We start from the raw sequence: 56,076 nt of genomic DNA, 5'->3' as shown, positions 1-56,076 counted from the left end.
GCCTCGCCTGCGACCCGCGTAAGTCGGCGGTCCTTCTCACCGCGGCGGACAATTACTCCGCCCCCCTGGTCGACCGCTGGACGACCTCGCGCCTCTCCATCCTCGGCGACGGCGCCGCGGCGGTGGTCGTCTCGCGCGACGGCGGTATCGCCAAGCTGCTGTCCGTCGCCTCGTGCTCCGTCCCCGAGATGGAGGCCCTGCACCGCGGCAGCGAGCCGATCTTCCCGCCCGCGGTCACCGTCGGCCGAGAGCTGGACTACGAGGCCCGCGTCAAGTTCTGGATGGAGGAGTGGGCCAAGGGCAACACTCCGCCCATCCAGCACCCGGGCGAGGTGCTGCGGAAGGCCCTCGACGAGGCACTGGAGGACGCCGGCATCGCCGCCGACGAGATCAAGCGGGTCTGCCACCCGAGCGCCACACTCGACGCGCTGCGCGATCAGTTCCTCGACCCGATCGGCTTCACCCTCGACAGCGGGATCTGGGAGCACACCAGCAAGCTCGGCCACATCAGCGCCGCCGATGTCTTCATCGGCCTGGAGCACGTGTGGAGCACCCGGCAGGTCGGCCCCGGGGACAAGGTGATGCTCTTCACCGGCAGTCCGGGGTTCGAGGCCGGTGTCGCGATCGTGGAAATCGTCGCCGAACCCGCCGAGTGACCAACCCGCCGCCCTTGAGAGGACGCACCGGATGACCCGGACCGACAACACCGACAACACCGACAGCGCTCGCGGGACGAAGGCCGCGACGGCTCCCCCCGTCACGGGCGAGGGACTGCGCTCGGCTCTGGCCGAGCTGATCGGCATCAGCCCGTCCGAGATCGAGGACGATGCCAATCTCATCCGCCTTGGCCTCGGATCCCTGGAGATGATGCGGCTGGTGACCAAGTGGCGCCGCGCGGGCCTGGGCGTGGACTTCGGGGAGCTGACCGGCACCCCGACGTTCGCCGCCTGGAACGAGCGGATCACCCGGGAACTGGCGGAGCAGACCGGCTGACCACCGGCCACGGCGGTCCACCGGCCGAGGGTCCACACCCGAGCGCGTGAACCCACCCCGCTCAGGTCAGGCGATGCGTCCGACCTGAGCGGACCCCGTGCCGAGTCGGGGAGCAAGTTCCGACCTCGTGGTGACACCGAGCTTGCCGTAGGCGCGGTAGAGGTGGTTCTCCACGGTACGCACGGAGAGGACGAGCCGGTCGGCGATCTCCTGGTTGGACAGCTGTGAGACGGCGAGGGTCACGATCTCCCGCTCCCGGGCGGTGAGCCCGGTACGGGTACCACGGTCCTGACGCTCGGCCGGCACAGCCCAGTGGGACGGCTCGGCGCCGCAGCGGAAGGCGAGTTCGGCACTCGCGGCCTGCGCGGCCCGGGTCTTCCGCCGGTTGCCGGACGCCTGGTGCGCCTGCGCGGCCTGCGCGGAGGCCTCCGCCGCGAGCGGCAGCAGCCCCAGGGCCTCGAACCGCAGGGACACCGCGTCCAGGGCGTCACCGTCGTGTTCCGAGAGCGCCAGGACGTGTCGCAGCCGGACCGTGTCGGTCGTGGGCCGACCGCCGCAGGCGGTCTCCCAGACGGCCACCGCCCGGGGCGCCGCGCCCGCCCGGGCCGCCAGATGAGCCGCGGCGAGCGCCTGGCCCTGCCGACCGGCGGACAAGGCCCGCTCGGCGACCCCCAACGCCCGGCGCGACGCGGCCACTCGGTCGCCGAGGCACGCCTCCACCAGCGCGGCCTCCAACTCCACCGCGTCCGCCATCAGCGGGTACCCGCACTCGTCCTGCTGCGCCGACCGGGCCTCTGCCAGCAAGGAGACGGCTTCCAGCCCGTCACCCGACTCCGCCACCGCACCGGCCAGTTGGGCGATGCGCCAGGAGCGCGTGCTGAGCCAGTCGGTGGGCCCGCCGTACGCGGCCGCCTGCCGCAGCAGACCGACCGCCTCGGCCGTGCGGCCCGTGACCCGCAGGATGCGCGCCTCCAGGAGATCGGCGTACGTGCGGGCACGGGCGCCGTCGCCCGCGGCCTCCTCACGCAGTTCGGCCAGCACCTCCCTGGCCTCGGCCGGGCCCCTGGCATGCACGGTGATCCAGCCGGTGACACCCAGGTGGTCGAGGCGCGTCGCCTCGTCCCGGCCTGCCAGGGTCGGCCGAGCCGCGGACAGCACGGCCAGGGCGCCCTCGTCGTCGCCCGACTCGTGGCGGAGCAGGGCGAGCAGCGGCTCGGTGTCCGCCGCCGTCTCGGCCAGCCGCCGTGCGTCTCCGATCCGGTCCTTGAACAACCGCACCAGGGCCCGCGCTCCCAGGTCGGTCTCGGTGACCGCTTCCGCCTCCGCGAGCCGGCCCAGGCCGAGGCTCATGTTGAGCGCGCGCGGGCGGAGTACGGCGGTGGCATGCGCGGCCTGCGCGAAGTGCGCCTCCGCCTCCACGTGGCGGCGCTGTCCGGCCAGGGCCTCGCCGAGCACCACGGCCGCACCCTCGTCGGCTGCGGCGGTGAGCGCGGCGCGGCTCAAGCGCTCGGCGAGCGAGTAGTCCTCGCCACGCAGCGCGCTCACGGCCGCCTCCCGCAACCGGGCGGGCTCCGGCAGACGCCGTCCCGTACCGAGACCGAGCCCGGCTATGCGGGCCACGTCACCGGCCCGGTGGGATCCGGCACCCTCGATCGCGTCGGCGATCCGCCGCCGCAGCCGACGAGCCGTCAGTTCCGGGAGGGTCGCCGCGACCACGGCCTCGCACAGGGGGAGTGCGAGTCTCAGGTCCAGCCGGAATCCCGCACGTCGGGCGACCAGGACGCCGCGGCGGTTCAGTGACTCCGCCGCCTCGCCCAGTTCGTCGACGATCGGCAGCCCGGTCTCCAGCGGCCCGGCGAGCGCCAGCATGTTCACCAGCTCGCGCTCGCCCGGATCGAGGTCCCCGAGCAGCAGCTCCACCAGATCGACCAGCCTGCTGTCGGGCGCCCCCTGCAGACCGGGCCACTGCCACCTCCCCCGCACCTGCCGCAGAGTGCCCTCGGCGAGCGCCTGGTCCGCCAGTTCCCGCAGCGTCAGCGCATTGCCCTGGGTGAGTTTCCAGAACCGCTCGGCGGTGTCGACGGCAACCGGCCCGCCGAGCCGCGCGCTGAGCATGCGCACGCTCCCCGACCTGTCGAGGGCGTCGACGCCGAGCCGCCGCACACGCTTGGCGATGAGCAGTCGCCGCACCTCGCCCGGCAGGGCGGCGCCGGGCGGGGCGGTGGCCAGCAGCAGCGCCTGGCCGCTGTCCACCAGCCGGTACGCCACCCCCAAGGTCACCGGGTCGGCCAGATGCACGTCGTCGATCGCCACGGTGACCCGTCGGCGCGGCGCATGCGGCTGGGGCGGTACCGCTGCGCTCAGCTGGTTCCCCGGCCCGTCACCGCGCACCACCCGCGCCCCCGCACGCTCCGCCCGCTCCAGCGCCACGTTCAGGAGGGTGCTCTTGCCTGCCCCCTGCTCGCCGACCAGGAGAGCGCCGACCCCCGCGGCCGTCCATTGCTTGATGTCCGCGAGTTCCGCCTCCCTCGCGGTAACGGGCCACATACCTTCGACCACTGTCTCTCCCCCATGCAGACTGCGGGCGCCTCGCCGTATCACCTAGTGGAATTCTCCGGGGCCGGAATCAGCTCTGCGGGGCCTTTCCGCGCATGTAGACGATCGGCACCGGAACAGTAATCACGCCGTCCTCGTCACGAAGAGTGTCCAGCCGCCGGGACACCTCCGAAATGACCTCGCGGCGCTCGTTCTCCTCGATACGCTCCCACATTCCGCGCATTCCGGTGGTGTAAGTGAATTCGACCCACTGCTCGCCCGACTTCACGATGACCGGGAGGTCCTCCTCCACCACCGCGACGTCCACGAATCCGGCGTCAGTCAGGGTTTTCTCTATGGACTCCGCGGTGACCAGCCAGTTCGAGCCGGCCTCGGCGAACTGGGAGTCGTAGGCACCGCTCTGCTTCAGCGACTGCAGCATGTACGGCATCAGCAGCTCGTTGACGCTCTCCGGGAAGAGCGCCCACTTGCCGCGCGCGGTCGAGAAGAACGACGGTGCGGCCGTGGCGAACCGGCCGCCCGCACGCAGCAGTGACCGGTAAGGGCGCACGTCAGCGGCGCTCTTGACCCAGATGAACAGGCTGCAGCTGCCGATCACCGCATCGAACCGGCCCGCCTCGAACTCGGGCTTCTGCCCGTTCATGACCTGAACGCCGACATGCTTCAGGCCGCGCTCGTCCGCGTCCCCCTGCGCGTACTTGACCATCTCCTCGGAGATGTCGATACCGATCACCTCGCCGCTCTCACCGACAGCCTCGGCAGCGGGGAAGAGCGCCGCTCCACGACCGGCGCCGACATCGAGAACAGAATTCCCGGCAGAAATTCCGGAGAATTCGACGAGACGACGCCCGATCGGCCGGAAGAACTCCACGCCACTCTGGTCGTAGGCTTTGGCCGTCTTATTGAAAAGGTTGTACATCTCTTCGGTGTTCTCAACGCTTCCCATGCACGTCTCCCCATTCGACCGAGCCCCGCGCCGGCACTCACGATATTTCGGAGCAATACCAACACGCTTTCAGACACGTGTCCAATAGCCAACCCTTCTTTCGTCCATCAAGAAGCGTGATGGCGCTGTCCCGCGTCCGCCGACGCGCCGATCGAGGCCGGTTCGGCCGGATCGGCTTACCGGGGAGTCGCCCCGGAATCACAGCGGCGGGTGCGTGAGCTCACACCGGGCTGGCGGCGGACCTGCCACGCGGGGACCGCCGGACGTCGGCCGAGCGCGCCGGGGATGCCGCACCCGTCCGGCCTGATGCGGCATCAGAAGACCTGTGCAGCATCAGAAGAAACAGGAAGGGCCTCCGGCGCAAACCGGAAGCCCTTCCCGAGGCAAAGCCAGAGGTGGCGGCAGACGAGTCGGGCTGTACGCCGGGTTCTGTCGCCGGTCGACCTCGCGGTCGGCCGGGAGACGGCCATCCATCTAGGGCCGGCGTTGCCGCCGGCCTCGTGCGGTCTACCCGCGGACTCGGGCGGGCAGCCCTCGAACGTCCGCGCAGAGCGCTTTTCACGGCGCTCCTTTTGACCTTGCTCCAGGTGGGGTTTACCTAGCTGCCCAGGTCGCCCTGGGCACTGGTGGTCTCTTACACCACCGTTTCACCCTTACCGAGGACCGAAATCCCCGGCGGTCTGTTTTCTGTGGCACTGTCCCGCGGGTCACCCCGGGTGGCCGTTAGCCATCACCTTGCCCTGTGGAGCCCGGACGTTCCTCGGGAAGTCCCGTGAGGGACTCCACGCGGCCGTCCGCCCGGCTCGTCTGCCGTGTCGACCATGCTACCGGGCGCGCGCCGCGTCCTGCTCCGGCCCGGGGTCCGGGGGTTGCTCCCCGGGAGCAAGCGGCACCGGAACCGAAACCGGCACCGGAACCGGCACCGGTTTCGCGGCGCGGCGCGGTCCCGCTGTCGCGAGGACCGAGCCCGCCAGGATCAGGGTGAAGGCGGCCACGACCGTCGCCGTCAGGGGTTCGTCGAGGAACAGCGCGCCCGCCGCCACCGCGACGGCCGGGTTGACGTAGGTGATGACCGTGGCGCGGGTGGGCCCCGCCTCCTTGATCAGTTCCATGAAGGCGACGAAGGCGACCGCCGTGCAGATGACGCCCAGGCCCGCGAGGGCCGCCGGCACCGACGGGGCGGGCATCTCCGCGGGCCGGGTCGACGACTGTGGAGCCAGGGCCGGTACGGATGTGCCCGCCGCGGTAGGCGATGATCTCCGACCCGCCCACGCAGACACCGACGGTGAACTCCTCGTGGGCGTGCGGGGCGTAGACGTGCCGGTCGAAGCGTGCGGTGAGGAGGTCGAGCGGCGGACCGCAGAGCCCCAGTCGGGCTCTGGTCCACAGTGCTTGTTCACGACTCACTCGCCACCCCCATGTGACCCCCCGTCCGTGCTTCTACGGCTGCAACGCCTTCGGACTCCGGTTCATGCCGCCGGGCGGGTGCCGGCGAGCGGGCGGACGGGCGGAAGCGAGCGGAAGGGCGGGTGCCGGGCCGGTGCGGACCTCGGCGGGGGCGCCTCGTGGCACGTCGTACGCTGTCGCAGCAGAGCTCTATTGAAGGAGATTTCCCGTGCTTGTCCTGCTGCCGCCCTCCGAAGGCAAGGCGTCCTTTGGGCGTGGCGCTCCGCTCAAGCCGGAGGCGCTCTCCCTGCCGGGGCTCGGCGCCGCGCGCGAGGCCGTCCTCGACGAGCTGGTCGAGCTGTGCGCGGCCGACGAGGACAAGGCGCGCGAGGTGCTCGGGCTGAGCGAGGGGCTGCGCGGGGAGGTCGCGAAGAACACGGAGCTGCGTACGGCGGGCGCCCGGCCCGCGGGGGAGATCTACACGGGCGTCCTGTACGACGCTCTCGACCTGGCCTCCCTCGACGCGGCCGCCAAGAGGCGCGCGGCCGGGTCGCTGCTCGTGTTCTCGGGGCTGTGGGGCGCCGTCCGGGTGACGGACCGGATCCCGTCGTACCGCTGCTCGATGGGCGTGAGGCTGCCCGGGCTGGGGGCGCTGGGCGCGTACTGGCGTGCTCCGATGGCGTCCGTGCTGCCAGAGGCGGCCGGGAACGGGCTGGTGCTGGACCTGCGGTCGGCGGCGTACGCGGCGCCCTGGAAGCCGAAGGGGGAGGTCGCGGGGCGGACGGCGAGCGTGCGGGTGCTGCACGCGCCGACCCGGAAGGTCGTCAGCCACTTCAACAAGGCGACCAAGGGGCGGATCGTACGGAGTCTGCTGACGGCGGGGATCGCCCCCGCAAGTCCCGCCGAACTGGTGGAGGCGTTGCGGGACCTCGGTTACGTGGTGGAGGAGAAGGCGCCGGCGAAGGCGAAGGCCGGGGCGGCCGCCTGGACCCTGGACGTGCTGGTGGACGAGGTGCACTGAGGCACCACTTCAGCGTCGTTGCAGCATGCGCAATGCCCTTTGCGCATGCTGCAAGCCGGGGGCAGGATGAGGCGCATGACCTCACCCCTGCCCTCCTTTTCGGCTGCCTCGGTACTGGATCTGGCCCCGGTCGTGCCCGTGCTGGTCGTCGAGGACGCCGCCGAAGCCGTCCCGCTGGCGCGGGCGCTGGTGGCGGGCGGGCTGCCCGCGATCGAGGTGACCCTGCGGACGCCGGCCGCGCTCGACGCGATCCGGGAGATCTCCGGGTCGGTCCCGGAGGCGGTCGTCGGGGCCGGGACCGTGATCACGCCGGAGCAGGTGACGGCGTGCGGGGAGGCCGGGGCGCGGTTCCTGGTGAGTCCCGGCTGGACGGACGCCCTGCTGACGGCGATGCGGGCGTCCGGGATGCCCTTCCTGCCCGGGGTGTCGACCACGTCGGAGGTCGTGGCGCTGCTGGAACGCGGGGTGCGGGAGATGAAGTTCTTCCCGGCACAGGCCGCGGGCGGCACGGCCTACCTCAGGTCCCTGGCCGGACCGCTCCCCCAGGCCCGCTTCTGCCCTACCGGCGGGATCGGCCCGGACAACGCGCCGGAGTACCTCTCCCTGCCCAACGTCGGCTGTGTGGGCGGGAGTTGGATGGTCCCGGCGGACGCGGTCGCGGCGCGGGACTGGCAGCGGATCGAGGAGCTCGCGCGGACCGCCTCGCGGCTCAGGACCGCAGGTGGGACGTGTCGTTGAACAGGCGGACGCTGGCGTTGCCGTCCGCGAAGTAGGCCACCGCCGACAGCGAGGCCGCCGACAGCTCCATGCGGAACAGCGACTCGGGCGGGGCGCCCAGGGCGAGCCGTACGAACGTCTTGATCGGGGTCACGTGGGTGACCAGCAGGACCGTGCGGCCCGCGTATGCCGCGACCAGCCTGTCCCGGGTGGCCGCGATCCGGGTGGCGGTCGTCGCGAAACTCTCGCCGCCGCCGGTCGGCTCGGCCTCCGGGTCGGCCAGCCAGGCGTTCAGATCGTCGGGGTGCCGCTCGCGGACCTCGCCGAAGGTCAGCCCCTCCCAGGCGCCGAAGTCGGTCTCGGCCAGTCCGTCCTCGACCGTGACCTCGAGGCCGAGGCGGGCGGCCACGGCCGCGGCCGTCTCGCGGGTGCGGGCGAGCGGGGAGGCGAGGATGTGCTGGATGGTCCCGCGCCGGGCGAGAGCGGCGGCGACCCGCTCGGCCTGCTCCCGGCCGACGTCCGAGAGGGAGGGGTCGGTGCCGCCGCTGCCGGAGAACCGCTTCTGCGGAGTGAGCGGCGTCTCGCCGTGCCGCAACAGCACGAAGGTGGCGGGCGCCCCGAGATCGGGCGCCGCCCCCCAGCCGACGGAGGGGGTGGCCGCGGGCGTGACGGCGGCGGAGGCTGCGGGAGAGACGGGAGACACGGGAGAGGTTGACGCCGCATCCGCAGCCGGAGCCGTATCCGCAGCCGGGGTGGCGACCGTGCGGGCGGCGCGGAGATCGGCGTCGGTCTTCGTCGCCTTCTCCTGCGCGGCGACCGCGGTCGGGGCCTTCTCCTGGGCAGTGTCCGCGGTCATGTCGGTGGTCGGGTCGGTGGTCGGGTCGGTGGTCGGGCGGGACCGGGCCAGGGCCTCGCGGGCCTTTGCCGCGCCTGCCATGGCGTCGCCAGGCGGGCCGGAGGGCTCGGGTGCGGCCGGGGACACGGGGACGCGGGCGTCGAGCTCGGCCCGCGACGCACCGGCGTCCCACTGCTCACCCCGCTTGCCCGCGTCCATCGCCTCGTTCGCCAGACGGTCGGCGTGCTTGTTCCGCTCGCGCGGCATCCACTCGTAGGTGACCTGCCCGGGCGGGAGGATCCGGGCCGCCTCGGCGGCCAGCGGCTTCATGTCGGGGTGCTTGATCTTCCAGCGGCCCGACATCTGCTCGACGACCAGCTTGGAGTCCATGCGCACCCGTACGGTGGCCGACGGGTCGAGTTCGCGGGCGGCGTGGAGGCCGGCCACCAGCCCCCGGTACTCGGCCACGTTGTTGGTGGCGACGCCGATGTACTCGGCGCGCTCGACGAGCGTCTCCCCCGTCGCCGCGTCGATCACCACGCTGCCGTAGCCCGCGGGCCCCGGGTTGCCCCGCGACCCGCCGTCGGCCTCGACGATGAACTCCCGCACGACGTACGCCCCTTACCGACTCCGACTCCGACTGCTGACTACCGACTCCCACCGTCGACGGCCGGCTGCCGACTACCGACTGCCCACGGCGGACTACCGACCACCGACTGCCGACTACCGACTACCGATTGCCGACTACAGGCCGGACTCGGACGTACGCACGAGGATGCGACGGCAGTTCTCGCACCGTACGACCGTGTCGGACGGGGCCTTGCGGATCTCGGCCAGCTCGGTGATGGCGAGCTCCTGGCGGCAGCCCTGGCAGGTCCGCTGGTAGAGCCTGGCCGCGCCGACGCCACCCTGCTGCTCGCGCAGCTTCTCGTACAGCTTGAGCAGATCGGCGGGCACGGTGGCCGCGATGACCTCGCGCTCCTTGGTGACGGTGGCGGACTCGCCGTCGAACTCCTCCAGGGCCGCGTCCCGGCGCGCGACGGCGTCGTCGATCTTCCCCTGGACGGAGCCGACCCGCTCGGTCAGCTCGGCGGCCCGCTCCTGCGCGCTCTCACGGCGCTCCATGACCTCCAGGACGATGTCCTCGAGGTCACCCTGGCGCTTGGCGAGGGAGACGATCTCCTTCTGGAGGTTCTCCAGGTCCTTGGAGGAGGTGACGGCCCCGGAGTCGAGCCGCTGCTGGTCGCGGGCGGCGCGCTGACGGACCTGGTCGACGTCCTGCTCGGCCTTGGTCTGCTCGCGGGCGGTGTCGCTCTCCTCGGTCTGCGCCGCGACGAGGAGGTCGCGCAGCTGCGTGAGGTCCTTGTTCAGCGACTCGATCTCGGCGTACTCGGGCAGGGACCTCCGCTTGTGCGCGAGCTGCTGAAGACGGGCGTCGAGGGCCTGGACGTCGAGGAGTCGGATCTGGTCGGCGGGCGCGGCGTTCAGTTGGGGGCTCCCATTGAGCTAGAGGTGGCGTTGGACGCCGCGTGGGCCGTCCAGGGGTCGGTGACCGTACGGGAGACATGGACCCGCAGGCCCCACCCCCGCCGGTCGGAGATCTCGTCGAGCTGGGTGGCGGCCAGCTCGCACCAGGGCCATTCGGTGGCCCAGTGCGCCGCGTCGAGCAGCGCGAGAGGTGAGTGGGCGCCGTGGGCGCGGTCCGCGATGAACTCCGACACCGGGTGGTGGCGCAGGTCCGCGGTGAGGAAGGCGTCGACGCCGGACGCGCGGACGTGGTCGAACAGGCTGTCCCCGGAGCCGCCGCTGACGGCGACGGTCCGTACGAGCGCCTCCGGGTCCCCCGCCGCCCGGATGCCCTGCGCGGTGGCGGGCAGCCGCTCGGCGACGCGGGCGGCGAACTCGCGGACGGTGAGCGGGTGGTCGAGCTCGCAGACGCGCCCGAGGCCACGACGCCCCTCGGGGTCGCTCGGATCCGGCACGAGAGGACGCACGACCCGCAGGTCGAGAGCACCGGCGAGGGCGTCGCTCACCCCGGGATCGGCGGTGTCGGCGTTGGTGTGCGCGACGTGCAGGGCGATGTCGTTCTTGATGAGGGTGTGCACGGCGCGGCCCTTGAAGGTGGAGGCCGCGACGGTCGTCGTCCCGCGCAGATACAGCGGATGATGGGTGACGAGCAGACCGGCGCCGAGCCGCACGGCTTCCTCGACGATCTCCTGGACGGGATCGACGGCGAACAGAACCCGGGAGACCTCCTGCTCGGGGTCGCCCACGACCGTGCCGACCGCGTCCCAGGACTCGGCCCGCTCGGCGGGCCACAGGTTCTCCAGCGCGGCGATGACTTCAGACAGACGGGGCACGGGGAAAGGCTACCTGGCCGTCTCACCGGCCCGTACCCGTGCCGCCGATGCCGCCGCGGCCACGGCGGTCGCCGGCCGGGAGTGAGCGGGAGGCCGATGCACACGCCACCCACCACCCTCAGGCGAATCGCTTCTGCACCACACTTATGAGGGAAGAAGACCGCCCGGCGGTCCCACGTCCGTGCGTACGAAAACTAGCTTCGTCGCCGGAGGTGACCGAACGATGACGATGCCGGCCTGTGCGATCGAGCCCACCGCCGCGAACGGGGACGACCCCGAGGACGGCGCCGCCGAGCCCACGCCGTACGCGGAGCAGTACGCGGAGCAGCACGCGAGCGGCGCGATCACGGCCGATCACGTGGTCGCGGCCTATCGCGTGGTCGCGGCTGACCACATGATCGCGGCGGATCCCGTGATCCCCGAGGACCGTGGGAGTACGGAGGACCTTGGGAGTACGGAGGACCCTGGCATCCCTGAGGTCCGTGGGAGCACAGAGGTCCGTGGGAGCACAGAGGTCCGTGGCATCACGGGAGACTCCCGGGCCACGACGGACCACGCGATCACAGCGAGGCACGGGATCACGACGGACTACGCGATCACCGACTACCCCGGGTTCACGGGAAGCCGAGAAGCCGTTACGGACCCCGCGATCACGGTCGGCCATGAGAGCGAGACCGCCCTCATGGTCACGGGGGGCCGTGGGAGCAACACTGACCACGCGACCGCAGCCACCCACGAGACCGAGGCCAACCGCGTGATCACGATCGGACGTGGCAGCGAGGTGGACCGCGTGACCTCGGCCGGCCGCGCCGGGGAGGCCGACTGCGTGATCACGGCCGGGGGCGCCTACGCCGCGCGGCTCGCGCGAGCCGGTGACTCCTGGTTTCCCGAGCGCTGGACCCTGGACGGCCCCGAGCCGTACGCCGTGCCGCTGCCCGGCAACCAACCGGAGGAACCCGGCACGGAGGTGCAGCCGATGGCCGACGGCCGGGTTCTGATCCGGCGGCCGATCGAGGGACGGCACGCCTTCTCGCTGCTGTATCCGACCGGCCCCGGCACGGGCGAGCTGCCGCTGGGCGCCGTCGAGTGCCCGGACGAGGGCACCCGGCTGCACCTGCTCCCACCGGCTCCCTGCGGCGAACGCGCGTACGCCCTCGCCGTCGGCCGCCGCACGACGACCGTGTGGCTGGTCGCGGGCGGCACCTTCGGCCCCGAGTACCTCGCCGAGATCCCCGGCCGCTGCTCCGGCGGCGTCTGGCTGGACCGTACGGGCCGCATGCTCGCGCTGGACCGTGAGGTCGGCGGCCGCACCAAGACCATCGTCGTGGACCTGGAGCGCGGCGGCGAGGTGTCGCCCCTGCTGCAGATCACCGCCGACAGCGACGACCGCCTGCTGCTCGCCGACCCCGACAGCGGCCTGCTGCTCATCCGCTCGGACGCGCCCTCGCCGGGCGAGGCCCGCCTGGGCTGGGGAGTCCTCGGCAGCATGCTGCCGGTCCGCTTCCCGGAGTCCCTGCACCCGCCGGACCTCGCTCTCACCCCCTTCGCGAGCCAGCCGGGCCAGGCGCTGGTCCCCGAGGCCTGCGCGGTGGCGCTCCGCATCGACGGCCCCTTCGGCACCTGGGTGGGCGTATGGCGTCCGGCCGATCGTCGACTGCATCAACTCCGGGCACCTGACGGGTGGTTGGCGGGCAGTGGGCTGTGGACACCGGACGGCGTTCTCCATCTGCCGTACGCCACGGAGGCGGTGCCGTGCGGGGTGGCACCGCTGACGGCACCGGTCATCGCACCGCCTTCGTCGGCACCGCCGCCGTCGCCGTCCGAGGAGGCCTCGGCACTCGCGGAGCCGCCGAGGCCGGCGCCCACCACCCCCCGTCCGGTCCCCCTTCAGCAAGCCCCGCTCGGCCGACTTGTAACGAAGTAGCAGCGGTTGGCGTGGCCGCCTGGATCAGCCCCTCGGTGGGCCGGATAAAATCGCCCGGCTGTAAAGAAAGATCATGTTGACGGGGTGAATTCTTCCGATGAACGACGCAAGTACCAGGCAGCCGCTGTCCGCCGACTCCCAGGAGACGGCCGGACACGGCCGGCACCGGGGCCCGGTCTCGTCCCAGGACGGTGACTCGGCCCCACACGGCCGGCACCGCAAGCCGGCCGAGAACAGGGCCGACAGCTGGGTCGACAACTGGGCCGACAGCAGGGCCGAGGCAACTGTCTGACGGTACGCCGTACACCGAAGGGGCTCCGGTCGTCGATGGACGACCGGAGCCCCTTCGCATGCACGTCTGCCCTTGCCCTGCTCCTGCCCCGCCGCTCCCCCTCCTCCTGCCCCTACTCCTGCCCCTACTCCTGCCCTCGCCGTAGCCCCAGCACCTCCGCCGCGGCGAAGGTCTCTCCCCGGGGCCGGTCCGCGAAGTGCGCGCCGAGGACGGCGTCCAACTCCGCGTAGCCGAACACGTCCTCCTTGCTGTCGAACTTCGCCCGCACCCGCGGCCGTTCGACGACGGCGACCATGCCGCCGTGCGCGACGAGCAGCTGTCCGTTGATCCGGGCGGCGGCCGGCGAGGCCAGGTAGCCGACCAGTGGGGCCACATGCTCGGGCGCGAGCGGGTCGAGGCCGCCCTCGTCCGGCTGCGCGAACCCGGCGAAGACGTCCTCCGTCATCCGGGTGCGGGCGCGTGGGCAGATGGCGTTGGCCGTCACCCCGTACTTGGCGAGCGCGAGCGCCGTGGACGTCGTCAGCCCGACGACTCCCCCTTTGGCCGCCGCGTAGTTGGGCTGTCCGGCCGATCCCGCCAGGAACGCCTCCGAGGAGGTGTTCACGATCCGCCCGTACACCGGGCCGCCCGCCGCCTTGGAGCGGTCGCGCCAGTGGGCGGCGGCGAAGCGGGTCGTGTTGAAGTGTCCCTTGAGGTGGACCCGGACGACCGCGTCCCACTCGTCCTCGGCCATCGAGAAGACCATGCGGTCGCGCAGGATGCCCGCGTTGTTGACCAGCACGTCCAGCTTGCCGAACTCGCTGATCGTCAACTCGACCAGTTCACGGGCCTGTTGGAAGTCCGCGACGTCCCCGGTGTGGGCGAGCGCGGTGCCGCCGGCCGACCGGATCTCCCGCGCCACCTCCTCGGCGGGGCCGACCGACGCCTCGCCCGACCCGTCCCGGCCGGGCTGACCGTAGTCGTTGACGACGACGGCCGCGCCCAGCCTCGCCAGCTCCAGCGCCTCGGCCCGGCCGAGCCCGCGCCCGGCGCCGGTGACGATCGCGGCCAGTCCCTCAAGTGGCAGTTCCATCCGGACGGCCGCCCCTCAGATCTCTATGCACGTACGGAGCGCCGCCCCGGTGCGCATCTGGTCCAGCGCCTCGTTGATCTCGGTAAGCGCCACGCGATGGGTGATCAGGCCGGACAGGTCGATCCGGCCGGCCCGCCACAGGGCGATCGTGCGCTCGTAGGAGCGCAGGACGTCCCCGCCGCCGTACATCGAGGGCAGGATCCGCTTCTCGTCGAAGAACAGCTCGAACATGTTGAGCTGGAGGAAGTCGTCCAGGGCGCCCGCGCCGACGACGACGAGGGTCCCGCCGCGCCGGGTGTTGTCGTACGCGGTGCGGGCGGTGGCGGAGCGGCCGACGACCTCGAAGACGTAGTCGAACCCCTCGCCGCCGGTGACCAGTTGCTTCGCGCCGGGCAGCTCGTCCGGTGATACGGCCTTCGTGGCGCCGAACGCGAGGGCGGCCTCCCGGCGCGAGGCGACCGGGTCGACGGCGACTATCTCGGCGGCGCCCTTGAGCCGCGCGCCCTGGATCGCGGAGATGCCGACGCCTCCGCAGCCGATGACGGCGACCGACGAACCGGCTTCCAAGTCCGCCGTGTTGAGGGCGGCGCCCAGGCCCGTGGTCACTCCGCAGCCGATGAGCGCGGCGATGTCGAAGGGGACGTCGTCGGGGATCGGGACCGCGCAGCCCGCGTCGACCACGACCTCCTCGGCGAAGGTCCCGGTGCCGGCGAAGCCGAAGACGTCTCCGCCCGGGCGGCGGAAGTTGGGGGTGCCCGCGTTCATGAACCCGGCCAGGCACAGTTCGGTCTGGCCGCGCTTGCACGCGGGACACGCCCCGCAGGCCGGCAGCCAGCAGACGACGACGCGGTCACCGGGCTTCACCCGGGTGACGCCCTCCCCCACCTCCAGGACCTCGCCCGCTCCCTCGTGACCGGGCACGAAGGGCGCGGGCTGCGGGAGCACCCCGCCCATCGCGGACAGGTCCGAGTGGCACAGGCCCGTGGCCCGTACCCGGATCCTGACCCGTCCGGGGCCGAAGCCCACCGCCTCGACGTCGTCGAGGACCTCCAGCTTGTCCTGGCCGATCTCGTGCAGTACGGCTGCGCGCATGGTGCGGCTCCCCTCGGGTCCCCTCGGATGCTGGGCGGTTCTGGAGGTGAATTCAGCTGCGGTGGATTCAGGTGCGGTGAACACAGGTGCGGTGAATCAGTTGCGTTGAACTCAGCCGCTGCTGGAGGTGGTGCGGGTGGTAGGTGGTGCGGGTGGCAGGCGGTGGTTCAGGCGGGTGCTTCCGGTGGTTCAGGAGTGTTCGACGAGTGTGTCGGCGAGGACGGGTGCGTCGGCCCGTTGTACGGCGCTCACCGCCACCCGGACGGTGCCTTCCGCGCGCCACATGCGGATGCGCAGGGTCTCTCCCGGGAACACCACCCCGGCGAACCGCGTGGCGTAGACGCGCACCCGGCTCACGTCGCCGTCGAGCAGTGTGTCGACGACCGCCTTGAGCGTGATGCCGTAGGTGCACAGGCCGTGCAGGATGGGCCGGTCGTACCCGGCGAGTTTCGCGAACTCCGGGTCGGCGTGCAGCGGGTTGTAGTCGCCGGAGAGCCTGTAGAGCAGGGCCTGGTCCTCGCGGACGGTCCGCTCGACCACCTTGTCGGGCTCACCGGCGGGCGGCTCGAGCCGGGCGGAGGGGCCCCGGTCGCCGCCCCAGCCGCCTTCTCCCTTGACGAAGATCTGGGCGTCGTTGGTCCACAGCGGCCCGTCCTCGTCGGCGACCTCGGTGCGCATGACGAGGACGGCGGCCTTGCCCTTGTCGTAGACGGCGGCGATGCGTCCGGTGGCGGTCGCCCGGCCCGCCACCGGGAGAGGACGGTGGATCTCCAGGCGCTGGCCGCCGTGCAGGACGCGGGCGAGGTCGACGTCGACGCCGGGCATGGACAGTCCGCTGATCACGCCGGGCGAGCCGGAGCCCGCGACGGTGGCGAAGCTCGGCAGGACGTGGAGCCGGGACTCCAGCGTGTAGCGCAGTTCGTCGGGGTCGGTGGCCGGGACGCCCGCGCCGATGCCGAGGTGGTACAGCTGGACGTCCCGGCGATCCCAGGTGATCTCGCCGGTCCGGGGTTCGGCGGCGAGCGCCTTGGCTGCGTCGATGGGCATGGAGCTCCTGATCGCTCGGATCGATCGGGTCGATCGCATCGTTCAGAGACCTCGGCACGGCCGTCCGCACCGATCGGCCGCACCGAGGCCGTCACGCGGCCGCGGAACCCGCTCGACCCAAACGGATCTAGAACGCGTTCCAGTGCGGCGACCCCCTGTATAGCCCAGGCCCCGGAAGTTGTGAAGACACCTGACGGCATGTCAGAAACGGTTGCCGATGACATTTGTACTGCCCGACTGCGTACATCCGGCACTGCCGCGAGCGGGCCCGGAACCGTAGCGTCGAAGACAGGCACACCGCCGAGCGCGGATGGTGGACACGCAGAACCGGGGGACGGACATATGACCAGGTCGTTCGAGGACCGACGCCACGCAGCGGCCTGCCGCCGGGACGCCTGGCGCTCGACGTTCGGCGCGGCACGGGAGCACCTGCGGCACCGGGGCGCGGACAAGGAGCGCTTCAAGGCCGAGCACCGCGACGCCCGCCGGGCCGGGCAGGTTCCCGAGGACCCGGGTCCGCCGGCCAACGGCTTCTCCCTGTTGCCGTGGCTGCTGATGGGGATGGGCGCGTGCTCCAACCTCTTCCAGGGCGAGGCGAACCCGTGGATCGGCGGCCTGGGCCTGCTGACGTTCAACTCGCTCTACATCCACATCGCGTTCCGCGCCTTCGTGAAGGAGGCCCGCGAGGCGACCTCCACGCGGGTGGCGCTGGTGCTGCTGGGCCTCGTGACCTGCGGACTCGCCCTCGGCTACGGCGGCAGCTGGCTGCTCTTCCTGCCGCTGTTCGGCCTCGCGACGGGCGCGGTACTGCGCGGCTCCGAGCTACGGACCATCGGTACCGCCGTCGCCGTCCTGGCGGGCGCGGTCGCCTGCGTCCGCGACGGCTGGGGCGGCCTCACCATCGCCTACGCCACCTGGATATCGACGATGGTGACGGCCGCGATCCTCTCCCTCTCCGAAGCCGTACGGGAGCTGCGCGCCGCCCGTGAGGAACTCGCCCGCCGGGCGGTGGAGGAGGAGCGGCTGCGCTTCTCCCGCGATCTGCACGACCTGCTCGGCCACACTCTCTCGGTGATCGTGGTGAAGTCGGAGGCGGCCCGGCGGCTGGCGCCGCGCGACATGGACGCGGCCCTCTCCCAGGTCATCGACATCGAGGCGGTGGGCCGTCAGGCGCTGACCGAGATCCGCGAGGCGGTCACCGGCTACCGCGAGGGCAGCCTCGCCGGCGAGCTGGACCGGGCCCGCTCGGCGCTGACGGCGGCGGGCGTCGAACCGTCGGTGAGCCGGTCGGGACCGCCGCCTGATCCGAAGACCTCGGCCCTGCTGGGCTGGGTGGTGCGCGAGGCGGTCACCAACGTCGTCCGGCACAGCGACGCGAGCCACTGCGGGATCACGGTGTCGGGCACCCCGGAGCGGGTCCGACTGACGGTGACGGACGACGGCGGCAGCGGAGGCGAAGGCGAAGGCGGCAGCAACTGTGGCAGCAGCGGTGACTGTGGCCACAGCGGCGGCACCGCAGCGGGCGGCGACAGTCGCTGCGCGCCGGGCGGCGGCACCGGACTCACCGGCCTGCGCGAGCGCCTGGCGGCGGCGGGCGGCACCCTGACGGCGGGGCCGGGACCACACGGCGGCTTCACGGTAACGGCAGAACTGCCGGTGGAACTCCCGCTGTCGCGAGCGGGCACCGACTCCGGCACCGACTCCGGCGCTGGCTCCGGCACTGGCACCGTCGACAGGACCGACGCCAGGACCGCCACCGACGCCGACATCGGCACAGCCACCAGCACCGGCACAGCCACCAGCGCCGGCACCGGCACCGGCACCGAAGGCATACGGCCCCCCGCCGTGCGGCCCGCGGACACCGTGCCGTCCGTGGCCGGCGGCCCTAACCTGGGCCCGTGACCGAGATGCCGGGTTGGCCCGTGAACGAGATGCCCCGCGACCACCGCCCCACCAAGTCCATCAGAGTGCTGCTCGCCGAGGACCAGGGCATGATGCGCGGGGCGCTGGCCCTGCTGCTGGGCCTGGAGGCCGACATCGAGGTCGTCGCGCAGGTGGGCACCGGGGACGCGATCGTGGACGCGGCCCTTCTCCACCGGCCGGACGTCGCGCTCCTCGACATCGAGCTCCCCGGCATCAGCGGCCTGGACGCGGCCGCCGAGCTGCGCGACCAGGCGCCGGGCTGCCGGGTGCTGATCCTGACCACGTTCGGCCGGCCCGGCTATCTACGCCGGGCCATGGAGGCCGGGGCCTCGGGGTTCCTGGTCAAGGACGGCCCGGTGGAGGAGCTGGCGGCGGCGATCCGCCGGGTGCTGGCCGGCGAGACGGTCGTGGACCCGGCACTGGCCACGGCCGCGCTCAGTGCCGGCCCGAACCCGCTCACCGCCCGCGAGTGCGACGTCCTGAAGGCCTCCGTGGACGGCGCGACCGTCGCCGACATCGCCGACAAGCTGCACCTGTCGGAGTCCACGGTCCGCAACTACCTGTCCTCCGCGATCGGCAAGACGGGTACCCGCAACCGTATGGAGGCGATGCGGGAGGCTCGGCAGCAGGGCTGGCTGTAGAGGTCTGGACCGCCGCTGGCATAGTGCGCGCATGTCCTTACCGATACGGATCCTCAGGCGTCCGGCCGCGCCGGCGACGAGTATCGCGGCACTGTTCGCCACCGCGCTGCTCGCCATGGCACTGTTCGGCCCGGCGGTGGCACCTGCCGCCGCCGACGGCTCGAAGCAGGTCGTGATGCGGTTCGAGACCGCGGAGACCTACGTCATGTACAACGCCGACCAGGGGGCCGAGGCGTCGAACGACGGCTTCGTCGTCCCCGTCTTCGTCGAGTCGAGCAAGGGCGGCGAACCGGCACGCAACGTCCGGGTCGTGGTGGACGCGTCGGGTCTGGCGGGCGTCGCCCGGCTCGGTGACAAGGAGATGTGCAAGGCCGAGGGCCCGGTCTACACGTGCGAGTACGGCAACCTGCAGAACGGCGACGGCGAGAGCTACGCGCCCCTCTCCATCCTCGGGGTGGACGGCGTCGAGCCGGGCGACAGCGGGACGGTGACGTACACGGCGACCGCCGACAACGCGCCCACCATCACCGGCACCACCCGGATGACCGTCGGCGGTCCGACGCTGACCGCGCCCGGGCAGGAGAAGGGCGTGAGCGGGCTGGCGCCGGGGAAGTCCGCGAACGTGATCGCACGGCTGGCCAACAACACCCGCTTCCCCACGAAGCAGGGGGTCGCCCTCCAGGTCAACGTGTCGGAGGGGCTGACGCTGACCGCCCTGCACAGCAACTGCTACTACGCGGGGCCCGCGCCCACCTCCGCCTGGTGCACGTTCCCCACCAAGGCCGCGGCGGGCGCCGCCTACCGCGCCAGCGCTCCGCTGGTCTCCACGGTCACCGCACCCAAGACGCTGACCGGCGAAGTGACCTACACCTGGTCGTCGCCCCCGGCCCGCCCCGCCGGCCACACCGTGCGAGGCACCGGCGCCCCGCTCACCCTGGTCCGCACGGCGGCCCAGGACTTCGACGACAGTCACGGCAGGCTCGGGATCACCACCACCGTGCAGGTCGACTACCGCCCGGTCACCGCGACCGTCCGGGGCCGGGTCGGCGACACCGTGAAGGTGTTGCTCGGGCTGGAGGACCTCGGCCCCGGCCGGGTGTCGGGCGACGAGGAGCAGGGCCGTTTCGAGGTGGTCCCGCCGGAGGGCACCACGGTCACCTCGATCCCGTACGTCTTCGAGGGGGACGACGGGAAGTGGGCCTGCAAGCGACCGGACAAGCCCGGCGGGGCGTTCGTCTGCGAGATCGGCTACGACGGCTTCTACGATGCGCGGCACGAAGGGGGCACGACCGCGATCGGCTTCCACATCCGCATCGACCGGCAGGTCCCGGGCGCGAAGGGCACGATCCGCACGTACAACCCGTTCGACCGGACCCCGGCCAACGACATCGCCGTCATCCCGCTCGACGCCTCGCCCGCCCCGCCCTACCGCTTCTCCAGTCACCCCTGGGCGTGGACCGCGGGCGCCCTGGCCGTCGTACTCCTGCTCCTGGCAGCGGTGTACCGCAGTCGCCGCCGGCACGCGACCTCGTCGTGAACGCCGCCCTTTCGTGAGCGCGCCCCCCGCAGTCAGCGCGGCCCGCCCTGAACGCGCCCTCGCAGTCAGCGCGGCCCCGCTGAAGGCCCCCTCGCAGTCAGCGCGGCCCGCCCTGAACGCGCGCCCGCCCTGAACGCGTCCGCGTCCTGGCTAGATGCCCTCGCCGTCCGGCGCAGCACCCGCAGCGAGCCGGTGTCCGAGATCTCGGTGAAGGCCCCGGAGTCCAGGGCGCGCAGGTAGACGCGGTAGGGGGCCTGGCCGGTGAACTCGTCGACCGGGTCGGGGAACACGTCGTGGATGACGAGGAGACCGCCCTCGGCGACGTGCGGGGCCCACCCCTCGTAGTCGGAGGTGGCGTGCTCGTCGGTGTGGCCGCCGTCGACGAAGACGAGGCCGAGGGGCGAGTTCCAGAACGCGGCGATGCGCGGCGAACGCCCGACCAGCGCGACCACGTGCTCCTCCAGGCCCGCGCGGTGCAGGGTCCGGCGGAAGGCGGGCAGGGTGTCCATCAGGCCGACCTCGGGGTCGACGGTGTCCGGGTCGTGGTACTCCCAGCCCGGCTGCTGCTCCTCGCTGCCCCGGTGGTGGTCGAGCGTGAGCGCGCTGACCCCGGCCTGCCGGGCCGCGTCCGCGAGCAGGATCGTGGAGCGCCCGCAGTAGGTGCCGACCTCGAGCAGCGGCAGCCCGAGCGCACCCGCCTCGACGGCGGCCGCGTACAGCGCGAGTCCCTCGTCGACCGGCATGAACCCCTTCGCCGCCTCGAACGCGGCCAGGATCTCGGGCTTGGGTGCCGCGGGCATGGGGGTCCTCCGGTGGTACGTGCGTGTGGGTGCTCCGTGCGTATGGCCGCCCATGCTGCCGCACCCCCCGCCGCCGAGGCGACAGGGGGTGCGGTAACGACGGGCCGGAGTCGCGCGCGGTGCGCGCGGCCCGGCCCGGCGGGGTCAGGCGTCGACCGTCTCGCCCGGCAGGGCCAGGTCCAGGTCGACCGGACGCTCGTCGCCCGCGTGGGTCGCGGGTGCGGTAACGACGGGCCGGAGTCGCGCGCGGTGCGGCGGCCGGGCCCGGCGGGGTCAGGCGTCGACCGTCTCGCCCGGCAGGGCCAGGTCCAGGTCGACCGGACGCTCGTCGCCCGCGTGGGTCGCGGAGCTGGCCAGCGGGCCGTGGCCGGTGGCCTTGGCGGCGAGGACGTAGGCCCCCTGGGCGGGGACGGCGAGGGCGTAGCTGCCGTCCTCCTGGGACAGGGTGGCGCCGGCCTGGCGGCCTCGGCGGTCGATGAGCGTGACCTTGGCGCGGGCGACCGGGCCGCCTTCGGCGTCCAGGACCCGGCCGCGGAAGCCCCGCAGGACCTCCTCGGCATGCTTGAGGTTGGCGTCCTCCTCGCTGCTGGCGCGCAGCTGCGGCACGGCCGACGGGCGCTGCTGCCTGGGCAGGAAGAGGGCGAGGACCAGGCCGACCGCGACGGCGCCCGTGGCGATCAGGAAGGAGACGCGGAAGCCGTGCATGGTCGGTACGGCGACGCCGCCGACGTTGTTCGCGGTGTTGGCCAGCACCATGCCGATGACGGCGCTGGACACCGACGTGCCGATGGACCGCATCAGGGTGTTGAGGCCGTTGGCCGCGCCGGTCTCGGAGGCCGGGACCGCGCCGACGATCAGCGCGGGCAGGGAGGAGTACGCGAGGCCGATGCCGGCGCCGAGGACGACGGCGATGACGAGGCTCTGCCAGGCGGCGCTCATCAGGCCGAGGCCGGCGCCGTAGCCGATCGCGATGATCAGCATGCCGAGGATCAGGGTGAACTTGGGGCCGTACTTGGCGGACAGCCTGGCGTAGACGGGCGCGGTGAACATCATCGTCAGGCCGAGCGGCGCGACGAGCAGACCGGCGACGACCATCGACTGGCCGAGGCCGTAGCCGGTGGCCTTCGGCAGTTGGAGCAGCTGCGGCAGGACCAGGGAGACGACGTAGAACGAGACGCCGACCATGATCGAGGCGAGGTTGGTGAAGAGGACGGCGGGGCGGGCCGTGGTGCGCAGGTCGACGAGCGGGGCCTTCAGCCGCAGCTCCATCACGCCCCACAGGACGAGGACGACGGCCGCGGCGGCGAAGAGGCCGAGGGTGGTGCCGGAGGTCCAGCCCCAGTCGCTGCCCTTGGTGATCGGCAGCAGGAAGAGCACCAGCCCGGTGGAGAGGCCGATCGCGCCCGCGACGTCGAAGGTGCCCTCGGCGCGCGCCGGGGACTCGGGGACGACGAGGAGGGTGAGGGCGATGGCGAGGAGGCCGAGGGCGGCGGCGCCGTAGAACAGGGCGTGCCAGTCGGCGTGCTGGGCGATCAGGGCCGCGAGCGGCAGGGCGAGGCCGCCGCCGACGCCGATCGAGGAGCTCATCAGGGCCATCGCCGAGCCGAGCTTCTCGCGCGGCAGCATGTCCCGCATCAGGCCGATGCCGAGCGGGATCGCGCCCATCGCGAAGCCCTGGAGTGCGCGGCCGGCGATCATCGTGATCAGGTCGCTGGTGAGGGCGCTGACCAGCGCGCCGACGACCATCACCGCGAGGCTGGCTATCAGCATGCGCCGCTTGCCGTACAGGTCGCCGAGGCGGCCCATGATCGGGGTGGCCACGGCGCCCGACAGCAGCGTCGAGGTCAGGACCCAGGTGGCGTTGCTGGGCGCGGTGCCCAGCAACTGGGGCAGGTCCTTGATGACCGGGACGAGCAGGGTCTGCATCACCGCGACCACGATGCCCGCGAAGGCGAGCACCGGGACGACGGCTCCGCTCGCTTCGCGGGTGGGCCGGTCGGTGGTCGTGTGCGTCATGGGGTGGGGCCTCCGGGGCGGGTCGTTCGGGGATTACATGGGAGCTGAACCTGTATGCATGGGCAACTATTCCGATGCTTTGGCGTACTAACGATTTCTTTATCTTCTCTTGAAGAAAGCGGCCGCAGGGACGGCCTGGCCCCCGGCGGCGGTGAGTCAGTCGACGAGGTAGGCGGGCGCGTCAGCGGGCGGGAGTCTGGAGGATGCCGCTGAGCAGCACGTCCAGGCCCCAGGCGTCGCGGTCGCCGGGCGAGAACAGGGCCGGCCGCAGCGCGGTGATCATCGGGTAGCGCTCGGCGGGCAGGGCCGCGTAGTGGCGGTCGGCGTCCGCCACCACGGTGTCCTCCTTGCCGCCCTTGGTGATGTAGGCGCTCTGCTCGGCGGCGGCCGCGGCGCTGTGGAGATGGAGCAGGTCGAGGGCCCAGGCGGCGGTGATGTCGTCGAGGCCGGCCTGCTTGAGCAGCGCGAGCATGCGGTCGAGGACGAGCAGGGCGTTGGCGCCGGTGGGGATCGCGCCGAGGGCGACGGCGGCCAGCCCCTCGTGCCGGCTCATGGCCTCGACGCTCGCCGCGACCAGGGCGTGCAGCTGCTCCCGCCAGGTGCCCTCCGCGGTGAGCGGGACCCGGGCGAGCGCCTCGTCCAGCATCGCGGCCATCAGGTCGTCGCGGTTGGCGACATAGACGTAGAGCGAGGCCGGCCCGGTGTCGAGCTCCTTGGCGACGCGGCGCATGGTCAGCGCGTCCAGCCCGTCGCGGTCGAGGATGGCCAGCCCGGCACGCACGATCGCCTCGCGGCTGAGGGGGGCCTTGGCGGGGCGCGCGCGGCGGCTGATCGGCTCGGGGGTCACGGGGAGAGGGTAACCGGGAACGAACGCCGGTCGACACGAACGCCGGTCGACACGAACAAGAACCGTGACGAACAACGACCGTGACGAACAGCGTTTGACACGAACAGCGTTCGCTCCTACTGTCACGACCACGGCTAAACGAACAGCGTTCGCCACGAACGACGTTCGCAGCGTTCAACGAAGGAACCGCCATGATCCTGATCACCGGAGGCCGCGGCGCGGTCGCCACCCGCCTGCTCGCCCTCCTGCACGCCGACGGCATACCCGTGCGCGTCGGCTCCGCCGCTCGCGGCGACCTCACCCCGCCACCCGGCGTCGAGGCCGTCGCCCTCGACCTCACCGACCCCTCGACCTTCCCCGCCGCCCTGGCCGGCGTCACCTCCGTCTTCCTCTACGCGAACCCCGAGCACATCACCGAGTTCGTCGACCACGCCCACCGCGCCGGAGTCACCCATGTCGTGGTGCTGTCCAGCTCGAGCGTCCTGGGCGCGCTCGGATCAGAGCCGAAGGACGACCCTCTGGCCGGCTCCCATCTGGCCGTGGAGCGGGCGCTGCTCGCCTCCCCGATCCCCACCACCCTCCTGCGCCCGGGCTCCTTCGCCTCCAACGCCGCGTCCTGGGCCTGGTCCGTCAGGGCCGGACTGCCCGTCAGCCTGCCCTTCCCCGGCGCCCACACCGACCCCCTCCACGAGACGGACCTGGCCGAGGCCGCCCACGCCGTCCTCACCGACCCCCGGCACCGCGGCGGCCGGTTCACCCTCACCGGACCCGAGTCGCTGACGTTCGCCGAGCAGATCGACCGGCTGGCCGCCGTCACCGGGCGCGCCATCGCGGTCAAGCACGTCACCGCCGAGGAGTGGAAGAAGGAGACGGACGGGCACATCCCCGCCGTCTACGCCGACGCCCTCCTCGCGTGGTGGGCGTCCACGGACGGCAGGCCCGTCGCCCTCACCCGCACCGTCGAGGAGCTCACCGGCCACCCCGCCCGCCCCTTCACCGTCTGGGCCACCGACCACCTCGCCGACTTCACCGCCCGCTGAACCACCGGCGGCCCGGGACGACCCCGCACCCGCGCCCCAGGCCTAAATCCCGATGCAAGGGGCGCAACCGGATCGAGACCATGACGCCCATGCTGGAAACCGCCGACACCACCCGCGCCCGGAGATACCGCCGTCCCGCCGCTCCCGCCTGGCTGCTCGTGGCGCTCGCCTGCGCCGGACAGTTCCTCGTCGGGTCCTGTTGATCAACGTCCCGGTCGGTGTGGTGCTGCTGGCCGGCTCGCTGTGGTGGCTGTCCGAGAGCCGGGCCGGCGACGGCCGCCGCCCGGACCTGCCGGGCGCGCTGCTGGTCACGGCCGGCCTCGCCACGCCGGCGTACGGCATCTCGCGGACGGACGCCGAGGGCTGGACGGCGCCGGCCACGCTCGTCCCGTTGGCCGCCGGGCTCGCGTCGATCGGCCTGTTCCTCGCCGTCGAGGCCCGGACGGCGGACCCGTTGAGCCGCTCGGGCTGTTCCGGCTGCGGGCGGTGTCGGCGGCGAACGCGGCTGGGGGCACCCCCTCCGGGGGAGTTCGTGAGCGGCTCGGCCATGTTCTCCATGTGGTTCCTCATGACGCTGTACGCGCGGAACGTGCTGGGCTACACCCCGCTGGAGGCGGGCCTGGCGCTGATGCCGAGCCCGCTGGCCATCGTCGTCGCCTCGAAACTCGCCCCCCCCGTTTCATGCGCGCGGCCGGGGCCCGCACCGTGGCCACGCTGGGCACGCTGCTCGCGGCGGCCGGGTTCGCCCGGCAGTCGACGATGAGCACGGACGCCGGGTACGTCACCGGGATTTTGCTGCCGGGCGTCCTGATGATGCTGGGCGCGGGCGTGGCCTCGACCCCGCTCGCCTCGCCGGCCATCTCGGGCGCGGGGCCGGGCGAGGCGGGTCTGGTGTCCGGCCTGGTCAACACCTCCCGCACGATGGGCGGCGCGCTGGGCCTGGCGGTGCTGTCGACGATCGCCTCCTCGATCGCGGCGGGGCGCGGGACACCGGAGGCGCTGACGGAGGGGTACGCACTGGCCTTCCGCACCGGCACGGGCGTACTGCTGGCGGGCGCGGCCCTGATGCTCCGGTGGCTGCCCCGCCGGACCCCCACCCCCTGACGTCCGAACGGAACCTGCCGAACGGAACCTGCCGAACGGAACCTCGCCGAGCGGAACCTGGCCGAGCGCGCCGCCCGGAGCGGGACCCGCCGGACACAAGGACCGCCGAGGCACCAGGCCGGCGGGACCGCGCGACGCGACCCGAGGATGTCCTCACGACGAACAGGCGGCCTCGGCCACAACCCCGACGGCCCGTCGGACGAGACCGTGCGGGCCGGCCCAGCGGGACCACCGTCCGTCATCCGTCCGGCCGCCGTCCCCGTGAGACCTCGCCGGGGTGGCCGTTAGGGTGGCAGGCGTGTCGTACGCAGGCTCGAACCCCGGCCCCTCCGACCCCTCCGACCCCTTCGGCCCCTCGCGGCCGCGCCGCTCGCCGCTGCGCCGCCCGCTGACCGTGGCGCTCGCCGCGCTCGTGCCCGGGGCGCTGCTGGGCTGGCTGGCGTACGAGGCGCTGGGCGGGACCGGGAGCGGCGGGGCCAACGGACCGGGGGCGGGCTCGGGGGCGGCGCCGAGCGTCCTCAGCTCCCCCGCGAACGGCGCGGACAGTGCGGGCGGCACGGGCGGTGACGGGAAGACGGGCGCCGGTACGAGCACCGCGTCCGCGTCCGCCCCGGGCGGTGCCGGCGCGACCTCGCTCCAGGGCAAGGTCGTCGTCATCGACCCCGGCCACAACCCCACCAACTACCGGCACACCGCCGACATCAACCGCGAGGTGGACATCGGCACCAACCGCAAGGAGTGCGACACGACGGGCACGTCCACGAACTCCGGTTACAGCGAGGCGCAGTTCACGCTGGACGTGGCCCACCGGCTGCGCGCGCTGCTCCAGCGGCAGGGCGCCACGGTGCGGCTGACGCAGGACGCGGACCGGCCGTACGGCCCGTGCGTCGACGAGCGCGCCCGGATCGGGAACGCGGCGCACGCCGACGCGGTCGTCTCGATCCACGCCGACGGCGCCGGGGCGGGGCAGCGCGGCTTCCATGTGATCCTGCCGGGCGCGGTGCACGAGGGGGCCGCCGACACCCGCGGCATCGTCGCCCCGTCGAAGGACCTCGGGAAGCTGATCGCGGGCGACTTCACCCGGGCGACGGGCACTTCACCGTCCAACTACGTCGGCGACGGCACCGGTCTCGTCACGCGTGAGGACCTGGGCGGTCTCAATCTGTCAACGGTTCCCAAGGTGTTCATCGAGTGCGGCAACATGCGCGATACCAAGGACGCGGCGCTGCTGACCAGTGGCGCCTGGCGGCAGAAGGCGGCGCAGGGGATCTCTGAGGGAATCGTGAGTTTCCTGCACGGGTAGTGATCAGGGCACTCATCCCGGCGGACAGCGCGATCGAGGTGACGATAGTGTCGTCCCCACGATGAGGGGCCACCCCGCGCTTCACAAAGGGGCCTGACGGCGACATGGTGACAGCGACGCCTCTAGCGATATGTGTATGCGTGTACCGATGACGAGACGACTGACGAAGGACCTGAAGTGAATATCCGCTCCCTCACTCGAGGCGACGGCGTGGTGATCGGAGCAGCGGTATTGCTGTTCATCGCGTCGTTCCTGAACACGTTCGACGGCTCCGGCAGTGACGTCCCGAACGCCTGGGACAACCTCGGCCTCGTAATGAGCATGTATCTCGGCGGAATCATCGGTGCCGCCCTGATCGTCGTGGCCCGCGCGCTTCCGCAGCCGCGCAAGGTGGTCGGCCTCGACCTGGGTCAGTTCGGTGTCGCGCTGACGGTCTTCTCCGCGTGGACCGCGTTCTGGACGATCGTCGACCCGCTCGGCGCGTTCAGCGACTCCTTCGGCAGCACCGGGATCGACACGGGCTCCGGGCTGATCCTGGGCCTGATCGCCGCGCTGCTGCTGGCCGCCGGCGCGATCGCCACCCCGCTGGTGCCGGCCCTCCAGGCCGCCCTCGTCCCGGCGCCCAGGCCGGCCGCTCCGCAGCCCTACGGCGCGCAGCCGCCCGCCGGTTACGGCTACCCCGGCGCGCCGCAGCAGCCGTCGGCGTTCGGCGCCCCGCCGCAGCAGGGCCAGCCGGGTCAGCCGCCGTTCGGCGCCCAGCCGGGTCCGGCGCAGCCGTCGGGCGGGGACTTCTCCCCGTTCTGGTTCGCCGTGCCGGTGCCGCGTCCGCTGTACGCGGAGGACGGCGCGCCGACGCCGATCGCCGAACTGGCGCCGGGCACCTGGTACCTCGCGGTCGAGCAGGGCGCCCAGGGCCTGGTCGCCCAGACCCAGGACGGCCGCCGCGGTGTTCTGCGGGACGCCTCCGGCATCCAGCGCGGCTGAGTCCGCGCGACCGAGTCCGCGCACTGATCCTGCGCTCCGCACAGCGTCACGCACGGCCCCTCGCCCTTCCGGGCGGGGGGCCGTTGTCGTACAGTCGCAGCCTTCCTTTGTCTGACACACCGTCAGGAGGCGGACATGCGGCTCGGTCTGGCGCTCGGCTACTGGGGCCGCGGCCCCTCCCCCGACCACGTGGAGCTGGCGCGTGAGGCGGAACGGCTCGGCTACGACTCCGTGTGGACGGCGGAGTCCTGGGGCTCGGACGCCTTCACCCCCCTCACCTGGATCGCCGCCCGCACGACGACGATCGAACTGGGCACGGCGGTGGCGCAGATGGCGGCCCGCTCCCCCACCACGACCGCGATGCACGCCCTGACCCTGGACCATCTCTCCGGCGGCCGGATGACGCTCGGGCTCGGCCTGTCGGGCCCCCAGGTGGTGGAGGGCTGGTACGGCCGGCCGTTCCCCAAGTCCCCCCTGACCGCGACCCGGGAGTACGTGGACGTGGTGCGCCAGGTACTGCGCCGCGAGGCGCCGGTGGAACTGGACGGCCGCTTCCACTCCCACCCCTACCGCGGCCCGGACGCGACCGGCCTCGGCAGACCGCTCAGGTCCATCACCCACCCCCTGCGCCCCGAACTGCCGGTGCTGCTGGGCGCGGAGGGCCCGCGCAACGTCGCCCAGACGATCCGTATCGCCGACGGCTGGCTGCCCCTGTACTGGTCGCCGAACCGGCCGGACGCGTACGGCCCGGCGGTGGCGGAGCTGCCCGAGGGCTTCCGGGTCGCGCCCCTCGCCCAGGCGCGGATCTGTGACGACGTCACCGAGGGGCTGCTCCCCGTCAAGACCATGCTCGGCTTCTACATCGGCGGCATGGGCCACGCCACCCGCAACTTCCACGCCGACCTGATGGCCCGCATGGGGTACGAGGAGGAGGCCCGGCGCATCCGGGAACTCTTCCTGGCGGGGCGGCGCGAGGAGGCGGTGCTGGCCGTCCCGGACGCCTTCGCCGACGAGATCTCCCTGGTCGGCCCGCGCGAACGCGTCGCCGAGCGGCTGGAGTCCTGGCGCGAGGGGCCGGTGACGGACCTGCTGGTCCTCGCCCCGGACCGGACGACCCTTCGGACGCTGGCGGAACTCAACTCATAGCCACGGGCGCACGGAGAGCGAACACTCCACGTTTCAACCGGGATTCCGGGGCCAGACGGAAGTCATGTCTCGATATCGCAGTGGTTCCAACTCCGCCGGAACGGTCGTAGCGGTCGTCGCGGACGTCATGGCCGTCATCCTCGGGCTCTGGATCCTCATGTACCTGCTGGACGCCAACCGGGGCAACGACCTGGTCCAGTTCGTGCATCACGCGGCCGACTGGCTGGCCGGCTGGTCACGTGACCTGTTCACGTTCGACGAGGCCTGGGCACGCGTGGTGGCAGGGTACGGCCTGGCAGCGGTCGTCTACCTGTTCATCGGTCACGCCATCGCCAACCGGGTCCACCGCCACTGAGGCGGGTCCCGGGGCGGGTCCTGGGACCCGCCCCGGGAACGGGTCAGGCGCAGCAGTCCGCCTCGAGCCCGGACAGCCCGGACGGCAGCAGCTCCCCGCCGAACACGGCGCAGGTGGCCTCATGACCGCCGAGGGCCGCCACGGCGAGCAGCAGCGACCCGGCGGTCCAGGCGGTCAGCTCGCGGGGCCAGATCGCCTCGTCCTCGAACACGAACCCCGTCCAGTACAGGCCCGACTCCTCGTCGCGCAGATGCTGGATCGACTGAAGAATCTCCAGCGCCCGGTCGGACTCGCCCATCGCCCACAGGGCCAGGGCGAGTTCGGCCGACTCGCCCCCCGTCACCCACGGGTTGGGGACGACGCAGCGCACGCCCAGCCCCGGGACCACGAACCGCTCCCACTCGGCCTCGATCCGGGACTTGGCCTCCGTGCCGGTCAACGCACCGCCCAGCACCGGGTAGTACCAGTCCATCGAGTAGCGGTCCTTGTCGAGGAACCGCTCGGGATGCCGCCGTATGGCGTGCCTCAGCGCGCCCACCGCCAACTCCCAGTCGGGCTGCGGCTCTTCGCGCTGCTCGGCGATGGCCAGCGCGCAGCGCAGCGCCTGGTGGATGGAGGAGGAGCCGGTGAGCAGCGCGTCGGCGGTCGGGGTGCCGTCGTCGTCGCGGCGCCAGCCGATCTGCCCGCCGGGCTGCTGCAGCCGCAGCACGTACTCGATGGCCGCGTAGACGGCCGGCCACATGCGGTCCAGGAAGGTGTCGTCGCCGGTGGACAGGTAGTGGTGCCAGACGCCCACGGCGATGTAGGCGACGAAGTTCGTCTCGCGCCCTCGGTCGGTGACGTCGTCGAAGGCGCCGTCCGCGTACGCGGCGTACCAGGAACCGTCGTCGTTCTGGTGCCGGGCCAGCCAGCGGTACGCCCGCTCGGCGGCCTCGTGCTCGCCCGCCGCGTCCAGCGCCATCGCCGCCTCGGTGTGGTCCCACGGGTCGAGGTGGTGGCCCCGGAACCACGGGATGGCGCCGTCCTCACGCTGCGCGGCGAGGATGCCGGTGACGGTCACGGCGGCCTGCTCGGCGGTGAGGACCCCGGGCAGGACGAGGTGTTCTGTCCGGGACGTCGTCACTTGGCGTCCGCCCCGGTCTTCTCGGCCTGCTCGGTCTTCGCGGTCTGCTTCGTCTTCGCGGTCTTCGCCGTCTTCGGCGTCGTCGCGGTCTGGCCGGTCTGTTCGGAGAGCCGCGGCAGGTGCGGCTTGGTCGCGTACGCCACGAAGCTCTTGCCGATGAGCGGGTTCAGCGCCTGCTCGGCGACCCGGGTGGCGAGGGGCTTCTTCATGATGTCCCAGACCAGCAGCTTGTGGTACGCCCGCACCGGCAGCGCCTTGTCGTTGTCGACGCCGAACGCGCACTTCAGCCACCAGTACGGCGAGTGCAGCGCGTGGGCGTGGTGGGTGCCGTACGGCTTCAGGCCCGCCTCACGGATCCTCGTGAGCAGTTCGTCCGCCCGGTAGATGCGGATGTGGCCGCCCTCGACCTCGTGGTAGGCGTCGGAGAGGGTCCAGCAGACCTTCTCGGGGCCGTAGCGCGGGACGGTGATGGCGATCCGGCCGCCCGGCTTGAGCACGCGCACCATCTCCGCGAGGACGCCCTTGTCGTCCGGGATGTGCTCCATGACCTCGGAGATGATCACGACGTCGAAGGACTCGTCGGGGAAGGGCAGGGCGAGGGCGTCGCCCTCCATGGCGGTGGCGGTGGCGCCCTCGGGGGCCTCGCCGGCCTCCTTCATCGCCGCGAACCACTTGGCGACCTCGCGGATCTCCTCGGCGTTCTGGTCGAGGGCCACGACCTGCGCGCCGCGCCGGTAACACTCGAAAGCGTGCCGGCCGGCACCGCAGCCCAGGTCCAGGACTCGGTCGCCCGGGGCGAGCGGGAACCTGGAGAAGTCGACGGTCAGCACGTGGCCCTGCTTTCGCGATCGCGGTCGGATGCTTCGGATACGGCGTCGATGTCGGCCCCGGCGCCGACGGCCTCGACAGCTGCGGGGGCGGCGGGAGCCGCGGAAGGCGCGGAAGGCGCGGCGCCCCGTGGGCGACCGCCGTCGGCTATCGCCTCGCGGTACCGGGCCACGGTCCCCTCGGCGGCCCGCGCCCAGGTGAACCGCTCGAGCACCCGTTGCCGTCCGGCCGCGCCGAGCCGGGCCCGCAGCTCCGGATCGCCCAGCAGCCGTCCGAGACCCGTGGCCAGCGCACCGGAGTCGCCCGGCGGCACGGCCAGGCAGGTCTCGCCGTCACGCCCGGCGACCTCGGGGATCGCCCCGCCGGTCGTGGCGAGCAGCGGGGTGCCCGTGGCCATGGCCTCGGCGGCCGGCAGGGAGAAGCCCTCGTACAGCGACGGCACGCAGGCGACCTCCGCCGAGCGGACCAGGTCGACCAGTTCGGCGTCGGTGATGCCCTTGACGAATTCGACGGCGCCCTCGAGGCCGTACCGCTCGATCGCCTGGGCGACCGGCCCCTCCTGCGGGCGCTTGCCCACGACGACGAGATGGGCGTGCGGGTGCTCGGTGCGCACCTTGGCCAGTGCCTCGACGAGGAAGACCAGGCCCTTGAGCGGGACGTCCGCGCTGGACGTCGTCACGATCCGGCCCGGCACGACGGCCACGGCGGGGTTCGGCGAGAACAGGTCGGTGTCGGCGCCGATGTGGACGACGTGGATGCGGTCGTCGCGGACGCCGAGGTGGTCGATGATCTCCTGGCGGGAGGTGCCGGAGACGGTGAGCACGGACGGCAGCCGGCGCGCGACCCGCTTCTGCATCCGGGTGAACGCGTACCAGCGGCGCACGGAGTACCGACGCCGCCATCCCTCGGCGGCGTCCAGCTCCAACTGCCGGTCGACGGTGATGGGGTGGTGGATGGTGGTGACGAGGGGCGCGCCGACGTCTCCCAACAGCCCGTATCCCAGGGTCTGGTTGTCGTGCACGACGTCGAACTCGCCGCTGCGCGCGCGGAGGTGGCGGCGGGCCCGCAGCGAGAACGTCAGCGGCTCGGGAAAACCACCGGTCCACATCGTGCCGACCTCGAGGGCGTCGACCCAGTCGCGGTACTCGCCACGCTTCGGGGTGCGGAAGGGATCCGGCTGACGGTAGAGGTCGAGACTGGGCAGCTCGGTGAGGGAGAGACGGTCGTCGTGGCCGGGGTCCAGCACCGGATAGGGCTGGGAACCGATCACCTCGACGCGGTGCCCGAGACGGGCCAGCTCGCGCGAGAGGTGCCGTACGTAGACACCCTGGCCCCCGCAGAACGGGTTCCCCTTGTACGTGAGGAGCGCGATGCTGAGCGGTCGCCCGCCGTCGGCGGCGAGGTCGTGCCGGGGCCCTGCCTGACTGGCCTCAGCGGTCACTCCGGGCCCCCTTCTGCCTGCATTGTCCCGCGAGACTACGACGGGACGCTAATCTAGAACAAGTTTCAGACTTGATCGTTCGGGAGGCTCTGAATCTACCGGCAGGTAGGAGAGCTGTGAGCAGTGGATCAGGTGATTCACGCCACGGCCCACCACGCCGTCGCCGCTGTGTGCCCACTGAGCCTCACCGACTGTCACGGAACGGGACCCATGCCTGTGGAAGCCAGCACTCAGCGCCCTGCGCACTCCCCACTCACCGAGCGGCAGGAGGCGCGCCGTCGCCGCATCCTGCACGCGAGCGCGCAGTTGGCCAGCCGGGGCGGTTTCGACGCGGTGCAGATGCGGGAGGTCGCGGAGTCCTCGCAGGTCGCCCTGGGCACGCTCTACCGCTACTTCCCCTCCAAGGTGCACCTGCTGGTCGCCACGATGCAGGACCAGCTGGAGCACATGCACGGCACGCTGAGAAAGAAGCCCCCGACGGGCGAGCGGGCGGCGGACCGCGTCGCGGAGACCCTGATGCGCGCCTTCCGCGCCCTCCAGCGCGAGCCGCACCTGGCGGACGCGATGGTCCGCGCGCTGACCTTCGCCGACCGCAGCGTCTCGCCGGAGGTCGACCAGGTCTCCCGGCAGACGACGGCGATCATCCTCGACTCGATGGGCCTGACCGATCCCACCCCGGAGCAGCTCTCGGCGGTCCGCGTCATCGAGCACACCTGGCACTCGGCGCTCATCACCTGGCTGTCGGGGCGCGCGTCCATCGCCCAGGTGCGGATCGACATCGAGACGGTGTGCCGGCTGATCGACGTGACGGACCCCCGGCCACCCGAATAGAACGCACGCGCAGGACGCACGAACAGCACGAACAGCACCCGCGCACAGGGCACACGGGGCACACGGGGCACACGAAAGAGACCTACGAGACGACGAGGGCTTCCTTCGGATCCTGTCCCGCGACCTTCAGGTCCCTCGGTCCGTCCGTCGACGTCGGCCTCTGCGGATGCCTTCGCCTCTCGCAGAAGTCGGCTACTCCGGTCGGACCCCCTCATTCGCCTCGTAGGCCACTACCAGGATAAAACGTCCCAAAGGTGACGCAATACCCTTTCGGGAAATTTCTTCACTCCTCCGGCGGGAACACCGCCTCCCCGCTGCCCGCCAGCGTGATCATGATCGCCTCCACCGGGCAGCTCTCCGCCGCCGCCAGCACCCGCTCGCTGGCGTCCGTGTCCGGGTCGACCGGATGGGACTGGCGCGCGGTGTCGAGCCGGAAGCCGTCAGGCGCGTGGTGGATGCACTGGGCGGAGCCGATGCACAGGGACCGGTCCACCTCGACATACCACCTGTCCCCCGCCCCCACGCTCGAATCCGCTCGCGCGGGAGGCACCTCCACCCAGCTCATCCCTCCCATCCCGCCGGCAGGTGGATCATCTTGTGCTCGAGGTACTCGCCGAAGCCCTCGGGTCCGAACTCCCGCCCCAGCCCGGAGTTCTTGTAGCCGCCGAACGGTCCGAGCATGTCGAGGCTGAAGGTGTTCACCGAGTAGGTCCCGGTACGGACCTGCCGGGCGATCTCGATGCCGCGCTCGACGTCGGCCGTCCACACGCTGCCGCTGAGCCCGTAGTCGGAGTCGTTCGCGATCCTCAGCGCCTCGGACTCGTCGCCGTAGGGCAGCAGGCAGATCACCGGCCCGAAGATCTCCTCGCGGGCGATCCGCATGGAGTTGTCGACGTCGCCGAACAGGGTCGGCTCCACGTACCAGCCGCGGTCCAGGCCCGCCGGACGTCCGCCGCCCGTGAGGATCTTCGCGCCCTCCTCCTGCCCGATCCGGATGTAGTCGAGGTTCCGGCGCTGCTGCCGCTCCGCCACCAGCGGGCCGACCTGGGTCGCCGGGTCCAACGGGTCGCCGACGACCAGCGCGGCCGCCGCGGCGGCGAAGGCGTCCGCGAACTCGTCGTAGCGCGAACGCGGCAGGAGGATGCGGGTCTGCGCCACACAGGCCTGCCCGTTGTTCATGAAGGCGGCCGAGACGATCCCGGGGACGGCCGTGGCGATGTCCGCGTCCGGCAGGACGACCGCCGCCGACTTCCCGCCGAGTTCCAGGGTCACCCGCGTCAGGTTCCTGGACGCCACCTCCATAACCCGCTTGCCGGCCGCGACCGAGCCGGTGAACGACACCTTGCCGACGCCCGGATGCCCCACCAGGTACTCACTGACCTCGCGGTCCGCCGGCAGGATCGACAGCACACCCTCCGGCAGCCCGGCCTCCCGCGCGATCTCGGCCAGCAGATACGCGTCCAGCGGCGACTCCGGCGACGGCTTCAGCACCACCGTGCAGCCGGTGAGCAGCGCGGGCGCGAGCTTGGCGGCGGCGACGAACTGCGGCACGTTCCAGGGGACGACGGCCGCGACCACCCCCACGGGCTCGCGCCGCACGAGGATCTTCCCCAGCACGCCGTCGCGCCGCTCCTCGTAGGTGAAGCCGCGCGCGACGGTGATCGCCGCGTCCCACACCATCATCGCGCCGAGGGCCTGCGCGAGGACGCTCCAGGAGTACGGGGAGCCGTTCTCCGAGGAGATCACCCGGGCGATCTCCTCGTGGCGCAGCGCGATGCCGTCCTTGATGCGGGTGACGACGGCGATCCGCTCGTCGAGCGACAACCGGGGCCAGGGCCCCTCGTCGAAGGCCCGCCGCGCCGCGCCGACCGCCCGGTCCACGTCGCCCGTCGACGCGTGCGGCACCCGCCCGATGACCTCCTCGGTGTGCGGCGAGACCACCTCGATGACGTCCTTGCCCAGGGGATCGGTCAGTTCCCCGCCGATGAACAGCTGTCCGTGTTCCACGAGCTCGGCCATAACCACTGCCTTCGTCTACGTTTCTGACGGTGTTTCAGAAACTGATACCAGTTCTAGTTATAGTGGGCAATGGCCGTGTGACGGAGGGCAGATGAAGAGCAGTCAGGACGAAGCGGAACCCACCACCTACGACCATGGCGGAGGCGTCCGCTCGCTTCGGGTCCCCATCCCGGACAACCCGTTGGGCCACACCCTGGTGTACGTCGTCGACACCGACCGCGGACCCGTCCTGATCGACACGGGCTGGGACGACCCGGCGTCCTGGGAGGCGCTGACCGCCGGACTGACCGCGTGCGGCACCTCCGTCACCGAACTGGTCGGAGTCGTGATCACCCACCACCACCCCGACCACCACGGCCTGTCCGGTCAGGTGCGGGAGGCCTCCGGGGCGTGGGTGGCGATGCACGCGGCGGACACCTCGATCGTGCGGCGGACCCGCGAGACGCGTCCCGAGCGCTGGTACACGTACATGGCGGCCAAGCTCACCGCCGCCGGCGCCCCCGAGGAGCACATCGCCCCGCTCCGCACGCCTCCCGCCCGCCGCCGCCCCTTCCCCGGCCTGGCGCCCGCCCTCCCCGACCGCGAGATCGTCCCCGGCGACCACCTCGACCTGCCCGGCCGCCGGCTGCGCGCGATCTGGACCCCGGGCCACACCCCCGGCCATGTCTGCCTCCACCTGGAGGAGGACCACCCCGCTCGGCTCCCGGGCCACGGACGCCTGTTCTCAGGCGACCACCTGCTGCCGGAGATCACCCCGCACATCGGCCTGTACGAGGATCCCGACGACGCCACCGTCACCGACCCCCTCGGCGACTACCTCGACTCCCTCGAACGCGTCGGCCGGCTCGCCCCCGCCGAGATCCTCCCGGCCCATCAGTACGCCTTCACCGACGCGCCCGCCCGCGTGAGGGAGTTGCTCGTCCACCACGAGGACCGCCTCACCGGCCTCCTCGCCCTCCTCGCCACCCCGCTCACCCCCTGGCAGCTCGCGGAACGCATGGAGTGGAACCGCCCCTGGCCGCAAATCCCCTACGACTCACGGAACATCGCGGTCTCGGAAGCCGAGGCCCATCTGCGGCGACTGGTGAAACAGGGGCGCGCGGAGGCGGTCTCCGGAAGCGATCCGGTGACGTACGTGGCGGCGTAAATCGCTCGCAGCGGGCGAGGGCCCCTTGATACCAACGCCTCATGGACCCCTTGCGGCGGATGCTCGCCGAACGCGCCTGCGAGCGCCTCGTCGTGGGTCGGGCGGCGCTGTGGGAGTACTTCGGTTCACGCCCGGCGGCCTCCCACGGCGACCTCCCCCGGCGGACCAACACCCGACGTAAGCTGCTGACTTGATCGGATCGTCGGATCACGGGGCCAGGGGATCAGGGGATCAGAGGGCCATGAGATCTGGGTGATCAGGAGATCCGGGGATCACGGGGGATGAGGGCCGATGAATCATGCGACTGAGGCGTTCGAGCCACTACAGGCGGACGATCCGCCCCTGGTGGCCGGGTACCGTCTCGCCGCCCGGCTCGGCGCGGGCGGCATGGGCCGGGTCTACCTGTCGCACACGCAGGGCGGCCGGCCGCTGGCGATCAAGGTGGTGCGCCCGGAGCTGGCCGACGACCCGGCCTTCCGTCGACGGTTCCGCAGGGAGATCAAAGCCGCCCGGCGGGTCCGCGGCGCGTACACCGCCGAGCTGATCGACGCCGACGCGGACGGCGTACCCCCGTGGCTGGCCACGCTGTACGTGCCCGGGCCCTCGCTGGCGGAGGCCGTCGCCCGGCGCGGGCCGCTGCCCGTGCCCGCCGTGCTGTGGCTGATGGCGGGGGTGGCGGAGGCGCTCCAGGCGATCCACGGTGCGGGCATCGTGCACCGGGACCTGAAGCCGTCGAACGTGCTGCTGGCCGCCGACGGACCGCGCGTGATCGACTTCGGCATCTCGCTGGCCTCCGACATCACCTCGAACACCGCCACGGGCCTCGCCGTCGGCACACCGCAGTTCATGGCCCCCGAGCAGGCGACCGCGGGTGCGGTCACCGCGGCGACCGATGTGTTCGCGCTCGGCCAGACGGCGGCGTTCGCGGCCCTGGGCGAGCCGCTGTACGGGGACGGCCCCTCGGTCAGCGTGCTGTACCGGATCGTGCACTCGGAACCCGACCTGTCGCTGCTGCCCGAAGCGCTCCGTCCGCTGATCGCCCGGTGCCTCGCCGCCGATCCGGAGGAGCGGGCCACCCCGGCGGAGGTCGTCGAGTGGTGCCGGCGACGTCTGGACGGAGACGCGGACGACGGCGCCGGGCCGGCCGTCTGGCGGGAGGTCACCGGGCCGGACGTGACGGTTCCGTCTCCGGTCCCCGACCCCACCCCGGTCCACATGCCGCCGTTGCCCGCGGGGCCCTCGCACACGGCGTCGCAGCACACGATGCCCTTGCGCGCGTTGCCCCAGCCCGCGTTGCCCCAGCCGGCGACGCCTCTGTCCGCGATGCCCTTGCTCGCGCCGGTGCAGTCGCAGCTGACGCGGCCGGACGGGCGGCCGTCCCGGCGGCGGCGCACCGCGATGCTCGCGACCGCCGCCGTGACCGCGGGTGCGCTGGTGCTGACCGGCCTGGCGTGGACGGTCATGGAGGCCTCGGACCGGCTCCGCCACCGGGACACGGGCGGGGTGTCCTCGACGCCCGGGCCGGCCGGGTCCGCGCGGTCGTCGGCGTCCTCCTCGACAGCCGCGCCGGAATCGGTGGCCGGTGACCGGACACCCGACGGGGGCGGCTCCTCCTCGGCCGTCCCCAAGGCGCCGCAAGCCACCGCCTATCCCCTTCAGTGGCTGGACGCGAAGACCTCACTGGACATCAAGGAGCCGGTCCGGCGCGAGGACAGCAAGGGGGACATCCGCTTCACCTGCGAGACGACCGGCTGCGCGCTGGAGAGCGACACCAGCGTGTTCAACATGGTGTTCGGCGACCCCGGTGGCGGCCTCGAGTCGTGCCGCATCGTCCTCACCGGCGCCAAGAGCCACCGGCTTCCGCTCGCCGCGGCGGCGGCCGGCAGCGAGATCTGCGTCAAGCACCCCTCCGGGGACATCGCGCTGCTCGTGATCCAGGTGAAGTCGACCGCGCTGCCGGACAACGCCTTCGTGACCGCGGACATGACGGTCTGGCGGGCGGCCTGGTAGCGCTTCGTCAGCCGCACAGAGCGAGAACCTCGAACTGTGACGCCGCCCCGGCCCCGGCACACCACCCGTCCCGAGACGTCCTGACGACGATCTTCTGCCGAAGGCCGGCCTCAGTGGGGCGCCGCGACCGCAGTGCCCCAGGCCCGCTCGATCTCGGCGGCAGGAAATGGCGTCCGCTTGCTCTCGGTGAGGAAGCGGCGGTGGAATTCACCCAAGACCACGGCAGCTCGGGAATGCCGGTCGATGATCGCGGCGATTTCGCGCGGGACGTCACCCGGCTGGTGGCCGGCGATCCACTCGCGCAGGAACGCCTCGTGTTCCATACCGCCGCGCAGGCCATCGGGCATGTGGTGGCGGAGCAGATGGCTCACGGTGTGGCAGCGGTCATACACAAGGTGGTCGGAGAGGAACTCCGCCTCGGCCGCTGACAGTTCGAAGCTGGAGCTCAGGGCGAGTCCGAAGTCCGCGAAGTAGAGCAGCTGGCCGTCGGTCAGGACATTGGCGAAGTGGGCATCGAAGTGGACGAGTCCGCGCGAGCTCATGAAGTCACTCCCGCGCGCCAGGGCCTCCTCCACCCGTGGGTACGGCGAGCCCCCGCTGACCTCCGGCGCGGCGGTCCGGTGATCGTGCAGCCAGTCGGCGAGTGTCTGCGGGACGTGTTCCAGGAAGAGCACCAGGCTGGACGAGGAACGGCCGATGGCTTCCAGCCGCTCACGCACGGCCGATGAGCCCTCCCAGTGCACGACCGCCCCGTCGATGCCCCCGAACGCGTCGGCGAAACCCTCGGGAGGGGAGTCGGGCAGGATGCGCCAGTGGTACATCAGCGGAAAGCCCTCATACTCGTTCCCGAGGACCCAGTTGGTGGTCATGACATGCACGGCCAGCTCCCGCCAGGCACCGAACCCGGCCGAGCCCGCCCCGTACTGGTAGAACATCGGCAATCCGAAGAGGTTCGCCGTCGACCGCGCGTTCTCCGGCCGCAACTCGGCGTCCGTGAGGGGAACCCGCTTGACGAACACCCGCGTGCCTTCGATGTCCAGCTCCGCCGACCTGCCGCCGATGCCGGACCCGAGCGGGTCCGCGGCGGCAACGACCTCGCCGAGCTGACGGTCGCTCAGCAGGGACAGGTTCGTGGACACGGTCCCATAAGTGGCGAGCCGCGCGGCATACCGCGGGTCCGCATGATGCATGGACGACTCCTCGGTGCCCGGAACCAGGGCTTTGGTGATCTCACGCACGATGTCGAGCCTATCCGCCACGCCTGACGAAGGAGCAGGTACGCGAAGTCGCCTGGAACGCTGCCCGGACGCCGCCTCAGGCGATGACGCGCCCCCGGCAGAGATCTCTCACGGACGCGACCGCAAGCGCTGTCGAGGACGACGAGGCTTGACGGCGGCGCACCCCGCCGCCCGCTGGGCCGCTCGTCGCATCCTGTGGAGGCCAGGCGCCCGACGCTCCGGGCCGAGGCGAGGGACGTCGAGCTGGGCTTAACACTGGCTCAACGACCTCGCGGAGGTTAAACGGCACCCTCCTGAACCGGATCCCAGGATTCCGGGTGATCTGGATCATCGGCCGGGGCGGCGGCACGCAGCGCCGCCTCGACCCGGCGGTTGCTGGTCATGGTCGCGGTGATGGTGGTCATGGTGAGGAGGAGGCCGGCGGCGGTGTAGAGCGGGGTGCGTACGTCGAAGGTGGTGGCCAGCCAGCCGCCGAGGAAGGCGCCGAACGGGGCGGCGCACATGGCGAGCATGCGGGAGGTGGAGGTGACCCGGCCCATCAGGTGGGCGGGGACGATCGCCTGTCGGAGGGAGGGGCCGAGCACCATCGTGGCGCCCATGCCCGCTCCGCAGACGGCGAGCGCGAGGCCGGCGATGTACGGGTTCGGGGCGACGGCAAGGCCCAGGACGGCGAGTCCCTCGACCGCTGCCGTGCAGGTAAGCGCGGTGCCGGTGCCGAGTCGTCGGCCGAGGAAGGAAGCGATGCCCGCGCCGCACAGACCGCCGGTGGCCTCCGCCGTGAGAAGCAGGCCGAAGCCGAAGGCGTCGAGGCCGAGACGATCGTGCGCGAAGAGGGCGAGTACGGTCTCCACGGCGAGGAAGGCGATGTTCCCGACCGCCGGACGCAGCGCGAGCCCGAGCAGTAACTGGTCCCGGAATACGTACGAGGCGCCGGCCCGCGCCTGCCGCAGCAGCGACTCACCGGCCTGCGGTACGGGCCGGGGTGCGGCAGGCAGCGACCGTACGAGCAGTGCGGAGAGCGCGAACGAGACCGCGTCGGCGAGCAGCGGAACCGCCCGCCCGAGCGCGAGCAGGGCACTGCCCGCGGGCGGCCCCGCGAAGCCGGACGCGGCGGTCTGGGTGCCGCGCAGGCGGGAGTTGGCGCGCTCCAGGAGCGCGGGGTCGCGGCCGAGCAGATCCGGCAGATAGGCCGTGGCGGCCGTGTCGAAGAAGAGTCCGCCGAGGCCGAGCAGGAAGGCGACGGCCGCGAGCAGTGGAATGCTCAGCACGTCGAGCGCGGCCGCTGCCGCCGGTATCGCGAGCAGCACCGCACGTGCCGCGTCCGTGACCCACATCGTGCGCCGACGGTCCCAGCGGTCCACCAGCGCACCGCCGAGCACCCCGAAGAGCAGCCACGGCAGGGTTCCGGCGGCCGTGACGACGGCGAGCGCCATCGGATCCCGCGTCAACGTCAACGCGAGCAGCGGCAGCGCGGCATGCGACACCCCGTCACCGAGCGAGGACACCGTCTGCGCAGTCCACAGCCGCCCGAACCCGGTCGGCAACTTCCGCACTTCTGACGTCACTTGGCGTCCCCCTCGGCCTGCTCGCGCGGTGCCGGGTGGAACAGTGCGAAGACGAGTGACGCGTCCGGCAGCGACGGATCGGACAGCTCCCGATACTCGTCCGCCAGTGCCTCCAGCCGCGCCCCCAGCTCCGCGAACTGCTCCTCGCTGAGCCGCAGATGCGCCATCCGTACGTGCCGCTCGCCATCCACCGGCGCTGTCTCCAGGTCCGCCACCGCGTGCCGCATCAGCACATCCGGCCCTCCCTCGCCCGGATCCGGCAGCACGATCGACCGCGCGGCCATGGCGTAGTACCGCTCCGTGACCCCCCGGACCTTGCGCGTTCGTACCACCTTCACCAGGCCGGCCCGTTCGAGCAGCCGTACGTGGTAGCTGGAACTCCCCTTCGCAAGGCCCACTCGCTCGGCGATCTGCGTAATCGTCGCGGGCTCGAAGCGGAGCACGGCCATGATCCGGTGACGCACGAGGCTGGAAACGGCGCGCAGCTGCTCGTCCGTGGTGACGTGGAACGTCTCGGGAAGATCATCGGTAGGCATGCCTCCAATGGTCAACACTTCTTGACCATTGAGCAAGGGGTTTTTCCCGGCTTCCGGAATCGGCTGCCCAGCACGTGAGACCTTCGCCGGACCGTCGCGAGTCCGGTCAGGACTCCGGCGTGAGGATCACGTTGGCCGGGTGGAGGTCCGGGCGCAGCACGCGGGCGTCGGCCGAGACCCGGTCCGGCAGGGCGTGCAGCTCGCGCAGCAGCCGGGCGAGGAGGGCCCGCCTCGCCGGCGTCCAGGGTGCCCGCGCCGAAGCGTGGAGCAGCGTCGGCCCGTCCAGCCGCTCCATGACCAGGTCGGCGCGTGAGCCGGAGGGCCGTACGGCGGGTGCGGGGCAGCCGTTCCGGCGCACGTGTGTCATCACTGCCGCGAGGGCGGCCGAGTCCTCCCGCCCCTCCCGGTCGCGGCGCAGCACCACGCCTCGTCGATCTCGTACACGTCGGCCGTTCGGCCCGAGCCGAGCAGCCGGCCCGGCAGCCCGCCCGGCGCCCTCCCCGCATGCGTCATACCGGCAGCCCGCCCGGCGTCCTCCCCGCATGGGTCATGGCCAGAAGATATCGGGGGCTCCCGCCCCTCCCCGGGTGCTTTCACAGCCGCCCCTCAGGCGCCCGGCTACCTGCCGGTAGAGTGGCCGCGTCGTCATCACGCCCGTACAGGGGAAAGCCGGTGCAATTCCGGCGCTGACCCGCAACCGTGACAGCCGGATCGCCCGGTACGGACCGTGACCGGCTCACGTGCGTCGGCAGGCCCGCCGTCGCACGGCACCGTCGAGGTATACGGAGCCGAGCCGCCGGGATGTCCCGTGCTGCCCGGCTGTGTGACCTCACCGACCGGGAGAGGCACCCGCCGATCATGAACATCCGCCGCAGCGCCGCCGCTCTGGCCGCCGCCACCGTAGTGCTGGGTGCCGCCGTCCCCGCCGTCGCCGCCACTCCGTCCCCCACCCCGTCGGTGGCGATACCCGACGGGCTGTACGGGACCACCGACCCGACGTACGACGGCGTCTGGCGCCAGTCGCTGGCCCTGCTCGCACAGCGGACCACGGGCGTCACCCCCGCCGACCGGGCCGTGGCCTGGCTGACCGGGCAGCAGTGCGCGAACGGCGCCTTCGCCGCGTTCCGCGCGGACACCGCCAAGGCGTGCGACGCCAAGCTGATGGTCGACACCAACAGCACGGCGGCGGCCGTCCAGGCGCTGGCCGCGCTGGGCGGCCACCGGGCCGAGACCGAGAAGGCCGTCACCTGGCTGAAGTCGGTCCAGAACGCCGACGGCGGCTGGGGCTACACCCCCGGCGGCGCGAGCGACGCGAACTCGACCTCCGTCGTGGCGGGGGCGATGGCGGCGGCCGGGCAGCAGCCCTCGCAGGTGAAGAAGGCCGGCAAGTCGTCGGACGACGCTCTCGTCAAGCTCGCCGTCCCGTGCGACCAGGCCGGTGGCGGCGCGTTCGCGTACCAGCCGGACAAGAAGGGCGCCCTCGCGGCCAACGCGGACGCGACGGCGGCGGGCGTGCTCGGCGCCCTCGGCAAGGGGTTCGTGACGACGGCCGGCAAGACGTCGGCTGCCCCCGTCTGCGACTCCGCCGACGCGGACAGCCCGAGCGGACTCGCCCGCGACGGCGCGGCGTACCTCGCCGGAGCGGTCGTCGCCACCGGCTATCTGAAGTCTGCCCTCCCCGGCGCCGAGGACCAGCCCGACTACGGCAACACCGCCGACGCCGTCGTGGCCCTCGCCGCGCAGGGTGCGACCGAGCAGGCGAAGAAGCCCCTCGGCTGGCTCGAGCAGAACTCCGCGGCCTGGGCCGAGCAGAGCGGCCCCGCCGCCTACGCCCAGCTCATCTTCGCGGCCCACGCCACGGGCGCCGACCCCCGTCACTTCGGCGGCGCCGACCTGGTCGCCCAGCTGAACGCGAGCGGCCCGGCCCCGCAGGCCGCGACGAAGGCCACCGGGTCCGACACCGACGCCGACGCCGACGCCGACAAGAAGGACGACTCGGAATCCGGTCACGGCGTCTGGTGGATCGTCGGCGTCTTCCTCGTCGCCGGTATCGGCATCGGCTTCCTGATCAGCGGCCGTGGCAGGAAGCGGCAGCCGTGACGCGCCGGTGCGCCGCCCTCGTTCTCGCCGCGCTGCTGCTGTCCCTGACCGGCACGGTCCAGTCGGCCCAGGCCGCCGGCTACCGCTACTGGTCCTTCTGGGACCGCTCCGGCGACGGCTGGACGTACGCCACCCAGGGCCCGTCCACCGCCCGCCCCGCCGACGGCGACGTCCAGGGCTTCCGGTTCGCGGTGAGCGCGGACTCCCAGGACGCGTCGCAGCCGCGCGGCGCGGCCTCCTTCGCGGCGATCTGCGCGAAGACGCCCGCGCGGGACGACACGAAGCGGGTGGCCCTGGTCATCGATTTCGGCACGGCGGCCGACGCCCCGAGCGGTGAGACCCCGCCGTCGCCGCGCACGGCCTGCGCCCGGGTCTCCCCCGACGCGACGACGGCCGAGGCGCTCGCCTCGGTCGCCAAGCCCCTGCGCTACGACACGAACGCCCTGCTGTGCGCGATCGCGGGGTATCCGGAGACGGGCTGTGGCGAGCAGGTGTCCGGGCAGGCGCCGGGGACGGGCGAGCCGACGTCCGCCGCGCAGCCGGAAGCCGCCAAGGACGAACCGGAAGCGGACGGCGGGCCGTCCGTGGGCCTGTACGCGGGCGCGGCGGCGGTGGCGGTACTGGGCGCGGCGGCGGTCTGGCAGGCCCGGCGGCGAGGTTCCCGCAGGGATGGCTGACGGCAGCCCCCGGCGCGCCCCGCTCCACCCCGCCGCCTGGTGGCTGTGGGCCCTCGGTCTCGGCACCGCCGCGACCCGCACCACCAACCCGCTCCTGCTCGGTCTCCTCCTCACCGTCTCCGCCTACGTCGTGACCACGTGCCGTCCCGACACCCCCTGGTCCCGCTCCTATTCGGCGTTCCTCAAGCTCGCCCTCGCCGTCCTCGTCATCCGTCTCGTCTTCGTCGTCGCCCTGGGCTCCCCGATCCCGGGCACGCGGGTGCTCGTCGCGCTCCCCGAAGTCCCGCTCCCCGACTGGGCGCAGGGCATCCGGCTCGGCGGCGCGGTCACGGCCGAGGGCCTGCTCTTCGCGTTCTACGACGGTCTGAAACTGGCGGCGCTCCTCGTCTGCGTGGGTGCCGCGAACGCCCTGGCGAGCCCCTCCCGCCTCCTCAAGACGCTGCCGGGCGCCCTGTACGAGACCGGCGTGGCGGTGGTCGTGGCCCTCACCTTCGCCCCGAACCTCATCGCGGACGTCCACCGCCTGCGCGCCGCCCGCCGTCTCCGGGGCCGCCCCGACACGGGCCTGCGCGGGTTGCTGCAGGTGGGCCTGCCGGTCCTGGAGGGCGCCCTGGAGCGCTCCGTCGCCCTCGCCGCCGCGATGGACGCCCGAGGTTACGGCCGTACCGCCGACGTCCCCGCCGCCGTGCGCCGGACGACCGCCGCCCTCACGCTCGGCGGTCTGCTCGGCGTCTGCGCGGGAACGTACGGCCTGCTCACCGCGGTGGGCGGCGCCTACGGCCTCCCGGTGCTGTTCGCCGGAGTCGTCGCGGCCCTCGCCGGGCTGCGGCTGGGCGGCCGGCGCTCACCGCGCACCCGCTACCGACCGGACCGCTGGACCCCGCGGGCGTGCCTGACCGCCGCCTCCGGTGTCGCGGTCGCGGCCCTCCTCACCGTCGCCGCGTCCGCCGACCCGGCCGCGCTGCACCCCGGGGTGGTCCCGCTGACCGCTCCCGCCCTCCCGCTCTGGCCGGCGGCGGCCGTACTCCTCGGCCTGCTCCCCGCCTTCCTCGCCCCCGAAGGCCCTCTGACAGATCCAGCAGACCCAGCAGCCCGAGCAGACCCAGCAGCCCCAGCAGCCACCGAGGAGCCGTCGTGATCCGCTTCGAGAACGTCTCCGTGACGTACGACGGCGCCACCGAACCCACCATCCAGGACGTCGACTTCACCGTCCCCGAGGGCGAACTCGTGCTTCTGGCGGGCCCGTCGGGCGTGGGCAAGTCGACGCTGCTCGGCACGGTGTCCGGCCTCGTGCCGCACTTCACCGGCGGCACCCTGCGCGGCCGGGTCACGGTCGCCGGCCGCGACACCCGTACCCACAAGCCGCGCGAACTCGCCGACGTCGTGGGGACGGTGGGGCAGGACCCGCTCTCGCACTTCGTGACGGACACCGTCGAGGAGGAACTCGCCTACGGCATGGAGTCGTTGGGCCTCGCGCCGGAGGTGATGCGCCGCCGCGTCGAGGAGACCCTCGACCTGCTCGGCCTGGCCGCCCTGCGCGACCGGCCCATCGCCACCCTCTCCGGCGGCCAGCAGCAGCGGGTCGCGATCGGCTCGGTCCTCACCCCGCACCCGCGCGTCCTCGTCCTGGACGAGCCGACCTCCGCGCTCGACCCGGCGGCCGCCGAGGAGGTCCTCGCCGTCCTCCTCCGCCTCGTCCACGACCTCGGTACGACGGTACTGCTGGCGGAGCACCGCCTGGAGCGCGTCCTCCAGTACGCCGACCAGGTCGCCCTGCTGCCCTCGCCGGGCGCGGCCCCGCTGCTCGGCGCCCCGGCGGACGTCATGGCCGTGTCCCCGGTGTTCCCGCCGGTGGTGAGCCTGGGCCGACTGGCGGGCTGGTCCCCACTGCCCCTGACCGTGCGTGACGCCCGACGACGCGCCGGTGCCCTACGGGAACGCCTGGCAGGACGGCAGGCCACCCGGGAGGCGGCCATGCGGGAGACTCCCCGGGAGGTGGGCACACCCGTGGCGCCCCCCGCCCGCCGCCGCTTCCGCCGTCCTCCGCCCGTGCCGTCCGCCTCCGCGGCCCCCGCCGAGGCCCGCTCCCTCTCCGTGCGCCGGGCCCGCGTCCAGGCGCTGCGCGAGGTGGACCTCACCGTCCTGCCCGGCGAGACCATCGCCCTCATGGGCCGCAACGGCGCCGGGAAGTCGACCCTGCTCAACACCTTCGTCGGCCTCGTCGAGCCGTCGGCGGGAACGGTCCACGTGGGCGGTCTCGTGCCGCACCGCACCCCGCCCCGGGACCTGGTCCGCCGCGCCGGTCTGGTCCCGCAGGAACCGCGCGACCTGCTGTACGCCGACACGGTCGCCGCCGAGTGCGCGGCCGCCGACCGGGACGCGGGGGCCGCCCCCGGCACCTGCCGGGACCTGGTCTCGGAGCTCCTCCCCGGCATCACGGACGACACCCACCCCCGCGACCTCTCCGAGGGCCAGCGCCTCACCCTCGCGCTGGCGGTCGTCCTCACCGCCCGCCCGCCTCTCCTCCTCCTGGACGAGCCGACCCGGGGCCTGGACTACGCGGCGAAGGCGCGCCTGGTCGCCGTCCTGCGCGGGCTCGCCGCCGGCGGGCACGCGATCGTCCTGGCCACCCACGATGTGGAACTGGCCGCGGAACTGGCCCACCGGGTGGTGCTGCTCGCGGAGGGCGAGGTGATCGCCGACGGCCCGACGGCGGAGGTGGTGGTCTCCTCCCCCTCCTTCGCCCCGCAGGTGACGAAGATCCTGGCCCCGCAGGAGTGGCTCACGGTCACGCAGGTGCGCGAGGCACTGCGAAAAGAACCGGGGGAGGACCCGCGATGACGATGTCCAGGCGGCGTCCGGTACACCTGGGCCCCCGGTCGCTCGCCGCGTTGGCGCTGGTCAGCGCGGTGGGGGTGATCGCGTTCGGCTGGCCTTTCCTCGCCCCGCCGACCTCCGCGCTGAACGCGCACGCCCAGGACGCCCCCTGGCTGTTCGCGGGCCTGCTGGTGCTGCTGGTCGCGGTCGTGGCGGCGACGATCTCCGAGTCGGGGCTCGGTGCGAAGGCGGTGGCGATGCTGGGCGTCCTGGCGGCGACGGGCGCGGCCCTGCGTCCGATCGGCGCGGGGACGGCGGGCATCGAGCCGATGTTCTTCCTGATGGTGCTGAGCGGCCGGGTCCTCGGCCCGGGCTTCGGCTTCGTCCTCGGCTCGGTCACGATGTTCGCGTCCGCGCTGCTGACGGGCGGGGTGGGCCCGTGGATGCCGTTCCAGATGCTGGCGATGGGCTGGTTCACGATGGGTGCGGGCCTGCTGCCGGACGGCGACCGGCTCCGTGGCCGTGCCGAACCGGCCCTGCTCGCGGCCTACGGCTTCGTGGCCGCCTTCGCGTACGGCACGGCGATGAACATGGCCGGGTGGCCCTTCATGGGCGCGCTGGCCTCGGGCGTCTCCTTCGACCCGGACGCCGCGGTGCCGGCGAACCTGGCCCGCTTCGCCGCGTACTGCGTGGCGACCTCACTGGGCTGGGACCTGGGCCGGGCGGTGGTCACGGTCCTGTTGACCCTCACCCTCGGCCCGGCGGTGCTGAAGGCGCTACGCAGAGCCACCCGCCGCGCGGCCTTCGAGACCGCGGTCACATTCGAGGCCCCGCGGAAGGCTCCGGAACGCCGTTGATCGGTGAACCACCCCACATGACTCACATCACCTACTACCCGACCTAGTCGGACAAAGCGGACGCCATGCCCATGCCATAACGGCCTCTGACCTGCACATTGAGAGCCAGCTCACACGGGATGCCAACCCCCCGAATACGACCACAACTAGCAAAAGGGGTCTTTGCGGACGGCGCTCGATCCTGCTTCTCTGGATGACGTCGCAGGGTGCCGACGAGCCCACGGGCCTCGGCACCACGGCATGCAGCCACCCACCGCAACCACACGGTGCGGCCACGCACCGCGTGACTCCGGCATGCAAGCGACCGCCATCGTCCCCGAAGAAAAAGGTTCTCCGTGTCCGTCTCCGTCATCCGTCGCATCGCTTCCCCGAAGAAGGCCCTCACCGGCATCGCCGTGGCCGCCGCCACCGCGGGGATGGCGCTGTCCGCCGCCCCCGCCCACGCCGCGACGACGTCCTCCGCCTCCCAGGCCCAGGCGATCGCGCACAAGATGATCCCGGACGCGGCTCAGTACAAGGCCTTCTCCAACATCGTGAAGCACGAGAGCGGCTGGAACGTCAGCGCCACCAACGCCTCCTCCGGCGCCTACGGCCTCGTCCAGGCCCTGCCCGCCTCCAAGATGGCCTCGGCCGGTTCCGACTGGAAGAGCAACGCCAAGACCCAGATCAAGTGGGGTCTGGACTACATGAACTCCCGCTACGGCAGCCCCGTCGCCGCCTGGAACTTCTGGCAGGCCAACGGCTGGTACTGAGCCACGCCACCGCGCTGAACAAGCGCCCCCGTACCGTCGAAGGCGGCGGCCCCCGATCCCCGGGGCCGTCGCCTTCGGCGTTCATTTTCGGCGTTTCCTCACCTTGCCGTGCTCCACTGAGCGGATGACCGGCACCGAGCCCCCGATCGAGCCCTCAGAGCCTCCAAAGCCATCAGGTCCCGAGCCCTCGGAGCCCTCGGATCCCTCGAAGCCCCCAGAGCCCTCACGGGACCCGGAAGCACGCGGCGGCGTCCGCCTGGTCCCCGCTCTCCTGGCCCTGACCGCCATCAGCGGCCTGGTCGACGCGGTCACCTTTCTCGGGCTGGGGCACGTCTTCACCGCCAACATGACCGGCAACGTCGTCGTCCTCGGCTTCGCCGCCGCCGGCGCCCCGGGTTTCTCGGTCCCCCACACGGCGACCTCGCTCGTCTGCTTCCTGGTGGGCGCGGCGACCGGCGGCCGGGTCGTGCGGCGGGTGGGCGAGGGCTCACGCCGCACCCCGGCCCGTGTGGTGCTGGCCGCCGAGGCGCTCCTCCTGGGCGTCTCCGCGGCCGTGGCGTCCGCCACCTCGGACGACGCCCCGGCCACGGTCTACACGATCATCACCCTGACCGCCTTCGCGATGGGCCTGCGCAACGCGACGGTCCGCAAACTGGCGGTGCGCGACCTCACCACGACCACCGTCGTGACGATGACCCTGACCGGCCTGGCCTCCGACTCCCGCGCGGGCGGCGGCACGGGCCGCCGCTCGCCACGGCGTACGGCGGCCGTGGCCGCGATGTTCTCGGGCGCGGTGCTGGGCGCCGTGCTGGTGCTCCACAACGACCTGGCTATCCCGCTGCTGCTGGCCGCGACGACCTCGGCGGTCCTGGCCCTGACGGTCTCCGGCAAGGAATGATCACCGATCCCCGCGGTGTCCCTTGCTGTAGTTCTTCCCGAAGGGCCGGCCGGGGATCGGCTTGGCGATGAGAGCCACCGGCACGAACAGGGAGAAGTGACCGATCGCCATGGTGAGCATCCAGAGCGCCTCGTCGTCGTAGAACGTGGACGCCCTGGCGAACAACTCGTCGGAGACGCGTTCCCCGTACGGGTTCGGGGTGAGGACGGCCTCCACCAGCTCCAGTGCGATCCGTTCGGCGTCGGTGAAGTAGGGGGCGCCCTGCCAGGTCGCCACGGCGGTGATGCGCTTCTCGCTCTCCCCCGCCTTACGGAGTTGGTCGGTCAACGCGACGGCGTGGTACGTGCTGCCGACGATCTGGGCGGCGCGGAACAGCATCAGGTTGATGGTGGTCTTCGGAACCGGCCCGTTCCAGACGGCGTTGCGCACGGCTCCGGAGAGTTTCGACAGCTCGGGGAAGAGGTGGGTGAGGTCGGGCAGCCGCGACTGGATGCCGTCCTGCTCCGTCGTCGCGTCGGTCACGGTCGCGTCGGTCACGGCCGGGGTCGTGTCGGGCGTCGTCGTGTCAGGCGTCGTCGTGTCGGGCGTCGTAGACGTGGACATGGCGAGGTCGTCCTTCCTTCGTCCTGATCGATGTCTCACCGGTCCGACAACGCAGGCGCTCGGAATGTGAGGCGGGGTGTCGACGTCACGTTCGGGGGCGCCGGGTTGTCTAAGTGGTGAGGACAGACACGACCGAGGGAGCCGGCGACACCATGACCACCCCACCCGAACGGGAAGACGGCGGATCCGACAGCCGACCCGACAGCCGACCCGACGGCCGATCCGAACCGGGCCTGAGCGCGATCATGAGCGAGCGGCGACAGCTGATCAACCTCGCCTACCGGCTCCTCGGCTCCCTCGCCGAAGCCGAGGACGCCGTGCAGGAGACCTACGTCCGCTGGTACACCCTGTCCCCACAGCAGCAGCAGGCCATCGAATCCCCCGGCGCCTGGCTGACCAGGGTCGCCGGCCGCATCTGCCTCAACCTGCTCAACTCGGCACGGGCCCGTCGGGAGAACTACGTCGGCGACTGGATCCCCGAACCCTTACCCGAACCCACGGAGTGGTCGGGCGGCCGGGCGGGCGGCACGACCGTCGACCCGGCCGACCGCGTCACCCTCGACGAGTCGATCGACATGGCCTTCCTCGTCGTCCTCGAATCGATGACCCCGGCCGAGCGCGTCGCGTTCATCCTGCACGACGTCTTCCGCTACCCGTTCGCCGAGGTCGCCGACATCGTCGGCCGCACACCGGCGGCCTGCCGTCAGCTGGCCTCCTCGGCCCGCCGGCGCATCCGCACCGCGCGGTCGCCCGCGCCTCCGACCGGCCGGCAGGCCGTCATCGTCAGGAACTTCAAACAGGCCTGGGCGGCCAAGGACATCGACGCCCTCATCGGCCTCCTCGACCCGGATGTCGTGGCGACCGGCGACGGCGGCGGCCTCGCCACCACCGTGCGCCGCCCGTTCGAGGACGCCGAGCAACTCGCGCGCGGCCTCGTCGATCTCACCGCGAGACTGGCCGACCTGACGATCCTGGAGCGGACCGTCAACGGCCGGCCCGGCCTGGTCGCCCGGCAGGACGGGGTCATCGTGACCGTGTACGCGTTCGACATCGCCGGCGACCGGATCACGCACATCTGGGCCGTACGCAACCCCAAGAAGCTCCGGCCGTGGAGATGAACCGCAGCGTCAGAACCGATGCAGGCGCAACTCGCCTTCCCCGACGGCCGTCACCCCGCGCTGACCCGAAGCTCCTTCACTCCGTTGATCCAGGCGGACCGCAGCCGCCGGGGATCGCTCACGAGCCTCAGATCGGGCAGGGCATCGGCGATGGCGTTGAAGATGAGGTTGATCTCCAGCACGGCGAGTGACTTGCCGAGGCAGAAGTGGGGCCCGCCGCCGCCGAAGCCGAGGTGCGGATTCGGATCCCGGGTGACGTCGAACTCGTCGGGCCGCTCGAACACCTCGGGGTCACGGTTGGCGGAGGAGTAGAAGAGCCCGACCCGGTCGCCCTTCCTGATCAGCTTCCCGCCGAGTTCGGTGTCCTGGGTGGCGGTCCGCTGGAAGGCGTTGACGGGCGTGGCCCAGCGCACGATCTCCTCGGCGGCGGTGTCGGGCCGCTCCCGCTTGTACAGCTCCCACTGCTCGGGATGGGTGAGGAAGGCGTGCATGCCGTGGGTGGTGGCGTTCCGGGTGGTCTCGTTCCCGGCCACGGCCAGCATCAGCACGAAGAACCCGAACTCGTCGGAGTTGAGGTTGCCCTCGTTCTCGGCGGCCACGAGCGTGGAGACGATGTCGTGAGCGGGGCACTGCTTCCGCTCGGCGGCCATGTTCATGGCGTACGCGAGGATCTCGGCGGCGGACTGATGCCCCACCTCCGCCGTGATGGCGAACTCGGGATCGTCGTACCCGATCATCTTGTTGGACCAGTCGAAGATCTTGGAGCGGTCGTCCTGGGGTACGCCGATCAGCTCGGCGATGGCCTGGAGGGGCAGCTCCGAGGCGATGGACGTGACGAAGTCGAAGGAGCCGTCCTGCGCGCGGGCACGGTCGACGATCGCCGTGGCCCGGTTGCGCAGCCGCTCCTCCAACGCCCGGATGGCCCGGGGCGTGAACCCGCGCTGCACGATCTGCCGCACCCGCGTGTGCTCGGGCGGGTCCATGTTCAACAGGATGAGCCGCTGAGCGTCGATCGAATCCCGTTCGATGTGCTCGTTGAACCGGATGATCGCGGTGTTGAGGTAGGAGGAGAAGATCTCGGGGTGGGTCGAGACGTACCGGACGTCGGCGTGCCGGGTCACCGCCCAGTAGCCGTCGTCCTGGAAACCGGCCACATTGCCCGTCTGAGGGATCCAGCGGACCGGTTCGGCGAGCCGCAACTCGGCGAACTCCGGCAGCGGCACATGGTGTTGCAGCAGGTCGGGATCGGTGAAGTCGAACCCTTCGGGAAGCGCTGGACAGGGCATCGGCGGCTCCAGCCATCTGACGATGCGATCTGACGGTTCATCAGAAATAGATGCCGTGAAGGTAGTTCAGGACCCTCGAGCCTGCAAGACCCTTGCGGTGACGCACATCACGTAAGCAGACTGCACACAGCGAAGAACTAGAACACGTACTAGTTCCGAAGGGATCCGCACCCATGGCCGCCGAACCCGTGATCGTGGAAGCAGTCCGCACCCCCATCGGCAAGCGCGGCGGCGCGCTCGCCAACCTGCACCCCGCCTACCTCCTGGGCGAGACGTACCGCGAACTACTCGGCCGCACCGGCATCCCCGCCGACGCGGTCGAGCAAATAGTCGGCGGCACGGTGACCCACGCCGGCGAACAGTCCATGAACCCGGCACGGACAGCATGGCTGACGATGGGCCTCCCGTACGAGACCGCCGCAACGACGGTCGACTGCCAGTGCGGCTCCTCGCAGCAGGCGAGCCACATGGCGGCGAACATGATCGCGGCGGGCGTGATCGACGTGGGCATCAGCTGCGGAGTGGAAGCGATGTCCCGCGTCCCCCTCGGCTCGGGCTCGAAGCACGGCCCCGGGAAACCGTTCCCGGAGGAGTGGAACGTGGACCTCCCGAACCAGTTCGAGGCGGCGGAACGCATCGCGCGTCACCGGGGGCTGAGCCGGGCGGAGGTCGACGCGCTCGGCCTGCTCTCCCAGGAACGAGCCGCGGCGGCCTGGTCGGAGGAACGCTTCAAACGCGAGACCTTCGCCGTCCAGGTCCCGACGACGGAGGAGGAACAGGCCGCGGGCCAGGGCATGTGGCGCCTGGTCGACCGCGACGAGGGCCTGCGCGACACCTCCCTCGACGCCCTGTCCCGCCTGAAGCCGGTCATGCCGACGGCGATCCACACGGCCGGCAACTCGTCCCAGATCAGCGACGGCGCGGCGGCGATCATGTGGGCGTCCAAACGGATGGCCCGCGCCCTGAAGTTGAAGCCGAGGGCGAGGATCGTCGCCCAAGCCCTGGTGGGCGCGAACCCGCACTTCCACCTCGACGGCCCCATCGACGCGACCCGAGCCGTCCTCGGCAAGGCGGGCATGTCCCTGAAGGACATCGACCTCGTCGAGATCAACGAGGCTTTCGCGTCGGTGGTGTTGAGCTGGGCGCAGATCTTCGACGCAGACCTGACGAAGGTCAACGTCAACGGCGGAGCCATCGCCCTCGGCCACCCGGTCGGCGCGACAGGCGCCCGCCTCATCACGACGGCCCTGCACGAACTGGAGCGCACGGACAAGGAGTTCGCCCTGATCACCATGTGCGCGGGCGGCGCACTGGCAACGGGGACGATCATTCAGCGCCTGTAGCGCCACCACCGGTCCAGGCAAGGAACGTCGAGAACGCGGCGGGCTCGATGGTGAGAATCGGGCCCGCCGGGGTCTTGGAGTCACGGATGGCGATGGTGGCGGGGTTCTCAGCGATCTCGACGCAGTTGCCACCCTGGTCGCTGCTGTACGACGACTTACGCCAGGCCAGGGGTCCGATCGGTGCACACTCAACGCACTCGCCGCCCTGGTCGCCGCTGTAGCTGGACTTACGCCAGTTGTTCTCCATAGCGTTCCTCCATCACTCGCCGGATCAGCTCCGCCGAATCCTTCAGGGAGTGTGCGGCAGCTTGAAGATGATCGTAACGGAGCGAGCAGTTCTTGACGGTGTCCGGGCTGGCGGTGGGATGCGCGCTGCCGTAACCCTCCATGTAGACGATGGCCGGGTCGCTCGCAAAGCGGTAGACGTCGAACGAGCCGGTCATTCCCGCGTGAGCCCCGGCCGAGAACGGCAACACCTGAATGTTGATCAAGGGATTGTTCTGGAAGGACAACAGGTGAGCCAGTTGCTCTCGCATCGCCGCGGGACCACCGATCTCCTGGTACAGAGCAGCCTCGCTGAGCACGACCCAGAGCAGCGGCGGCTCGCCCTTCTCGAAAATCCGCTGACGGGCCAGTCGGACGGCGGTGCGGTCGTCGAGACCTGCCCGATCAATGGCTCCGAGCACTGCCCGCGCGTACGCCCTGGTCTGTAGCAGCCCAGGCACCATGCCCATCTCGAAGGAGTAGATCTCGGAGGCCCGCGCCTGCAACTCAGCCACCTGCTGGAACCAGGAGGGAAGTTGGGAACGGAGCACTAGCTCCATCAACCGCGAGAACAGGCCCCCGGTACCCAGTCTTCAGTTCAAGAGGTCGTTGCAACACCCCGTTCGTAGGGAGTTGCAGTGGACTTCGAGATCCGGGAGGACCGGAGGCCGCAGGGCCCCCGGAAG

Annotated in this window: 51 protein-coding genes, 1 other RNA gene, 3 pseudogenes and 1 riboswitch (1 of these 56 only partly in view); of the genes and pseudogenes, 28 read left to right on the top strand and 27 right to left on the bottom strand. The window is 72.1% G+C overall.

The features are described 5' to 3' along the window. Both ACFWBD_RS25350 and ACFWBD_RS25345 read left to right on the top strand, forming a co-directional pair. Positions 1-656, top strand: partial view of a ketoacyl-ACP synthase III family protein gene (locus tag ACFWBD_RS25350; protein WP_385670933.1) — the 3' portion only. The gene continues 376 nt to the left of window position 1, outside the view; the window shows 656 of its 1,032 coding nt (coding positions 377-1,032); its start codon lies beyond the left edge, outside the window; its stop codon occupies positions 654-656. Between the two features lie 31 nt (positions 657-687). Then, complete coding sequence (locus ACFWBD_RS25345; protein WP_385670930.1) at positions 688-993, top strand: phosphopantetheine-binding protein; 306 nt, start codon at positions 688-690, stop codon at positions 991-993. Between the two features lie 66 nt (positions 994-1,059). Here ACFWBD_RS25345 and ACFWBD_RS25340 read toward each other — a convergent pair whose 3' ends face one another. The 5 genes and pseudogenes from ACFWBD_RS25340 to ACFWBD_RS25320 form a co-directional block, all read right to left on the bottom strand. Continuing rightward, positions 1,060-3,540: a LuxR C-terminal-related transcriptional regulator gene (locus ACFWBD_RS25340; RefSeq protein ID WP_385670927.1), complete on the bottom strand. Its 2,481-nt coding sequence runs from the start codon at positions 3,538-3,540 to the stop codon at positions 1,060-1,062. Between the two features lie 79 nt (positions 3,541-3,619). Then, a complete protein-coding gene (locus tag ACFWBD_RS25335; protein WP_385670924.1) occupies positions 3,620-4,495 on the bottom strand; it encodes a class I SAM-dependent methyltransferase in 876 nt (291 codons plus the stop codon). Between the two features lie 402 nt (positions 4,496-4,897). Further along, positions 4,898-5,301, bottom strand: an RNA gene (rnpB, locus tag ACFWBD_RS25330) — RNase P RNA component class A. A gap of 18 nt (positions 5,302-5,319) precedes the next feature. Beyond that, on the bottom strand, positions 5,320-5,682 hold the full coding sequence (locus ACFWBD_RS25325; protein WP_385670921.1) for an EamA family transporter: 363 nt from the start codon (positions 5,680-5,682) through the stop codon (positions 5,320-5,322). Then, a pseudogene (locus ACFWBD_RS25320) lies at positions 5,654-5,902 on the bottom strand (AraC family ligand binding domain-containing protein); the annotation flags it as partial. The gene ACFWBD_RS25325 and the pseudogene ACFWBD_RS25320, both read right to left, overlap by 29 nt. A gap of 208 nt (positions 5,903-6,110) precedes the next feature. On the opposite strand from ACFWBD_RS25320, the gene yaaA reads away from it, so the two are divergent. Next, entirely contained in the window at positions 6,111-6,902 is a 792-nt protein-coding gene (gene yaaA / locus ACFWBD_RS25315; RefSeq protein WP_385670918.1) for a peroxide stress protein YaaA, read from the top strand. Between the two features lie 75 nt (positions 6,903-6,977). Continuing rightward, entirely contained in the window at positions 6,978-7,640 is a 663-nt protein-coding gene (eda, locus tag ACFWBD_RS25310; RefSeq protein ID WP_385670915.1) for a bifunctional 4-hydroxy-2-oxoglutarate aldolase/2-dehydro-3-deoxy-phosphogluconate aldolase, read from the top strand. On the opposite strand, the gene ACFWBD_RS25305 is transcribed toward eda, so the two are convergent. The 3 genes from ACFWBD_RS25305 to ACFWBD_RS25295 all read right to left on the bottom strand — a co-directional run bounded on the left by ACFWBD_RS25305 (position 7,612) and on the right by ACFWBD_RS25295 (position 10,814). Then, positions 7,612-9,063 carry a bifunctional RNase H/acid phosphatase gene (locus ACFWBD_RS25305; RefSeq protein ID WP_385670912.1) on the bottom strand — a complete coding sequence of 484 codons (1,452 nt, stop codon included), beginning with the start codon at positions 9,061-9,063 and terminating at the stop codon, positions 7,612-7,614. The genes eda and ACFWBD_RS25305 overlap by 29 nt on opposite strands. A 135-nt stretch (positions 9,064-9,198) precedes the next feature. Next, positions 9,199-9,942, bottom strand: a complete 744-nt coding sequence (locus tag ACFWBD_RS25300; protein WP_351754388.1) for a C4-type zinc ribbon domain-containing protein — start codon at positions 9,940-9,942, stop codon at positions 9,199-9,201. Continuing rightward, positions 9,939-10,814 (bottom strand): Nif3-like dinuclear metal center hexameric protein, encoded by an 876-nt coding sequence (locus ACFWBD_RS25295; RefSeq protein ID WP_385670909.1) that lies wholly within the window; start codon positions 10,812-10,814, stop codon positions 9,939-9,941. Before ACFWBD_RS25295 ends, ACFWBD_RS25300 begins: the two co-directional genes overlap by 4 nt. A 682-nt stretch (positions 10,815-11,496) precedes the next feature. Here ACFWBD_RS25295 and ACFWBD_RS25290 point away from each other — a divergent pair. After that, complete coding sequence (locus tag ACFWBD_RS25290; RefSeq protein WP_385671039.1) at positions 11,497-12,738, top strand: hypothetical protein; 1,242 nt, start codon at positions 11,497-11,499, stop codon at positions 12,736-12,738. 97 nt (positions 12,739-12,835) lie between these two features. Then, the gene (locus ACFWBD_RS25285; protein ID WP_385670906.1) at positions 12,836-13,030 is read left to right on the top strand and encodes a hypothetical protein; all 195 of its coding nucleotides are present in this window, start codon (positions 12,836-12,838) and stop codon (positions 13,028-13,030) included. 124 nt (positions 13,031-13,154) lie between these two features. Here ACFWBD_RS25285 and ACFWBD_RS25280 read toward each other — a convergent pair whose 3' ends face one another. From ACFWBD_RS25280 to ACFWBD_RS25270, 3 genes are all read right to left on the bottom strand, one after another. Further along, a complete protein-coding gene (locus ACFWBD_RS25280) occupies positions 13,155-14,102 on the bottom strand; it encodes a 3-oxoacyl-ACP reductase (protein WP_385670903.1) in 948 nt (315 codons plus the stop codon). Between the two features lie 15 nt (positions 14,103-14,117). Then, entirely contained in the window at positions 14,118-15,194 is a 1,077-nt protein-coding gene (locus tag ACFWBD_RS25275; RefSeq protein WP_385670901.1) for a Zn-dependent alcohol dehydrogenase, read from the bottom strand. A 189-nt stretch (positions 15,195-15,383) separates the two neighbouring features. Next, positions 15,384-16,241: a MaoC/PaaZ C-terminal domain-containing protein gene (locus tag ACFWBD_RS25270; protein WP_385670898.1), complete on the bottom strand. Its 858-nt coding sequence runs from the start codon at positions 16,239-16,241 to the stop codon at positions 15,384-15,386. 342 nt (positions 16,242-16,583) lie between these two features. Between ACFWBD_RS25270 and ACFWBD_RS25265 the strand changes: the two genes are divergently transcribed. From ACFWBD_RS25265 to ACFWBD_RS25255, 3 genes are read left to right on the top strand one after another with little or no spacing between them, the layout of a single operon-like run. Next, entirely contained in the window at positions 16,584-18,143 is a 1,560-nt protein-coding gene (locus ACFWBD_RS25265) for a sensor histidine kinase (protein WP_385670895.1), read from the top strand. A 29-nt stretch (positions 18,144-18,172) separates the two neighbouring features. Further along, positions 18,173-18,805: a response regulator gene (locus ACFWBD_RS25260; RefSeq protein WP_385671036.1), complete on the top strand. Its 633-nt coding sequence runs from the start codon at positions 18,173-18,175 to the stop codon at positions 18,803-18,805. A 31-nt stretch (positions 18,806-18,836) separates the two neighbouring features. After that, positions 18,837-20,342, top strand: coding sequence for a hypothetical protein (locus ACFWBD_RS25255; protein ID WP_385670892.1), 1,506 nt, complete (start codon positions 18,837-18,839; stop codon positions 20,340-20,342). A 65-nt stretch (positions 20,343-20,407) separates the two neighbouring features. Here ACFWBD_RS25255 and ACFWBD_RS25250 read toward each other — a convergent pair whose 3' ends face one another. The 3 genes from ACFWBD_RS25250 to ACFWBD_RS25240 all read right to left on the bottom strand — a co-directional run bounded on the left by ACFWBD_RS25250 (position 20,408) and on the right by ACFWBD_RS25240 (position 24,005). Next, positions 20,408-21,142 (bottom strand): class I SAM-dependent methyltransferase, encoded by a 735-nt coding sequence (locus ACFWBD_RS25250; RefSeq protein WP_385670889.1) that lies wholly within the window; start codon positions 21,140-21,142, stop codon positions 20,408-20,410. A 273-nt stretch (positions 21,143-21,415) separates the two neighbouring features. After that, positions 21,416-23,158 (bottom strand): MFS transporter, encoded by a 1,743-nt coding sequence (locus ACFWBD_RS25245; protein ID WP_385670886.1) that lies wholly within the window; start codon positions 23,156-23,158, stop codon positions 21,416-21,418. Between the two features lie 181 nt (positions 23,159-23,339). Next, positions 23,340-24,005 carry a TetR/AcrR family transcriptional regulator gene (locus tag ACFWBD_RS25240; protein ID WP_385670883.1) on the bottom strand — a complete coding sequence of 222 codons (666 nt, stop codon included), beginning with the start codon at positions 24,003-24,005 and terminating at the stop codon, positions 23,340-23,342. A gap of 191 nt (positions 24,006-24,196) precedes the next feature. Here ACFWBD_RS25240 and ACFWBD_RS25235 point away from each other — a divergent pair, with 191 nt between their 5' ends. The 6 genes and pseudogenes from ACFWBD_RS25235 to ACFWBD_RS25210 all read left to right on the top strand — a co-directional run bounded on the left by ACFWBD_RS25235 (position 24,197) and on the right by ACFWBD_RS25210 (position 29,937). Further along, positions 24,197-25,045: an NAD(P)H-binding protein gene (locus ACFWBD_RS25235; RefSeq protein WP_385670880.1), complete on the top strand. Its 849-nt coding sequence runs from the start codon at positions 24,197-24,199 to the stop codon at positions 25,043-25,045. Positions 25,046-25,232: 187 nt separating this feature from the next. Next, positions 25,233-26,149: pseudogene (locus ACFWBD_RS25230) on the top strand (MFS transporter); the annotation flags it as partial. A gap of 298 nt (positions 26,150-26,447) precedes the next feature. Further along, complete coding sequence (locus ACFWBD_RS25225) at positions 26,448-27,452, top strand: N-acetylmuramoyl-L-alanine amidase (RefSeq protein WP_385670877.1); 1,005 nt, start codon at positions 26,448-26,450, stop codon at positions 27,450-27,452. A gap of 177 nt (positions 27,453-27,629) precedes the next feature. Next, the gene (locus tag ACFWBD_RS25220; RefSeq protein ID WP_385670874.1) at positions 27,630-28,436 is read left to right on the top strand and encodes a hypothetical protein; all 807 of its coding nucleotides are present in this window, start codon (positions 27,630-27,632) and stop codon (positions 28,434-28,436) included. Positions 28,437-28,571: 135 nt separating this feature from the next. Further along, the gene (locus ACFWBD_RS25215; RefSeq protein ID WP_385670871.1) at positions 28,572-29,582 is read left to right on the top strand and encodes an LLM class F420-dependent oxidoreductase; all 1,011 of its coding nucleotides are present in this window, start codon (positions 28,572-28,574) and stop codon (positions 29,580-29,582) included. A 64-nt stretch (positions 29,583-29,646) separates the two neighbouring features. Next, a complete protein-coding gene (locus ACFWBD_RS25210) occupies positions 29,647-29,937 on the top strand; it encodes a hypothetical protein (RefSeq protein WP_385670868.1) in 291 nt (96 codons plus the stop codon). A 43-nt stretch (positions 29,938-29,980) separates the two neighbouring features. Here the strand turns inward: ACFWBD_RS25210 and ACFWBD_RS25205 are convergent, their stop codons facing one another. The 3 genes from ACFWBD_RS25205 to ACFWBD_RS25195 are packed head-to-tail and all read right to left on the bottom strand — an operon-like array spanning position 29,981 to position 33,329. After that, positions 29,981-31,060 carry a prenyltransferase/squalene oxidase repeat-containing protein gene (locus ACFWBD_RS25205; protein WP_385670865.1) on the bottom strand — a complete coding sequence of 360 codons (1,080 nt, stop codon included), beginning with the start codon at positions 31,058-31,060 and terminating at the stop codon, positions 29,981-29,983. Continuing rightward, on the bottom strand, positions 31,057-31,890 hold the full coding sequence (locus ACFWBD_RS25200) for a methyltransferase domain-containing protein (RefSeq protein WP_385670862.1): 834 nt from the start codon (positions 31,888-31,890) through the stop codon (positions 31,057-31,059). The genes ACFWBD_RS25205 and ACFWBD_RS25200 overlap by 4 nt, the downstream gene beginning before the upstream one ends. Continuing rightward, on the bottom strand, positions 31,884-33,329 hold the full coding sequence (locus ACFWBD_RS25195; RefSeq protein ID WP_385670859.1) for a glycosyltransferase family 4 protein: 1,446 nt from the start codon (positions 33,327-33,329) through the stop codon (positions 31,884-31,886). Before ACFWBD_RS25195 ends, ACFWBD_RS25200 begins: the two co-directional genes overlap by 7 nt. Positions 33,330-33,539: 210 nt before the next feature. On the opposite strand from ACFWBD_RS25195, the gene ACFWBD_RS25190 reads away from it, so the two are divergent. Beyond that, positions 33,540-34,160 (top strand): TetR family transcriptional regulator, encoded by a 621-nt coding sequence (locus tag ACFWBD_RS25190; RefSeq protein ID WP_385670856.1) that lies wholly within the window; start codon positions 33,540-33,542, stop codon positions 34,158-34,160. A gap of 283 nt (positions 34,161-34,443) precedes the next feature. On the opposite strand, the gene ACFWBD_RS25185 is transcribed toward ACFWBD_RS25190, so the two are convergent. Together ACFWBD_RS25185 and ACFWBD_RS25180 are read right to left on the bottom strand one after the other, a co-directional pair. After that, entirely contained in the window at positions 34,444-34,725 is a 282-nt protein-coding gene (locus tag ACFWBD_RS25185; RefSeq protein ID WP_385670853.1) for a ferredoxin, read from the bottom strand. Continuing rightward, on the bottom strand, positions 34,722-36,179 hold the full coding sequence (locus ACFWBD_RS25180) for an aldehyde dehydrogenase (RefSeq protein WP_385670850.1): 1,458 nt from the start codon (positions 36,177-36,179) through the stop codon (positions 34,722-34,724). The genes ACFWBD_RS25185 and ACFWBD_RS25180 overlap by 4 nt, the downstream gene beginning before the upstream one ends. Positions 36,180-36,270: 91 nt before the next feature. Between ACFWBD_RS25180 and ACFWBD_RS25175 the strand changes: the two genes are divergently transcribed. The 3 genes from ACFWBD_RS25175 to ACFWBD_RS25165 all read left to right on the top strand — a co-directional run bounded on the left by ACFWBD_RS25175 (position 36,271) and on the right by ACFWBD_RS25165 (position 39,336). Beyond that, on the top strand, positions 36,271-37,326 hold the full coding sequence (locus ACFWBD_RS25175; RefSeq protein WP_385670847.1) for an MBL fold metallo-hydrolase: 1,056 nt from the start codon (positions 36,271-36,273) through the stop codon (positions 37,324-37,326). 41 nt (positions 37,327-37,367) lie between these two features. Beyond that, the gene (locus ACFWBD_RS25170) at positions 37,368-37,520 is read left to right on the top strand and encodes a hypothetical protein (RefSeq protein WP_385670844.1); all 153 of its coding nucleotides are present in this window, start codon (positions 37,368-37,370) and stop codon (positions 37,518-37,520) included. 97 nt (positions 37,521-37,617) lie between these two features. After that, entirely contained in the window at positions 37,618-39,336 is a 1,719-nt protein-coding gene (locus tag ACFWBD_RS25165) for a protein kinase (RefSeq protein WP_385670841.1), read from the top strand. 110 nt (positions 39,337-39,446) lie between these two features. Here the strand turns inward: ACFWBD_RS25165 and ACFWBD_RS25160 are convergent, their stop codons facing one another. The 4 genes from ACFWBD_RS25160 to ACFWBD_RS25145 form a co-directional block, all read right to left on the bottom strand. Beyond that, positions 39,447-40,526, bottom strand: coding sequence for a protein kinase family protein (locus tag ACFWBD_RS25160; RefSeq protein ID WP_385671033.1), 1,080 nt, complete (start codon positions 40,524-40,526; stop codon positions 39,447-39,449). 326 nt (positions 40,527-40,852) lie between these two features. Next, positions 40,853-42,139, bottom strand: coding sequence for an MFS transporter (locus ACFWBD_RS25155; protein ID WP_385670837.1), 1,287 nt, complete (start codon positions 42,137-42,139; stop codon positions 40,853-40,855). Beyond that, on the bottom strand, positions 42,136-42,675 hold the full coding sequence (locus ACFWBD_RS25150) for an ArsR/SmtB family transcription factor (RefSeq protein ID WP_385670834.1): 540 nt from the start codon (positions 42,673-42,675) through the stop codon (positions 42,136-42,138). Before ACFWBD_RS25150 ends, ACFWBD_RS25155 begins: the two co-directional genes overlap by 4 nt. A gap of 106 nt (positions 42,676-42,781) precedes the next feature. Further along, positions 42,782-43,099: a hypothetical protein gene (locus ACFWBD_RS25145; protein WP_385670831.1), complete on the bottom strand. Its 318-nt coding sequence runs from the start codon at positions 43,097-43,099 to the stop codon at positions 42,782-42,784. Between the two features lie 193 nt (positions 43,100-43,292). Next, a riboswitch (cobalamin riboswitch) is annotated at positions 43,293-43,452 on the top strand. A gap of 81 nt (positions 43,453-43,533) precedes the next feature. On the opposite strand from ACFWBD_RS25145, the gene ACFWBD_RS25140 reads away from it, so the two are divergent. The 7 genes from ACFWBD_RS25140 to ACFWBD_RS25110 all read left to right on the top strand — a co-directional run bounded on the left by ACFWBD_RS25140 (position 43,534) and on the right by ACFWBD_RS25110 (position 50,776). Next, positions 43,534-44,775, top strand: coding sequence for a prenyltransferase/squalene oxidase repeat-containing protein (locus ACFWBD_RS25140; RefSeq protein WP_385671030.1), 1,242 nt, complete (start codon positions 43,534-43,536; stop codon positions 44,773-44,775). Beyond that, positions 44,772-45,452, top strand: a complete 681-nt coding sequence (locus tag ACFWBD_RS25135; RefSeq protein ID WP_385670828.1) for an SCO2322 family protein — start codon at positions 44,772-44,774, stop codon at positions 45,450-45,452. Before ACFWBD_RS25140 ends, ACFWBD_RS25135 begins: the two co-directional genes overlap by 4 nt. Continuing rightward, entirely contained in the window at positions 45,445-46,590 is a 1,146-nt protein-coding gene (locus ACFWBD_RS25130) for a CbiQ family ECF transporter T component (protein ID WP_385670825.1), read from the top strand. The genes ACFWBD_RS25135 and ACFWBD_RS25130 overlap by 8 nt, the downstream gene beginning before the upstream one ends. Further along, complete coding sequence (locus tag ACFWBD_RS25125) at positions 46,587-48,293, top strand: ABC transporter ATP-binding protein (RefSeq protein WP_385670822.1); 1,707 nt, start codon at positions 46,587-46,589, stop codon at positions 48,291-48,293. Before ACFWBD_RS25130 ends, ACFWBD_RS25125 begins: the two co-directional genes overlap by 4 nt. Further along, on the top strand, positions 48,290-49,126 hold the full coding sequence (locus tag ACFWBD_RS25120) for an ECF transporter S component (RefSeq protein ID WP_385670819.1): 837 nt from the start codon (positions 48,290-48,292) through the stop codon (positions 49,124-49,126). The genes ACFWBD_RS25125 and ACFWBD_RS25120 overlap by 4 nt, the downstream gene beginning before the upstream one ends. A 335-nt stretch (positions 49,127-49,461) precedes the next feature. Beyond that, complete coding sequence (locus ACFWBD_RS25115; RefSeq protein ID WP_351753201.1) at positions 49,462-49,878, top strand: transglycosylase SLT domain-containing protein; 417 nt, start codon at positions 49,462-49,464, stop codon at positions 49,876-49,878. 124 nt (positions 49,879-50,002) lie between these two features. After that, entirely contained in the window at positions 50,003-50,776 is a 774-nt protein-coding gene (locus ACFWBD_RS25110) for a YoaK family protein (RefSeq protein WP_385670816.1), read from the top strand. On the opposite strand, the gene ACFWBD_RS25105 is transcribed toward ACFWBD_RS25110, so the two are convergent. Further along, the gene (locus tag ACFWBD_RS25105; protein ID WP_384116244.1) at positions 50,777-51,313 is read right to left on the bottom strand and encodes a carboxymuconolactone decarboxylase family protein; all 537 of its coding nucleotides are present in this window, start codon (positions 51,311-51,313) and stop codon (positions 50,777-50,779) included. Between the two features lie 218 nt (positions 51,314-51,531). Here ACFWBD_RS25105 and sigJ point away from each other — a divergent pair, with 218 nt between their 5' ends. Next, positions 51,532-52,497, top strand: a complete 966-nt coding sequence (sigJ, locus tag ACFWBD_RS25100; RefSeq protein WP_385670813.1) for an RNA polymerase sigma factor SigJ — start codon at positions 51,532-51,534, stop codon at positions 52,495-52,497. Positions 52,498-52,547: 50 nt separating this feature from the next. Here sigJ and ACFWBD_RS25095 read toward each other — a convergent pair whose 3' ends face one another. Continuing rightward, positions 52,548-53,783: a cytochrome P450 gene (locus tag ACFWBD_RS25095; protein ID WP_385670810.1), complete on the bottom strand. Its 1,236-nt coding sequence runs from the start codon at positions 53,781-53,783 to the stop codon at positions 52,548-52,550. A 173-nt stretch (positions 53,784-53,956) separates the two neighbouring features. Between ACFWBD_RS25095 and ACFWBD_RS25090 the strand changes: the two genes are divergently transcribed. Beyond that, positions 53,957-55,126: a steroid 3-ketoacyl-CoA thiolase gene (locus ACFWBD_RS25090; protein ID WP_385670807.1), complete on the top strand. Its 1,170-nt coding sequence runs from the start codon at positions 53,957-53,959 to the stop codon at positions 55,124-55,126. Here the strand turns inward: ACFWBD_RS25090 and ACFWBD_RS25085 are convergent. Continuing rightward, a complete protein-coding gene (locus ACFWBD_RS25085; RefSeq protein ID WP_384116180.1) occupies positions 55,110-55,373 on the bottom strand; it encodes a DUF397 domain-containing protein in 264 nt (87 codons plus the stop codon). The genes ACFWBD_RS25090 and ACFWBD_RS25085 overlap by 17 nt on opposite strands. Beyond that, positions 55,354-55,980 (bottom strand): annotated as a pseudogene (locus ACFWBD_RS25080) (DUF5753 domain-containing protein); the annotation flags it as partial. The pseudogene ACFWBD_RS25080 and the gene ACFWBD_RS25085, both read right to left, overlap by 20 nt. Between the last annotated feature and the right edge of the window lie 96 nt (positions 55,981-56,076).

The sequence above is a fragment of the Streptomyces sp. NPDC060002 genome (assembly GCF_042737245.1).
Classification (GTDB): domain Bacteria; phylum Actinomycetota; class Actinomycetes; order Streptomycetales; family Streptomycetaceae; genus Streptomyces.
This window is presented reverse-complemented; position numbering and strand designations above follow the sequence as displayed.

Coding starts and splice junctions, on each gene's coding strand:
- ACFWBD_RS25325 (WP_385670921.1), bottom strand. CDS start 5,682: ATGCCCGCCCCGTCGGTGCCGGCGGCCCTCGCGGGCCTGGGCGTCATC.
- ACFWBD_RS25340 (WP_385670927.1), bottom strand. CDS start 3,540: ATGTGGCCCGTTACCGCGAGGGAGGCGGAACTCGCGGACATCAAGCAA.
- ACFWBD_RS25090 (WP_385670807.1), top strand. CDS start 53,957: ATGGCCGCCGAACCCGTGATCGTGGAAGCAGTCCGCACCCCCATCGGC.
- ACFWBD_RS25345 (WP_385670930.1), top strand. CDS start 688: ATGACCCGGACCGACAACACCGACAACACCGACAGCGCTCGCGGGACG.
- eda (WP_385670915.1), top strand. CDS start 6,978: ATGACCTCACCCCTGCCCTCCTTTTCGGCTGCCTCGGTACTGGATCTG.
- ACFWBD_RS25235 (WP_385670880.1), top strand. CDS start 24,197: ATGATCCTGATCACCGGAGGCCGCGGCGCGGTCGCCACCCGCCTGCTC.
- ACFWBD_RS25160 (WP_385671033.1), bottom strand. CDS start 40,526: ATGCATCATGCGGACCCGCGGTATGCCGCGCGGCTCGCCACTTATGGG.
- ACFWBD_RS25290 (WP_385671039.1), top strand. CDS start 11,497: ATGGTCACGGGGGGCCGTGGGAGCAACACTGACCACGCGACCGCAGCC.
- ACFWBD_RS25210 (WP_385670868.1), top strand. CDS start 29,647: ATGTCTCGATATCGCAGTGGTTCCAACTCCGCCGGAACGGTCGTAGCG.
- ACFWBD_RS25185 (WP_385670853.1), bottom strand. CDS start 34,725: ATGAGCTGGGTGGAGGTGCCTCCCGCGCGAGCGGATTCGAGCGTGGGG.
- ACFWBD_RS25120 (WP_385670819.1), top strand. CDS start 48,290: ATGACGATGTCCAGGCGGCGTCCGGTACACCTGGGCCCCCGGTCGCTC.
- ACFWBD_RS25215 (WP_385670871.1), top strand. CDS start 28,572: ATGCGGCTCGGTCTGGCGCTCGGCTACTGGGGCCGCGGCCCCTCCCCC.
- ACFWBD_RS25190 (WP_385670856.1), top strand. CDS start 33,540: ATGCCTGTGGAAGCCAGCACTCAGCGCCCTGCGCACTCCCCACTCACC.
- ACFWBD_RS25265 (WP_385670895.1), top strand. CDS start 16,584: ATGACCAGGTCGTTCGAGGACCGACGCCACGCAGCGGCCTGCCGCCGG.
- ACFWBD_RS25095 (WP_385670810.1), bottom strand. CDS start 53,783: ATGCCCTGTCCAGCGCTTCCCGAAGGGTTCGACTTCACCGATCCCGAC.
- ACFWBD_RS25255 (WP_385670892.1), top strand. CDS start 18,837: ATGTCCTTACCGATACGGATCCTCAGGCGTCCGGCCGCGCCGGCGACG.
- sigJ (WP_385670813.1), top strand. CDS start 51,532: ATGACCACCCCACCCGAACGGGAAGACGGCGGATCCGACAGCCGACCC.
- ACFWBD_RS25165 (WP_385670841.1), top strand. CDS start 37,618: ATGAATCATGCGACTGAGGCGTTCGAGCCACTACAGGCGGACGATCCG.
- ACFWBD_RS25275 (WP_385670901.1), bottom strand. CDS start 15,194: ATGCGCGCAGCCGTACTGCACGAGATCGGCCAGGACAAGCTGGAGGTC.
- ACFWBD_RS25245 (WP_385670886.1), bottom strand. CDS start 23,158: ATGACGCACACGACCACCGACCGGCCCACCCGCGAAGCGAGCGGAGCC.
- ACFWBD_RS25110 (WP_385670816.1), top strand. CDS start 50,003: ATGACCGGCACCGAGCCCCCGATCGAGCCCTCAGAGCCTCCAAAGCCA.
- ACFWBD_RS25140 (WP_385671030.1), top strand. CDS start 43,534: ATGAACATCCGCCGCAGCGCCGCCGCTCTGGCCGCCGCCACCGTAGTG.
- ACFWBD_RS25270 (WP_385670898.1), bottom strand. CDS start 16,241: ATGCCCATCGACGCAGCCAAGGCGCTCGCCGCCGAACCCCGGACCGGC.
- ACFWBD_RS25175 (WP_385670847.1), top strand. CDS start 36,271: ATGAAGAGCAGTCAGGACGAAGCGGAACCCACCACCTACGACCATGGC.
- ACFWBD_RS25180 (WP_385670850.1), bottom strand. CDS start 36,179: ATGGCCGAGCTCGTGGAACACGGACAGCTGTTCATCGGCGGGGAACTG.
- ACFWBD_RS25260 (WP_385671036.1), top strand. CDS start 18,173: ATGCCCCGCGACCACCGCCCCACCAAGTCCATCAGAGTGCTGCTCGCC.
- ACFWBD_RS25250 (WP_385670889.1), bottom strand. CDS start 21,142: ATGCCCGCGGCACCCAAGCCCGAGATCCTGGCCGCGTTCGAGGCGGCG.
- ACFWBD_RS25150 (WP_385670834.1), bottom strand. CDS start 42,675: ATGCCTACCGATGATCTTCCCGAGACGTTCCACGTCACCACGGACGAG.
- ACFWBD_RS25085 (WP_384116180.1), bottom strand. CDS start 55,373: ATGGAGAACAACTGGCGTAAGTCCAGCTACAGCGGCGACCAGGGCGGC.
- ACFWBD_RS25280 (WP_385670903.1), bottom strand. CDS start 14,102: ATGGAACTGCCACTTGAGGGACTGGCCGCGATCGTCACCGGCGCCGGG.
- ACFWBD_RS25335 (WP_385670924.1), bottom strand. CDS start 4,495: ATGGGAAGCGTTGAGAACACCGAAGAGATGTACAACCTTTTCAATAAG.
- ACFWBD_RS25170 (WP_385670844.1), top strand. CDS start 37,368: ATGGACCCCTTGCGGCGGATGCTCGCCGAACGCGCCTGCGAGCGCCTC.
- ACFWBD_RS25285 (WP_385670906.1), top strand. CDS start 12,836: ATGAACGACGCAAGTACCAGGCAGCCGCTGTCCGCCGACTCCCAGGAG.
- ACFWBD_RS25130 (WP_385670825.1), top strand. CDS start 45,445: ATGGCTGACGGCAGCCCCCGGCGCGCCCCGCTCCACCCCGCCGCCTGG.